The sequence below is a fragment of the Burkholderia sp. 567 genome (assembly GCF_040545115.1).
GTDB lineage: Bacteria > Pseudomonadota > Gammaproteobacteria > Burkholderiales > Burkholderiaceae > Burkholderia > Burkholderia ambifaria.
The window spans coordinates 280325-335823 of sequence record NZ_JBEPLG010000007.1; the positions used below are offsets into that span (position 1 = coordinate 280325).

A 55499-nucleotide genomic window follows, 5' to 3' on the forward strand; every position below is an offset into this window, starting at 1 on the left:
AGCCCAAGCGCGCCGAACGCGGCCGGAATCGCCAGGTGCCAGCGTCGTTCGCGCCGCTTGTCCGCGCTGTGCGCGATCAGGATCATCGCGACCACCGCCGCCGCATACGGAATCGCCGACAGCAGGCCGATCATGAACGTGTCGACCACGCCGGTCGCCTTGATGATCGTCGGCAGCCAGAAGCCGACGCCGTACAGGCCCATCACGAACGAGAAGTAGATGAGCGCCATCAGCCACACGCGCGGGCTCGACATCACCGCGCCGATCGGCAGGTCCTGCTTGGTCGCTTCCTCCGCGTCGACGTTGCGCGCGAGCAGCGCCTTTTCGTCGTCGGTGAGCCATTTGGCCTTCGCGATCCGGTCGTCGAGCGCGAAGAACACGAGCACGCCGGCCAGCACCGACGGGATCCCTTCGAGCAGGAACAGCCATTGCCAGCCGTGCCAGCCGCTCACGCCGTTGAACGCCTTCAGGATGAAGCCGGAGATTGGTCCGCCGATCACGCCGGACAGCGCGACCGCGGTCATGAAGAAGGTCGTCATCCGGCCGCGCCGGTGCGCGGGATACCAGTAGGTGAGATACAGGATCACGCCGGGGAAGAAGCCGGCTTCCGCGACGCCGAGCAGGAAGCGCATCACGTAGAACATCGCGGGCGTCGTGACGAACATCGTCAGGATCGAGATCACGCCCCAGGTCGCCATGATGCGCGCGATCCACACGCGCGCGCCGACCTTGTGCAGGATGATGTTGCTCGGGACTTCGAACAGGAAGTAGCCGAAGAAGAAGATCCCGGCACCGAGCCCGTAGACGGTGTCGCTGAGATTCAGGTCGCTCGCCATCTGCAGCTTCGCGAAGCCGACGTTCACGCGGTCGAGATACGCGACCACGTAGCACAGCAGCAGGAGCGGCGTGAGCCGCCACGACACCTTGCGGTAGGTTGCTTCCTCGAATGCGCCGGACGAGCCCGGCAGCGACTGCATCGATGTAGCCATGTTGTCTCCTGTCCTTGTCTTGTCATGTGCCGGAGCCGGCGCGTCGGCGCCCGGTCCGGTGTGTTGCGAAGCAATGCCGATGCGTGGATGCACCCCTGCGCGGATGCGCGCGCCGATGCTGGCGCGGCGCAATCGCGGTCGTGCGGCTAGATGCAGCGCCCGCCGTCGACTTCGAGACAGACGCCGGTGATGAACTCGGCTTCGTCGGATGCGAGGTACAGTGCCGCGTTCGCGATGTCCTGCGGCGTCGAGAAGCGGCCGAGCGGAATCGTCGCGAGGAACCGGCGGCGATTCTCCGGCGTGTCCTCGCAGCCCATGAACTCGGTCATCAGGCCCGTCTCGCCAAGCACCGGGTTGATGCAGTTCACGCGGATCCGGTCGGCGCCAAGCTCGGCCGCGAGAGACTTGCTCGCGGTGATCATCGCGCCCTTCGTGCTGTTGTACCAGACGAGGCCCGGGCGCGGCCGCACGCCGGCCGTCGATGCGACGTTCACGAACACGCCGCCGCCCTGCGCGCGGAAATACGGCACCAGGGTCTGGACGCTCCAGAACAGGCTCTTCATGTTGACGGCGTACACGCGATCGAACTCGGCTTCCGTCACGTCGAGCACCGGCTTGTTGCGGTGCGTGGTGCCCGCGTTGTTCACGACGATCTGCACCGAATGGAAATCGTCGAGCGCGGCCTGCAGCAGCGCGCGCCAGTCGGCGTCCCTGGACACGTCGCCCGCGACCGCGATCGCCTTGCCGCCCGCCAGCGCGATCTCGCTCGCGACGCGCTCGGCCGCCGCGCCGTTCAGGTCGTTGACGACGACGTTCGCGCCTTCGCGCGCATAGGTCTTCGCGATGCCCTCGCCGAAGCCCGAGCCGCCGCCGGTGACGATGGCCGTCTTGCCGCTCAACCGCATGGTGTGTCTCCTCTGTTGGATGCGTGCGTGGTGTGTCGGTGCGCGGCCGATCGTTGCCGGCCGCGTGCTGCGGGTTCAGCCGTGCCGGATCGCGATCGTCTTCAGTGCGGTGAAGCCATACAGCGCCTCGAAGCCTTTCTCGCGGCCATGGCCCGAGTGGCCGACGCCGCCGAACGGCAGTTCGACGCCGCCGCCCGCACCGTAGTTGTTGATGAACACCTGACCGGCGCGCAGGCGCCGCGCGAGACGCAGCTGGCGCGCGCCGTCGCGTGTCCAGATGCCTGCGACGAGGCCGTACGGCGTGCCGTTCGCGAGCGCGACCGCTTCCTCCTCGTCGACGAAACGCATCGCGGCGAGCACCGGGCCGAACACTTCCTCCTGCGCGAGCCGGTGCGACGCCGGCACGTCGCGCAGCAGCGCGGGGGCCTGGTAGAAGCCGCTTTCGGGCGCATCGGCGACGACCTGGCCGTGCCCTGCCATCGGAATGCCGTCGTGCTGCGCGTCGGACAGGAAATCCCACACGCGCTGCTGCTGCTTCGCGTTGATCAGCGGGCCGCAGTCGAGATCCGCGCGGCTCGGGCCGACCCGCAGCGCGTTGAACGCGGTGGCGAGCCGATCGACGAGCGGCTCGTACACCGCATGCTCGATCAGCACGCGGCTGCCGGCCGAGCAGGTCTGCCCACCGTTCTGCACGATCGCCGACACGAGCACGGGCAGCGCCGCTTCGAGATCGGCGTCGGCGAACACGATCTGCGGCGACTTGCCGCCGAGCTCGAGCGTGACGGGCACGTGGTTCTCGGCGGCCATCTGCGTGACCAGCTTGCCGGTCGCGGGCGAGCCGGTGAACGAGATGTGGTCGATGCCGGGGTGGCGCGCGAGCGCGGCGCCCGCCTCATGGCCGTAGCCGGTGACGATGTTGAGCGCACCGGCCGGCAGCCCGGCTTCGGCGGCCAGCTCGGCGACGCGCAGCACCGACAGGCACGCATCCTCGGCCGGCTTCACGACGCACGCGTTGCCGGCCGCGAGCGCCGCGCCGACGCTGCGCCCGAAGATCTGCATCGGGTAGTTCCACGGCACGATGTGGCCGGTGACGCCGTGCGGCTCGCGCACGGTCAGCACCGTATAGCCGGCCTGATAGGGGAGGGTCTCGCCGTGCAGCTTGTCGGCGGCGCCCGCGTAGAACTCGAAATAGCGCACGAGCGCGGCGGCATCGGCACGCGCCTGCTTCAGCGGCTTGCCGGTGTCGCGCGCCTCGATCGTCGCGAGTTCCTCGAGATGGTCGGCGACGCGCGCCGACAGCCGCATCAGCACGCGGCCGCGCTCGGCGGCGCTCGCCGCGCCCCACGGGCCCACGAACGCTTCGCGGGCCGCGGCGACCGCGCGCTCGATGTCGGGGGCGGTGCCGCGCGCGATCGTCGCGAACGGCTGGCCGTCGGAGGGATCGACGACCGGGATTGTCTCCAGCTGCGCGGGCAACGTCCATTCGCCCGCGATGAAGTGCTTCGCTTCTTCCATGCCTGCTCCTCGGGTCCGATGCTTCGCGGCGACGGACGACGTCGCCCGTGGTTCGGTGGCCGGACATCCGGAACGATTATCGCGCCGATCGTCATCCGGACGCCACCGGTCGATTGGCTATAATGGCGCATTCCCTGCGGGGACGCCCGCGGCGGTGCAGCGCCCGCGGCGCCCCTGTCCCGAATTCCATCGACCAACAGAGAGCGCTATGAGCTTTAATCATGTTCCGGCCGGCAAGGACCTGCCGCACGATTTCAACGTGATCATCGAGATCCCCGCGCAAAGCGATCCGGTGAAGTACGAGGCGGACAAGGAACTGGGTCTCCTCGTCGTCGACCGCTTCATCGGTACCGGCATGCGTTACCCGGTGAACTACGGCTACATCCCGCAGACGCTGTCGGGCGACGGCGATCCGGTCGACGTGCTGGTGATCACGCCGTTCCCGCTGCTGGCCGGCTCGATCGTGCGTTCGCGCGTGCTCGGCATGCTGCAGATGACCGACGAGTCGGGCGTCGACGCGAAGCTGGTCGCCGTGCCGCACGACAAGGTCTGCCCGATGACGGCGAACCTGAAGTCGATCGACGACGTGCCCGAATACCTGAAGGACCAGATCAAGCACTTCTTCGAGCAGTACAAGGCGCTCGAGAAGGGCAAGTGGGTGAAGGTCGAAGGCTGGGCCGGCATCGACGCCGCGCACAAGGAAATCACCGACGGCGCCGCGAACTACAAGAAGTAAGCCCGTTGGCCGGCTTCGCGCCGGTTCGTTCGGAACGCAAACCGCGCGTGTCTCCTCAGGAGGCCGCGCGGTTTTGTTTTGTGCGCACGGTTTTCCGGCGGGCGGGCGCGGACGCCTGCGGGCGTGGGGTGGCCGGTGCCTGCTTCGTGCGTTTCGCGCGGGGCGGGGCAGCGGGTGACGTGGCCGCCTGGGTCGCTTCGGTCGCTTCGGCGGGCGTGGTCGGACGGCGCCGCGTCGGTGGGGAAGCGGCGTCTTCGCGTGCGTTCGCTGCCGGTTTGCCGACGGCGGCCGATGCCTTCCTTTTTGGCGACGCGGCTGAAGGCGGGCCGGCCTTCTTTACCGGCGTACCACGCAACGGCGTCTTTTTTGCGGCGGCGTCGCCGTCGGCTTTCGCCCGTTTCGCGTCCGGTGCGGCCCGATTCGATTGCGTCGACTTCGACGCTTGCTTGCCTTTCGCAGGCTTCGCCGTATCCAGCGTCTTCACCGCCTTCACCGTCTTCGCGGCCGCTGCAGGCCCGGCGACTTTCCCCGCCTTCGCCTTTTTCCCGGCAACCGGTTCGGTATCAGCCGCGTTCGCCGCATCGTCGAGGTCTTCCGCGCGCCCCTTCTTCGGCCCGCGCGCCATCGCCTTCGGCCCGGCCGCATCGTTGCGCCCGTCGAGCGCAACCACCGCCGGCAACACCGATTCGAGCGTGCGCAAGCCGGCCGCCAACTCGCGCTTTTTCGCGGGCGTGAGCCGCTTCACCCAGTATTCGGCGCGCGACGCGCTGGACCGGTCGGGCAGCGGAAACGCCGCGAGCACCGCGCGCGGCTTGCGCGAGCGTGTATAGCGCGCGCCCTTGCCGGACGCGTGTTCGTCGAAGCGCGCGGCGACATCGGTCGTGATGCCCGTGTAGACGCTGTCGTCCGCGCATTCGATCAGATACAGAAACCAGGACATGGCAGGGCGGCGGGATGCGAAGCCGCCAGTGTCTCAGAAAAAGCGTGCGTCAACGCCACCGGTCGCCGTGCCCGTCGCGAAAGCGGCTCGGCGCCGCGCCGAGTTCGCGCGTGAAGAAGCGCGTGAATGCGCTCGTCGAACGGAAGCCGACGCGCACGCCGATCTCGCCGATCGGCAACTGCGTATTGAGCAGCAGGTCGCGCGCCTCGCCGAGCCGCGCCTGCGCGACGAGCGCATGGAAACCGACCGCTTCGCGATTGAGCCGCCGGCGCAGCGTCCAGCGCGACATCGCGAAGCGCGTGCACACGTGCTGCATCAGCGTATCGGTCGGCACGTCGGTATCGTCGGAGGTACGCAGCCAGTCGCGCACGCATTGTTCGACCGACGCGCCGAACGTTGAGCATGCGCGCACGCGCTCGCGCGCGGCGTCGGCCGCATGACGCTGGATGCCGGCGAGCGGCGCGTTGTAGCGCTCGAACGGCGTGTCGAAGTGCGCGGAGCGCAGCACGATGCGGTTGTGCGCGGCCTCGAATGCCACCGGTGCGCCGAGCATGTCGCGCAGCGCGGCAACGGGCGCGAACGCGCGGCCGGCGAATTCGGCGTCGCCGATGCGCACGTGCGGATCGTACAGGCGCGCAAGCGCCGCGAGGATCGCGAGATTGGCGAACGCGCTGCCCGCGTGCCGGCCGTCTCCTTCGTTCACGTACTCGAGCGCGATCGCGTCGCCTCTCTCGTGTGCGAAGACCCAGTCGACGTTGCCGATCAGCTCGCGATAGCGCAGGTAGCCGTGCAGCGCGCCGCGCAGCGTCGCCGCGTTGCACGTGATGCCCGCGAGCTCGGGAAACGGCACGAGCCAAGGCACGACCTGCGGTGGCGGGCGATGCCACGACAGCGGCCAGCCGCTCGTCAGCTGCATCGCGGCCACGTGCCGGTCGCCGGCGATGCGGCGCGTGTCGTCGGCGAGCTCGGCCGGCCCGATGCCGAGCGTCTCGTAAAGCGCGGCGGGATCGATGCCGTTTGTGCGCGCGTCCTCGCACAGCCAGCGGTAGATCCGCACGGATACCGATTTCTGTCTCAACTCCATGTCTGCCCCCTGTCGTCATGCCGTTCGGGTTTGTCCCCGCTGCGAGAGGTCAACGCATGCTCCTGCCGGTCAAGCGTGGTGACCGGTCGATTTTTAGACTCGACGCTGGAGTTTGGCGACCAGTACAACAGATCGATTCTGGAGGATCAATGAAAATTTCGCTGTTCCGGTGTTCGACGATTGCGTCCGCATGTGCGCTCACGATGCTGCTCGCGTCATGCGGCGGCGACGACGTCCATGCGCCGGCCGACCCCGAGGCGGCGGCCGACCAGCGCGCGGCCGCACTCGTCGCGCAACTGACGACCGACGAGAAACTGCAGCTCGTGCACGGGACCGGCATGCCCGCGCTCAACTTCGGCGGCCCGTTTCCGGCCGACGCGTTGAACGGCGCAAGCTACATCCCGGGCGTGCCGCGGCTCGGCATTCCGGCGCTCAGCAGCGCCGATTCGGCGGGCGGCGTGAACGTGAAGAATGCGCGCGTGACCGCGCTGCCCGCGCCGGTCGCGCTCGCGGCGACCTGGGATCCGGCGCTCGCGGGCACCTACGGCACGCGCATCGCGCTCGAATTGCGCGCGCTCGGGTTCGCGGAAGGGCTCGGCGGCGGCGTGAACCTCGCGCGCGAGCCGCGCAACGGCCGCACCTTCGAATACATGGGCGAGGATCCGGTGCTCGCGGGCACGCTGAGCGCCGCGCGCACGCAGGCCACGCAGGCGCAGAAGGTGATCGCGACGATCAAGCATTTCGCGTTCAACGACCAGGAAACCAACCGGATGACGGTCGATTCGGTCGTCGACGAGCGGACCATGCGCGAGGCCGAACTGCTCGCGTTCGAGATCGGCGTGAAGGACGGCCAGCCGGGCAACGTGATGTGCTCGTACAACAAGCTGAACGGCGTGTATGCGTGCGAGAACCCGTATCTGCTGACGATCGTGCTGAAGAACGAGTGGGGCTTCAAGGGCGTCGTGCAGTCGGACTGGGGCGCGACGCATTCGACGGTCGCGGCCGTGCAGGCCGGGCTCGACGAGGAACAGCCCGGCGCGGCCGACGACGGCAACGCGCCGCTCGGCTCGTACTTCAATTCGAAGCTGCGCGCGGCGCTGCAGGCCGGCAGCGTGTCGGCCGCGCGGCTGAACGACATGGTGCAGCGCAAGCTGCGCACGCTGATCCGCATCGGCGTGATGGACGCGCCGCCGAAGCCGGGCGGCGCGATCGACGAAGCCGCCGGCAATGCCGACGCGCTCGCGATCGCCCGGCAAGCGGCGGTGCTGCTGAAGAACGCGGCCGCGCCGGGCGACACGCAGTCGGTGCTGCCGCTGGCCGCCGGCACGCTCAAGTCGGTCGTCGTGATCGGCGGGCACGCGAATGCGGGCGTGCTGTCGGGCGGCGGCTCGGGTGCGGTGCCGGCGATCGACGGCAACGCGGTGACGTCCTGTCAGCAACCGGCCGACATGCTGTTCGGCGGGTGCGCGACCTGGTACAAGTCCGCGCCGCTCGCGGCGATCCGCGCGAAGGCGCCGAACGCGTCGGTCAGCTATCTCGACGGGACCGACGCGAATGCGGCGGCCACCGCGGCCGCGCAGGCCGATGTCGCGATCGTGTTCGCCACGCAGTGGCAGACCGAAGGCCTCGACCTCGCGAGCCTGTCGCTGCCCGATGCGAAGGCCGACCCGTACAACCAGCAATACGACCAGAACGCGCTGATCGCCGCGGTCGCCGCGAAGGCGAAGCGTGTGATCGTCGTGCTCGAGAACGGCAGCCCCGTGCTGATGCCGTGGCTTGCCAACGTGCACGGCGTGCTCGACGCATGGTACCCGGGCGCGCAGGGCGGCCAGGCGATCGCCGACCTGCTGTTCGGCGACGCGAATCCGTCGGGCCGGCTGCCGTTGACGTTTCCGAAGCAGGAGGCCGATCTGCCGCAGCCGACGATCGACCCGTCGAATACGCAGAACGTCTATGCGGAAGGGCTCGCGTACGGCTATCGCTGGTTCGACGCGAAGGCGATCGAGCCGCTGTTTCCGTTCGGCTACGGGCTGTCGTACACGACGTATGCGTTGTCGGCGATGTCGGCGCGGGCGGATGCAGCGGGCAACGTGACGGTCGGCGTGACGGTGACGAACACGGGCACGCGTGCCGGTACGCACACGGTGCAAATCTATGCAGCGCTGCCCGCGTCGCTCGGCGAGCCGCCGAAGCGGCTCGTCGGCTGGACCCGGGTCGCGCTGCAGCCGGGCGAGGCGCGCACGGTCAGTGTCGCGGTGCCGGCGCAGCGCTTCGCGGTGTGGGATGCGAATGCGCACGCATGGCGGATCGGCGCGGGCAGCTACGGGCTGTCGGCGGCCGCGTCGTCGCGTGACCCGCAGGCGCTGTCGCAGACGGTGACGCTCGCCGCGCACTGAGCCGGCCGCGGTCGTGCGGCATGCGGCGAGGCCATGCGCGGCGTCGCCGCATGCCGGTATGCCGGGTGACGCTAGCCGGTGCGGTGCCGGAACGGATCGTGTTCGCGAAGTTCGTCGACGTACGCGTGGATATGCTCGGTCTCGCGTGCGAGAAAATGCGCGACCGCATCGGAGAACGCCGGATGCGCGAGCCAGTGCGCGGAATGCGTGACGGTCGGCAGGAAGCCGCGCGCGAGCTTGTGCTCGCCCTGCGCGCCGCCCTCGAACGTGTCGAGCCTGGCCTCGATGCAGAATTCGAGCAGCTGGTAGTACGCCGTTTCGAAATGCAGGCAGGGCACGTGCTCGAGCGCGCCCCAGTAGCGGCCGTACAGCGTGCCGCCGCCGTTCGCGCCGCGCCGGTAGACGGCGAGCGAGCTCGCGATCGGCCGGCCGTCGGCTTCGGCGATCACGAGCAGCAGGTTCTCCGGCATCGTCGCGCCGATCGCGCGGAAGAAGTCGAGATTCAGGTACGGGCTCGAGTAGTGTTCGCGGTAGGTCTGCCGGTAGCAGCGCGAGAAGAAGCGCCAGTCGGCATCGGTGATCCGGTCGCCGGTGAGCCGCCGGAACGTGACGCCGGCATCGTGCACCTTGCGCCGTTCGGCGCGGATGTTCTTGCGCTTCTTCTGCTCGAGCGTGCCGAGGAAGTCGTCGAAGTCGCGGTAGCCGTCGTTGAGCCAGTGGAACTGCACGCCTTCGCGCAGCATCATCCCCAGCGATTCGAGCAGCCGCGCTTCGTCGCCGGTCGGGAACAGCACGTGCAGCGACGACACGTCGCTCTGCTCGGCGAACGCGAGCAGCGTGGCCGCGAGCCGGCGGCGTGCGTCGTCGTCGGCCGCGAGCAGGCGCGTGCCTTGCACGGGCGTGAACGGCACCGCGCACAGCAGCTTCGGGTAATAGGACAGGCCGTTGCGCTGGTATGCGTCGGCCCATGCCCAGTCGAACACGTATTCGCCGTACGAATGCTGCTTCGCGTAGACGGGCGCGGCGGCCGCCAGCCGCCCCGTGCGTGGATCGGTCAGCGTGACGAAGTGCGGCGACCAGCCGGTGTCGTCGACCGCGCAGCGCGCGACGTGCAGCGCGTCGAGGAATTCGTGGCGCAGGAACGGCGTCGGCTGCGCGTCGCGTTCGAGCAGCGCATTCCATTCGTCGGCCGGCACTTCCGCGGGGGACGACAGGATGCCCGTGCGATAATCGATGCGTTCGTGTTTCAAGCGTGAATCCGTACTGTTGGATGCCGCCGGATGCGTGCCGCCATGGCCCGCGTCCGGGACGTTTTCGTCAGCCGTTCAGGGCGCGCCGCCGGGCTGCGCCGATCCCGTCATGAAGACCCGACTCGCTCTCGCCCAGATCAACGTCACCGTCGGCGATTTCGCCGGCAACGTCGCGCGGATCGTCGCGGCCGCCCGCGCCGCGCACAACGATGGTGCGCAGCTGATGGTCGCACCCGAACTCGCGCTGTCCGGCTATCCGCCGGAAGACCTGCTGCTGCGGCCCGCGTTCTACGCGGCGGCCGCTGCCGCGCTCGATACGCTCGCCGACGCGCTGCGTCCGTTCGACGGGCTCGCGGTGCTGGTCGGTCATCCGTTGCGCGGACTACCGGGCAGCGGTGCGGGCAGCGACCCGGGCGACGATGCACGCGCGCCAGCCGTCGATGGTAATGCAAACCGCCCGATCGAGCGCGGCGTGCCGCCGGCCGACACCTACAACGCGGTGTCGCTGATCGTCGGCGGCGAGATCGCCGGCACCTACCGCAAGCAGGATCTGCCGAACGCCGACGTGTTCGACGAGAAGCGCTATTTCGCGACCGACGCCGAGCCGCTCGTGTTCGAGCTGAACGGCGTCAAGTTCGGCGTGATCATCTGCGAGGACGCATGGCATGCGTCGGCCGCGCAGATCGCGAAGGCCGCCGGCGCGCAGGTGCTGCTGATCCCGAACGGTTCGCCGTACCACATGAACAAGGACGCGCTGCGCATCGACATCCTGCGCGCGCGCATTCGCGAGACCGGGCTGCCGATGGTGTACGTGAACCTCGTCGGCGGCCAGGACGAGCTCGTGTTCGACGGCGGCTCGTTCGTGCTCGACGCGCAGGGCGCGCTCGTCGCGAAGATGCCGCAGTTCGACGAAGGGCACGCGATCGTCGAATTCGACGGCGCGCGCCCGCTGCCCGGCGCGATCGCCCCCGCGCTGCCGGTCGACGCGCAGGTCTATCGCGCGCTCGTGACCGGCGTGCGCGACTACATCGGCAAGAACGGCTTTCCCGGCGTGCTGATCGGGCTGTCGGGCGGCGTCGATTCCGCGCTGGTGCTCGCGGTCGCATGCGACGCGCTCGGCCCCGAGCGCGTGCGCGCGGTGATGATGCCGTCGCGCTACACGGCCGACATCTCGACCACCGACGCGGCGGAGATGGCGCGGCGCGTGGGCGTGCGCTACGACGAGATCGCGATCGCGCCGATGTTCGACGCGTTCCGGGCGGCGCTCGCGGACGAATTCGCGGGCCGCGCGGAGGATGCGACGGAAGAGAACATCCAGGCGCGCATCCGCGGCACGCTGCTGATGGCGCTGTCGAACAAGTTCGGCTCGATCGTGCTGACGACCGGCAACAAGAGCGAGATGGCGGTCGGCTACTGCACGCTGTACGGCGACATGGCCGGCGGCTTCGCGGTGATCAAGGACATCGCGAAAACGCTGGTCTACCGGCTGTGCCGCTATCGCAACGCGACCGCCGACTACGGGCAGCGCGACGTGATCCCCGAGCGGATCCTCACGCGCGCGCCGTCGGCCGAGCTGCGCGAGAACCAGACGGACCAGGACAGCCTGCCGCCGTACGACGTGCTCGACGCGATCATGCGGATGTACATGGAGGAAGACCGTCCGCTCGCGGAGATCGTCGCGGCCGGTTATGCGGAGGCCGACGTCGCACGCGTGACGCGGCTCATCAAGATCAACGAATACAAGCGCCGCCAGGCGCCGATCGGCATTCGCGTCACGCATCGCGCGTTCGGGCGCGACTGGCGCTATCCGATCACGTCACGCTTTACCGAACGTCTCGACTGAGCGGTGCTGGGCCGTACGCGGCCGGCCGGCTTACAATCGGGATCGCGATTGTGCATCCAAACGAGCATTGAGGGACAACCATCATGAAACGCATCACCGCCATCATCAAGCCGTTCAAGCTGGACGAAGTCCGCGAAGCGCTCGCCGAAGTCGGCCTCACGGGGCTGACCGTGACGGAAGTGAAGGGCTTCGGCCGCCAGAAGGGTCACACCGAGCTGTATCGCGGTGCCGAATACGTCGTCGACTTCCTGCCGAAGATGAAGATCGAGGTGGTCGTCGCGGAAGCGCAGGTCGACCAGGTGATCGACGCGGTGATCGGCGCGGCGCGCACGGGCAAGATCGGCGACGGCAAGATCTTCGTGTCGGACGTCGAGCGCGTGATCCGCATCCGCACCGGCGAAGAGAACGAAGCGGCGGTCTGAGCGCTGCATTCGGCCAATCAGGTCGATCGGCCCGCGGATCGCACGATCCCGGCCCGCCAATAAAAAACGGTGCGATACCCGGGTGGGTACCGCACCGATACGCGCCTCTCGCAGCAGCGTGGAAAGTGTTGTCGAATCGTTCTCTGGACGGCGCCTGATCAGAACAGGTGCTGGATGCCGGCGTAGACGCCGGTCTGGCTGCCGCCCGGATGCGGGTTGCCCGTCGATACCGCGGTGCCCGCACCGTTCGCGTTCAGGCCGAAGTTGGCCGTCGAGCTGTTGCGCACCGTCGCGACCTGCACGTCGAACAGCGTGCGCTTCGAGATGTTGTACGAGCCGCCGACCGTGTAGATGTTCGCGTTGCCGCCGCCGTGGTTCGCATTCACGTGGTACACGGCTGCGATCAGCGCGGCCGCCGGCGTGGCCTGCCACGTCACGCCGCCCCAGACCTGCTGGGTGCCGGTGATGCCGTTGTTGACGGCCGGGCCGCCGCTGCCGTCCGCGTGCGACGACTGATAAGCCGCTTGCAGCTTGAACTGGCCGAGGAACACGTTCAGGCCCGCGAAGTATTCACGCGAGTAGTTGAACACGTCGGAGAAGCGGCCGTTGCTGTCGCGCGTTTCGTCGTAGATGCCGCGCACCTGGAACAGCGAGTTGGTGTACGTGACCTGCGCACCGGCTGCACGGCCCGGCTGACCGGCCGTCGTGTTGCCGTTGAAGCTGGTCGAGTTCGAGAACGCGAACTGGCCGTAGAAGTCGAGGCCGTAGAACTGCGGCGACTGGTACGACACGTTGTTGCTGGTCTTGTTCCAGTTGCGGCCGCGCACGAGCGATGCCGACGACCAGCTCGACTGGCCCAGCGGATCGAAGTCCCACACGCCGTTCGCGATCGCGAGTTCGCGACCCAGCAGCAGCGTACCGTAGCGGTCGTTGGAGATGCCGACGGTCGCGAAACGATCCCAGATCGAGCCGCTCGTGCCGAGCCCGCCGTTCATCGTGTTGAACGCGCCTTCGAGGTGGAACAGGACCTTGTTGCCGCCGCCGATGTCCTCGCTACCCTTCAAGCCCCACAGGCTCGTGCCCCAGTCGCCGCTTTCCGCGCGCACTTGGTGGCCGTTCTGCAGGCCGTTCAGGTACTCAAGGCCGGCATCCAGGCGACCGTACAGCGTGACGCTGCTCTGCGCGTGCGCCGTAACCACCCCAGCAGCCATCAGCGCGGCCGCGACCAAAGCTTTCTTCATCATCTCCTCCATACCCTGTCAAAAAGTCAACCCAGACTGCACGAGATGCCCGGCGCGGCGAGCGTCGGGCAAAAGCGAAAAGCGGGATAACCAGGGAGACCTCGTGCAGGCCGGTAAGCGCGGCACGCGGGCAAGCGGACGGAAAAACCGTTGAGCGGTCCCGCGCGGCCGGGTCGGCTTGCGGGGTCTCCTTGTTGTGTCGTGAAGCTAAACTACATTTCACGAACTTCGTTTTGCTACTTTGGTTACTAATTTAGCAAAAATACAATTTTGTGGCGACCGAAATCGTTGTTTGACTAACACGTGTCGCCAATTTGCCATGCAACAGAGTGCGCGGCGGTCGCGCGGAGGCGCGCCGGTTGCCGTAAACCCTTGTCCGGCAAGGAAGACACGGATTCGGCGGTGTGGGGTCAAGGATTGCCACTATTGACGTTGCAGAGGCGCGGGCGTAAGCGTCGGAGCGGCGAAATTGGTAAGTATTTCGTAATAAATTCGGCATGGCCCAACGGCGCCGGGCCGCCTCTGCAATGGCTCTGACACTGGGGCCATCGACCGCGGACAAGCGCGCCCGGCTCAACCCTGCGCGGGTCGCGCATCGAGCAATTGCGCGCGGATCCATCGGTGCGCGTCGGTGCGTGCGTGCTTCGCGTGCGAGTAGACCTTCACCGTGTAGCGCGGGATCTCGAACGGCGCGGGGAAGATGCGGATCGGCGCCGCGTGGCGCAGCGCCTGCGCGGCGCGGTTCGGCACCGTCATCAGCAGCGTCGATTCCGCGATCGCGAACGGTGCGGCCAGCACGCTCGGCAGCTGCACGGCGACCTGCCGCGCGAGGCCGAGCCGGTCGAGCACGTAGTCGATGACGCCGCGCGACTCGTTCCACGGCGTGACGACCACGTGGCGTGCCGCGAGATACTGGTCCAGCGTCAGCCGCCGACGGATGTCCGGATGCGCGGCGCTCGCAATCACCACGTAGTCGTCCGAGAACCAGTCGAAATCCTCGATGCCCGGCGAGTCGGCGGTCGACTCCTCGTGATAACCGAGCGCGAAATCGATGCGGCCGGCCGCGAGCTCGTCGATCGAAATCTTGCGCTCGGAATGGACGACGCGAATCCGCAGCCGCGGCGCGACCCGCTCGATGCGCGCGAGCAAGGCCGGCAGCACGGCGAACGCCGTGTAGTCGCTCGCGGCGAACACGAACGTGCGGTCGCTTTGCGCGGGATCGAAGCGGCGCGCGCGGGCGAGCCCCTTCGACATCGTGTCGAGCGCGTCGCCGGCCCAGGTGGCGATGTCGTCGGCGCGCACGGTCGGCTGCATCTCGTTGCCGAGCCGCACGAACAGCGCGTCGCCGATCGCGTCGCGCAGCCGCGCGAGCGCGTGACTCAGCGCGGACGGGCTCATCGCGAGTTCGTGCGCGGCCGCGGCCACCGACCGGTGGCGGTACAGCGCGTCGAACGCGAGCAGCAGGTTCAGATCGAGACGGCGCAGATCGGGATGCATCATGTTCATGTCCGGATGAATAAACTGCACTTCCTGCAGTTGAGACGGGAACGTAGCATGGGGATCTGACCGCCGCCACGCATAGTTGCGCGGGCCGCGCCGCATTCCGTTTCCCGTCCGGGCCGAAGGAGGGCTCCAGCCGTGCAAATCGACATTCGTTGCGCCACCGTCGCCGACGTCCCGCAAATCCTGCGCTTCATCACCGAGCTGGCCATCTACGAGAAGGCGGAGCATGAAGTGGTCGCGACGCCCGCGTCGCTCGAGCGCAGCCTGTTCGGCGAAGGCTCGCCCGCGCGTGCGCTGATCTGCGAGGTCGACGGCGAGCCGGCCGGCTTCGCCGTGTATTTCTTCTCGTACTCGACGTGGCTCGGCCGCCAGGGGCTGTATCTCGAGGATCTGTACGTATCGCCGCGCTTTCGCGGCGCGGGCGCCGGGCTGCGGCTGCTGAAGGCGCTCGCGCGCATCGCCGTGGATACCGGCTGCGGGCGGTTCGAATGGAGCGTGCTCGACTGGAACGAGCCGGCGATCCGCTTCTACGAAAGCGTCGGCGCGGCGCCGCAGAGCGAATGGGTGCGCTACCGGCTCGCGGGCGATGCGCTGCGCGCGTTCGCGGACGGCGCGCCGGTGGACGCCGCGTAAACGCAAAGCGGGCGCCGCCCGGCGCCCGCTCGCGTGTCGTACCGCGCAGTGCGCGTTACTTGAGGCTGCCCGACAGGAACCCGCGCAGGCGTTCGCTCTTTGGATTCGCGAACACCTCGGACGGCACGCCTTCTTCCTCGACGCGCCCCTGGTGCAGGAACATCACGTGATTCGACACGTTGCGCGCGAAGCCCATCTCGTGCGTGACGACGATCATCGTGCGGCCTTCCTCGGCGAGCTTCTGCATCACCTTCAGCACTTCGCCGACGAGTTCCGGGTCGAGCGCCGACGTCGGCTCGTCGAACAGCATCACGTCCGGATGCATCGCGAGTGCGCGCGCGATCGCGACGCGCTGCTGCTGGCCGCCCGACAGGTGCGACGGATACTGCTTCTCGACGCGCGGCGCGAGGCCGACCTTCTCGAGATACGTGCGGGCGCGATCCTCGGCTTCCTTCTTCGGGATGCCGAGCACGTTGACAGGCGCTTCCATCACGTTCTCGATCACGTTCATGTGCGACCAGAGATTGAAGTGCTGGAACACCATCGACAGCTTGGTGCGCACGCGTTGCAGCTGCTTCGAATCGGCCGCGCGCAGCGCGCCCGTCTTGTCGGCGGTGGTGCGCACTTCCTCGCCGTCGACGACGATGCGGCCCGCGTTCGGTTGTTCGAGGAAGTTGATACAGCGCAGCATCGTGCTCTTGCCGGAACCGGACGAGCCGATCACGCTGATCACGTCGCCCGAGTTCGCCTTCAGCGACACGCCCTTGAGCACCTCGTTGTCGCCGTACCGCTTGTGCAGATCGTCGACGAAAAGTTTCTGAGTCTGGGAATTCATATAGTCCTGCGAAAACTTACTTGCCTTGCGGGCGCAGATACGCGAGCCAGCGACGCTCGGCCTGGCGGAACAGCCACACGAGCATGAACGAGATCACGAGATAGAGCAGCGCGGCGATGCCGAATGCATGGAACGACATGTAGGTCGCCGAGTTCACGTCGCGGGCGATTTTCAGGATGTCCGGCACGGTCGCGGTGAACGCGACGGTGGTCGCGTGCAGCATCAGGATCACTTCGTTGCTGTAGAGCGGCAGCGCGCGGCGCAGCGCGGACGGCAGGATCACGCGGCGATACATCGTGAAGGTGGACATCCCGTATGCGCGCGCGGCTTCGATCTCGCCGTACGAGGTCGCCTTGATCGCGCCCGCGAAGATCTCGGTGGTATACGCGCAGGTGTTCAGCGTGAACGCGAGCAGCGTGCAGCGCATCCCGTCGCGGAAGAACGAATCGAGCAGCGGCGTGCCGCGTATGAACTGCAGGCTGTAGAGGCCGGTGTAGCAGAGCAGCAGCTGCACGTAGAGCGGCGTGCCGCGGAACACGTACGTGTAGAGCCACACGGCGCCCGACAGCCACTTCCTCTTCGACACGCGGGCCACCGCGAGCGGCACCGACAGGCAGAAGCCCAGGCCGATCGACACGACGAGCAGCCACAGCGTGATCGCGACGCCGGTGATCCGGAAGCCGTCGGTATAGAGATAGTTGCGCCAGTATTCTTGGATGAGTTCGATCATAGGTCAGCCTTGCGGACACCGGTCGAGTAGCGCTTTTCGAGCCACATCAGCACGAAGTTCGAGATCGTCGTGATGGCGAGGTAGACCGCACCGGCGATCAGCGTGAAGAAGAAGAACCGCAGCGTGCCCTTGCCGGCGTCCTGCGACGCCTTGACGACGTCCGCGAGGCCGATGATCGACACCAGCGCGGTCGACTTCACGAGCACCTGCCAGTTGTTGCCGATGCCCGGCAGCGCGAAGCGCATCATCTGCGGGAACATGATCCGCGCGAACACCTGCCAGCTGGTCATCCCGTACGCGCTGCCGGCCTCGAGCTGGCCGCGCGGCACCGACAGGAACGCGCCGCGGAAGGTCTCGGTGAAGTACGCGCCGTAGATGAACCCGAGCACGAGCACGCCGGCGAGGAACGGGTCGATGTCGATCTGGTCCCAGCCGAGCGCGTCGGTCGCGGAGTTCAGCCAGATCTGCAGGCTGTAGAACAGCAGCAGCATCAGCACGAGATCGGGTACGCCGCGGATCAGCGTCGTGTAGACGGTGCCGATGCCGTTCGTCACGCGGTTGCGCGACAGCTTCGCGCCCGCGCCGAGCAGGCCCAGCAGGAACGACAACGCGAGCGACAGCACCGCCAGTTTGACGGTTTGCCAGGTGCCTGCGAGGATCAGCGGGCCGTAACCTTGTAGAAACATAGAGTGGTCCCTGGTGTGGTCCCTGAGGGCGCATGCGGTGCGCCGCGAAATACGCGCCCGCCAAGCTGCGCGGAACGCCCCGTGCGTATCATGACCGTCCGCCCCGGCAACGGTGCCGGGCCCGCCCGTCGCGCGAGCGGCGGGCAAGGGGGCGGGCGGCGCGTGGTTGACTGCCTGTACTGCCGGACGCGGGGCCGCCCCCGCATCCGCTTCCCGTCATTGTCGGCGCTCAGCGAGCCGAGTAGACGCTGAACGAGAAATACTTGTGCGACAGCCGGTCGTACGTGCCGTCCTTGTGCATGTCGGCCAGCGCCTTGTTGATCCTGAGCTTCAGGTCCGTGTCTTCCTTGCGCAGGCCGATCGCGGTGCCGTCGCCGATCGTCTTCGGATCCTTCACTTCCGGCCCGGCGAACGCGAAGCCCTTGCCGCGCGGCGTGCGCAGGAAGCCGTAGTCGGCCTGCAGTTCATCCTGCAGTGTCGCGTCGAGGCGGCCCGAGCCGAGATCGGCATAGACCTGGTCCTGGTTCTGGTAAGGAATGACCGTCACGCCCTGCGGTTCCCAGTACGCCTTCGCGTAGGTTTCCTGCGTCGAGCCCTGTTCGACGCCGACGTGCTTGCCCTTGAGCGACGCGACCGTCGGCAGCAGCGGCGAGCCGGCCTTCGCGATCATGCGTGCCGGTGCGTCGTACACCTTGTCGGAGAAGTCGATCTGCTCGCGGCGCTTGTCCGTGACGGTCAGCGACGACACGATGACGTCGTACTTCTTCGCCTTCAGCGCGGGGATGATCCCGTCGAGATCCTGCGCGACCCACACGCACTTCACGTTGATCCGCTTGCAGATTTCCTTGGTGAGATCGACGTCGAAACCGACGATCTCGCCGCTCGGCGCGGTCGACTCGAACGGCGGGTAGCTGGCATCGACACCGATCCGAACGGTCTTCCACTCCTTCGCGAAGGCGCTGCCCGCCACGAGGGCGAGGGCGGCGCACAGGGCGGCCTTCTTCATTTCCATCCTTTTGTCGCTCACTTCCGGGGGGCGCTCGCGGCCGGTCGGGCCGGGCGCCGCGGCGTATTCTAGACGGCCAAAATTCGTGTTTCGGCGCGCTGGCAACGGCGCTCGCCGGACGGGCGAACGCCAAAAGGGCGGTATTTTACCCGAACGCGATACCCGGAAAACGGCAATCCGGCGCGACCGATCGATTCTTCGAATCGGCTGTTGCGACAATCGTGGTATTTGCAACGAGTATTGCACCCATTGGATTCGTGAGCGCAACGATGCGGTGCGCGGGCGGCGGATTGTGGCCGGATGGGGGCGCGCCTACAGTACAGGTAAACCCGCAAAAGAATCGCCGCCTGCCGGAGTACCCCCATGTTCCAGATCCGCCGCGCCGCCGACCGTTGCCACACGCGTCAAGGCTGGCTTGAATCGAGCAGCAGCTTCCCGCTCGCCGGCCACGCCGGGGCCACGCATCCGCCGTTCGGCGCGCTGCGCTTGCTGAGCGAGGACCGGATCGCCCCCACGCGCGGCTTCGGAATGCAGCCGCGCCGGGATCTCGAGATCGTCACCTATGTGCTGGACGGCGCGCTCGCGCATCGCGACAGCCTCGGCAATGGCGCGATCGTGCGCGCCGGCGGCATCCAGCAGATGAGCGCCGGCACGGGACTCATGCACAGCGAAACCAATGCGTGGTGCGACCGGCCGCTGCATCTGCTGCAGATCTGGCTGCAGCCGGCCGAGCGGGGCGGACGGCCCGCCTATGCGCAGCGGCGTTTTGCCGACGACGAGAAGCGCGGCCGGCTGCGGCTCGTCGCGTCGCCCGACGGCGACGACGGCGCATTGTCGGTCCGTGCGGACGCGCGGATCTTCGCGGGGCTGATCGATGGCGACGAGGAGGCGGTTTTCGGCGTGCCGGCCGGGCGCAGCACCTACGTGCACGTGGCGCGCGGCGATGTGGAGGTCAACGGCCACGCGCTGGCCGAGGGCGACGGCGCGCGGATCGCCGGCGTGGACACCGTTGCGTTCGCCCGCGGCCGGGCGGCCGAGGTGCTGCTGTTCGACGTCGCCTGAAATGAAACGGGGGACGGGGCGCTGAGCGCCCGCGTCCCCCGCGGTGCCGCCCGGGAGGCGGCCTGCCGGCTTACTGCGCCGGCGCCGACGCGCCCTTGGCCGCGCGGTGCTGCTGCCAGCGTTCCTTCATCGTCTCGTGGCGCTGCTCCATCCGTGCGAACTGCTGCTTGAGCGCCGTGCTGACGGTGGTCTTCTGCTGGTCGTTCAGCCCGTTATAGAACGCGAGCCACGCGGCCGAGCTCTGCTCGCGCAGTTGCGCATTCTGCTGCTCGGCCTGCTGGCGGGCGGCGTGCATCGCGCTCAGGTCGAGGATCGGCTGGTTCTGCTGCGCCTTGAATTGCTCGCGCATCTGCTCGTGGCTCTTGCGCATCGCTTCATGGTTCTGCTTCATCGTGTTGACGGCCGTCTGCCACTGCTGTTCCTGCGACGCGTTGAGCTTCAACTGGTCGTGCAGCTTCATGACCACGCCGAACGGGCCGCCGTCATGGCCGCCGTGCATCTGGTGCATGCCGGGGCCGCCCGGCGGCGGCATGTCGTTGGGTTGCGCGGCATGCGCGGTGCCGAATGCGAGAGCGAGCACGGTGGCGGCCGCGATGGCCACGCGGGAAGTCTTCTTATACATTTCAGAAACTCCTTGTATCAAAGGGTCCGGCGATGCGGGTCGCGGTGATTCGTGTCCGCATCCGGTAAGACGCAGGTTAGCGGCGCGGGTCCCGGCCGGTGTTACGCGGGGTGGCCGGCGGGTTACGGCGCATTACAGTTCCCTTGCGCCGTAACCCGCAGTAACCCTTTCGTCCCTTTGTTTCGTTCTTCGATGCCGCACTCGCGCGGTAAACTTCAGCCATGACTACCCAGATCCTCATCGTCGACGACGACCAAGAACTCCGAGACCTGCTGCGCGACTATCTCGTGCGCCAGGGGATGGAAGTGTCCGTGCTGCACGACGCGGCGACGCTCGAGAAGCGCCTCGAGCGCGAGCGGCCCGACCTGATCGTGCTGGACCTGATGATGCCGGGCGTGGACGGCCTGACCGCGCTGCGCCAGTTGCGCGCGGCCGGCGACGACATCCCCGTGATCATGCTGACGGCGCGCGCGGACGACGTCGACCGCATCGTCGGGCTCGAACTCGGCGCGGACGACTATCTCGGCAAGCCGTTCAACCCGCGCGAACTGCTCGCGCGCGTGCAGGCCGTGCTGCGCCGCCGCCGCGCGACGCCGTCGGCCGCGGCGCCCGAGCAGCGCGAGCCGTTTGCGTTCGGCCGCTTCGTGCTCGACTTCCAGGCGCGCACGCTGTCGGTCGACGGCAAGCCGGCGACGCTGTCGAGCAGCGAATTCGCGCTGCTGAAGATCTTCGTGAACCATGCGCTGCGCACGCTCACGCGCGAGCGGCTGCTCGAGCTGCTGCACGGGCCCGAGTACGACGGCACCGACCGCGGCATCGACGTCCAGGTATGGCGCCTGCGCCGCATCCTGGAAACGGATCCGTCCGCGCCGCGCTTCATCCAGACGGTCCGCGGGCGCGGCTACGTGTTCGTGCCCGACGGCGAGGCCCATGCGCAAGCCCATTGATTCACTGTTCGGGCGGCTCGCGCTGCTGGTCATCGGCGTGCTGCTCCTGTCGCACTTCGCGTGGTTCTTCGCGATGCGCATCGAGCGCAACCAGATGCAGACGCGCTACGCGGTCGAGGAGGCCGCGTTCCTCGTCGACGCGGTGCGCCAGCACGTCGAGCGCACGCCCGATCAGCCGCTGCCGTCGCGCGTGCGGCTCGTGGCGCCGGACAGTCCCGACGTGCCGAAGGTGGCCGACACGAACCTGCCGGCGCCGCTCAAGCGCTTTCGCGACGACGTGAGCGAGCGGATGCCGCACGGCACCCAGGTCGAGGTCGGCGCGCCCGGTCATCCGCCGGTGCTGTGGGTCAAGGAGCCCACCGACCCTAACTGGATCGTGGTGCCGGTGCAGCCGCTGCGGCCGCCGCGCTCGCTCGACCGGATGCTGCTGTGGCTCGGCACGATCTTCTCGGCCGGCGTGATCGCCGCGCTGTTCGCGGCCTGGCAGCTGCAGCAGCCGCTGCGCTCGCTGGCGCGCGCGGTCGCGCGCTTCGGCCGCGGCCAGCCGGTGCCGCCGCTGCGCGAGCGCGGCCCGCGCGAGCTGCGCCAGCTCACGCGCGGCTTCAACCAGATGGTGGAACAGGTGTCGCAGGCCGACAGCGACCGCGCGGTGATGCTGGCCGGCGTCGCGCACGATCTGCGCACGCCGCTCGCGCGGATGCGCCTGCGCGCCGAAATGATGGACGACGCGCGGCTGCGCGACGGCGTCGTGCGCGACGTCGACTCGATGTCGCACATCGTCGACCAGTTCCTCGCGTTCGCGCACGGCGGCGCGGACCGCAGCGAGCCCGTGCCGGTCGACCAGACCTGCGAGCGGATCGCGCGCAGCTATCGCGCGGTCGCACCGAACGCGCCGCCGGTCCAGACGCGTCTCACGGCCGACGCGGGCTTCCGCCTGCCGACCGCGACGCTCGACCGGATCCTGTCGAACCTGCTGGACAATGCACATGCGTACGGCGCGCCGCCCGTGCTGGTCGAGACGGCGCGCACGCCGACGGGGTATGTACTGTCGGTCAGCGACAGCGGCGGCGGGATTGCGCCGCGCGATCTGGCGGCCGCGACGCGGCCGTTCGTGCGGCTCGACCCCGCGCGCGGCGGGAACGGCCACAGCGGGCTGGGGCTCGCGATCGTCGAACGGCTCGTGCTGAGGCAGGGCGGGACGTGCGAGATCGGTAACCGTCCCGACGGCGGCCTGCGCGTGGCGATGACGTTCCCGTTCGACGCGGTGCCGAAGGACGAACTTCACGCACAGGCTGCGTGAGAAGCGGCGCCTGCCGGGCAGGCGCCGCGCGGCATCATTCGCCGAACAGCGAGCCGAGCGTCTCGGCGGCGTTGCTGTCGATGGTGTTGTAGGTCACGCTCGTGGCCTCGAAGATATAGACGGTCGTATAGCGGCCGAGGCGCTCCAGGATTTCCTCCTGCAGTGATTCGGGCACGACGTTCATGTTCAGGTACCACGCCGTCGACGACAGCCGGGTCTGGAACGACCCGTATTCCTGCATCAGCTCGTAGAACGCCTCGGCGTCCTGATCGCGGCAGACGATCACCAAATTTCCTGCCATTCCCTTCCTCCAGCTGGTCGGTCAATCCCCGGGGCCGCGGGTCGGCACACCCCGGGGGCTAGCCCCGATCATACCTGCTTCGCCGCGATCGTCCGATGACGTCCGGCATGGTTTGCGCCCGTGTGCGGCTGGCGGGTTCCCGGCCGGCCCGGATCACGGCATAATTCGGGGCCTGCACGCCGGCCGCACGACTGCGGCCGGGCTGCACCGCCCCGCGCGCCCGCCGTCCGCCCGCGCGCCGGGCACGATCCACGCACCGCCCACGCGTCGCGCGGCGCCACACTGGCCCCGGACGGTTGTACCTGAAATACAGGTTGGTGTAGTGTCGTGCCGTCGCGGCCGCTCGCCGCGCCGGGGCGCAGCTTGCACGCACGGCGCGTCGCGCCGGCGTGAAATCGTGAATCCATCGAATTACCGCGTCGAATTACCGCGCCCGTGCGCTTTGCCATGAATCAACATCGTCTGCCGGCTTCGTTCGGCCTTACCGGGGAGGGCGCCTGATGGACGTCGGATTCTTCAATCCGAACCGGACCGCCAACGCGTCCGCGTGGCGCGTTCTGCCGAACCGGTGGGACTTCATCGCATTCCCGCTGATCATCTGCCTGATCGCGATGGCGGTCGTCGGCTTTCATGAAACGATGGCGCCGATCGGGACCCTTCAGACCCAGAAGATCTCGCTCGATCCGTCGAATCTGCCCGAATACGCGCTGCGCACGACGCTGCGGATGCTCGCCGCGATGGTCGCGTCGCTCGCGTTCACGCTGATCTACGGCACGCTCGCCGCGAAAAGCCGCCGGGCGGGGATGGTGCTGATCCCGATCCTCGACATCCTGCAGTCGGTGCCGGTGCTCGGCTTCATCTCCTTTACGGTCACGTTCTTCCTCGCGCTGTTCCCGAGCCGGGTGCTCGGCGCGGAGCTCGCGGCGATCTTCGCGATCTTCACGAGCCAGGCGTGGAACATGACGTTCAGCTTCTACCAGTCGCTGCGCACGGTCCCGCGCGATCTCGACGAAGTGTCGCGCGGCTTCCACCTGACGTCGTGGCAGCGCTTCTGGAAGCTCGAGGTGCCGTTCTCGATGCCCGGGCTGATCTGGAACATGATGATGTCGATGTCGGGCGGCTGGTTCTTCGTCGTCGCGTCGGAGGCGATCACCGTCGGCAACCAGACGATCACGCTGCCGGGCATCGGCGCGTATCTCGCGCAGGCGATCTCGGACAAGAACTTCGGCGCGATCGGCTGGGTCATCCTCACGATGACGGTCGTGATCCTCGCGTACGACCAGTTCCTGTTCCGCCCGCTGATCGCGTGGGCCGACAAGTTCCGGATGGAGAACACCGCGTCGGGCGATGCGCCGCAATCGTGGCTGCTCGACCTCGTGCGCCGCACGCGCCTGATCCATCAGCTGCTGGTGCCGGCCGGCTGGTTCTTCGCGAAGGCCGCGCGGATTCCGCTGCGCCTGCCGCTGTCGGGCGCGATGCGCTTCACGCTGCCGAAAGTCGAGAAGAAGGCGTCGCGCACGGTCGACATCGCGTGGTCGGGTTTCGTGCTGATCTGCACGGCCTATATCGTGTGGCGCGTCGTCAGCTTCGTCGCGACCGGCGTGACGATGGCCGACGTCGGCCACGTGCTGGTGCTCGGGCTCATCACGCTGCTGCGCGTGGTCGTGCTGATCACGATCGCGTCCGTGATCTGGGTGCCGATCGGCGTGCTGATCGGGCTGCGTCCGCGGCTCGCGGAGAAGCTGCAGCCGCTCGCGCAGTTCCTCGCCGCGTTCCCGGCGAACCTGCTGTTCCCGGTGTTCGTGATCGTGATCGCGCGCTTCCACCTGAACCCGGACATCTGGCTGTCGCCGCTGATCGTGCTCGGCACGCAGTGGTATATCCTGTTCAACGTGATTGCCGGCGCGACGTCCTATCCGAACGACTATCGCGAAGCGGCGACGAACTTCCGGATCCGCGGCTGGCAGTGGTGGCGCCAGGCGATCCTGCCCGGCATCTTCCCGTACTACGTGACCGGCGCGATCACCGCGTCGGGCGGCGCGTGGAACGCGAGCATCGTGTCGGAAGCGGTGCAGTGGGGCACGACCAAGATCGAGGCGCACGGCCTCGGCGCGTATATCGCGCAGACCACCGCCGCCGGCGACTTTCCGAAGATCATCCTGGGCATCGCCGTGATGTCCCTGTTCGTTACTCTGTTCAACCGCCTGCTGTGGCGCCCGCTGTATGCCTTCGCCGAAGCGAAGCTGCGGCTCGACTGAGACCGATTGAGAGCGAAACGCGATGCACAATCCGAATGCTGTAAACGCCCCCGTCCAGACGTCCCAGCCGCCGCGCCTCGGCGAGGAAATCCTGCGTGTCGATCACGTCTGCCGCGGCTTCAACAAGACGCAAGGCGAGCTGCTCGTGCTCGACGATGCGAACCTGTCGCTGCGCGAAGGCGAGATCGTCGGGCTGCTCGGCCGTTCGGGGTCGGGCAAGTCGACGCTGCTGCGGATCATCGCCGGGCTGATCGAGCCGACCGGCGGTGAAGTGACCTATCTCGGCAAGCCGCTGCGCGGGCCGGCCGAAGGCGTCGCGATGGTGTTCCAGACCTTCGCGCTGTTCCCGTGGCTGACCGTGCTGCAGAACGTGGAAGCCGGGCTGGAGGCGCTCGGCGTCGGCGCGCGCGAGCGGCGCGAACGCGCGCTCGCCGCGATCGACCTGATCGGTCTCGACGGCTTCGAGAACGCGTATCCGCGCGAGCTGTCGGGCGGCATGCGCCAGCGCGTGGGCTTCGCGCGCGCGCTCGTCGTCGATCCGACGATCCTGCTGATGGACGAGCCGTTTTCCGCGCTCGACGTGCTCACAGCCGAAACGCTGCGTACCGACCTGCTGGATCTTTGGACGCAAGGCCGGATGCCGATCAAGTCGGTGCTGATCGTTACGCACAACATCGAGGAAGCGGTGTTCATGTGCGACCGGATCCTCGTGCTGTCGTCGAACCCGGGCCGCGTGATCGCCGAGATCAAGGTGCCGTTCAAGCATCCGCGCAACCGGCTCGACCCGGCCTTCCGCAAGCTGGTCGACGACATCTACGCGAAGATGACCGCGCGCCAGACCGGCGAGGCGACGAAAAAGGGGCTGGAGCTCGGCAGCTGGCTGCCGCAGGTGTCGACCAACCTGATGGCCGGCCTGATCGAGACGCTTGCGATGGCGCCGTACCACGGCCGCGCGGACATGCCGGAAATCGCGCGCACGCTGCATCTGGAAGTGGACGACCTGTTCCCGATCGCCGAAGTGCTCCAGTACCTCGGTTTCGCCGACGTGCGGGAAGGGGACGTGTTCCTGACGCCGCCGGGGCGCGTGTTCGCGGAATTTGGCACGCAGGAGCGCAAGCTGATGTTCGCGGACCACCTGCTCAAGCACGTGCCGCTCGCCGCGCGCATCAAGAAGGTGCTGAACGAGCGCCCGGGCCATCGCGCGCCGCGCGTGCGCTTCGAGCAGGAGCTGGAGGATTTTCTGTCGGACGGCGCGGCCGAGGAAACGCTCGACGCGGTGATCGACTGGGGCCGTTACGGCGAGATCTTCTCGTACAACGACCAGACCGAAATCTTCAGTCTCGAGGACGTCGAGTCCTGAAGCCAACGGGCCGGGCCGTGCGGCCCGGCATCCGCCTGCGCGGCGCTGGGGTCACGCGCCGCGCGTCGCGTCGTTACTGCAAATTGCCCCACCGGTCGACGGCCGGTTCGGCCGACGCCCACTTCCAGTGCGTACCTTGCTGGCACGCATTCGCGAAATACCAGTCGGCCTTGTCGCCGTCCTTCACCGAGAACGCGAATTCCTTGCACAGCGCCAGCGCCGTCGAGTACGCACGCGTGACGCGCACCTCGCCTTCGCCGTTTTCCAGCGGCAGAGTGTTCTTCACCTTCCACGGCTTGACTTCGCCGACGGCCAGGCTGCCGGCCGCCTTCGCGATCGCGTCCTGCTGGTTCTGATGGAGCTGCTTCATCGTGCGGTTGACGGCTTCGTCCGTCGCCGCCTGCACGGCGATGCCGACACCGACGCCGACGGCCGGATTCGCGGTGACGAGGCCCGTTGCCGCGCCGGCCAGCGCGCCGCTCGCCGCGCCGACCGACCCGCAGCCCGACAGCGCGGCGCTGGCCGCGCACAGCGCGCCGATCGTCGCGATACGGATCGCGACGCTCATTGCAACGCGCCCCAGCGTTCGGTCGCAGGCTCCGCCGACGCCCATTTCCACACGGGGCCGTCGCGGCAGATCGTGGCGACGTAGAACGCCGACTGCGCGGCCTTGTCGGCCTTCGCGGGCGTGTCGACCGCGAACACGATTTCCTTGCAGTCGAGCGGACCGACGCTGATCATCCGGCTGACCGTCACGCGGCCCTGTTCGTCGTCCTCGATCGGGAACGAATGGTGCGTCGACCACGGCGCGACGCCGCCCACGTCGAGCGGAGCCGCTGCCTTCGCGATCTGTTCCTGCGTGTAACGATGTGCGACGCGCTGCGAGTACTGGACACCTGCCCGCGCGCCGGCCACGGCGCCGAGGCCGATGCCCGTCGCGACGGCGGCGTTGTTGGTGACCTTGGAGGCAATCGCGGCGCCCGCGATACCGGCGCCGGCGGTCGCGCCTTCGCTGTACAGCGAGTTGCAACCGGACAGCAGCGTGGCCGTGGCGAGCGCGGCCAGCGCGATGCGCGCCGTCATGGCCCGGCGCGGCGGTTCGAAACGTGTGTTCATCCCTGAGTGCAAGTCCTGTCTGGGTGAGCGGCGACGCATGCGCGCCCCCTTGCCGCGTCATTGTTTCGCAATTGTCATAGGAAAACTGCAAAGCTTTGACAAATCGCGGCGGGCGGCGCGCGCGCGTACGCGCCGCGTTATTGTCGGACAGACGATTGGAGAGGGGTCGAAACGTTACAAATTGAAGGTAATTGTTACCTTCGCCTGCGAGGAAGCGACCTAGACTGTTTTGTTATGGAATGTTTCTACGACGGCTCCGAGCCGCGCTGCCTATGAGACACCCAGCCATGCGCCGTTCGAAACGATCATCTCCCCGGCCGCCCGATGGGGGCGCCGAGCGTCAGCGTGCGCAGACCGATGCGCCGGCCGCACCGCCTGCCGCACCGCCTGCCGGCGCGCCCGGCGAGACGCCGGCCGACGGCGATCACAACCAGGGCGGCGCACGCCCGGAAGGGCTCGACTATCAACGCGACCTCGGCCAGGAGCAGGACGCTTGATCCTGTCGCCGTTGCATTCCGCCGCCGCATTTCATTGCGCTCTTTGTTGCATCGCTCACATCTGAATCGCCGCGCGACTGCCTCCGGGTCGTCGCGTCCGCCTTGGCGCGCGCCGCGCGCCAACCAATCGAATCGAGGAGGGGAAGCCGCATGAGCAGATTGATCGTGGTATCGAACCGTGTCGCCGCCGGCGAGGACACACGCCCGAGTGCAGGGGGGCTCGCGGTCGGCGTGATGGATGCGTTGAAGGACACCGGCGGTGTCTGGTTCGGCTGGAACGGCGAGATCGTCGGTACGCCCGACGCCGAACCCGCGATCCAGCGGGACGGCAACGTCACGTATGCGACGGTCGGGCTGACCCGGCGCGACTACGATCAGTACTACCGCGGCTTCTCGAACGCGACGCTGTGGCCGGTGTTCCACTACCGCAGCGATCTCACGCGCTTCGACCGGCAGGAGTACGCGGGCTATCTGCGCGTGAACGCGATGCTGGCGAAGCAGCTCGCCGCGCTGCTGCGGCCCGACGACCTGATCTGGGTGCACGACTATCACCTGCTGCCGTTCGCGCATTGCCTGCGCGAGCTCGGCGTGAAGAACCCGATCGGCTTCTTCCTGCACATTCCGTTTCCGTCGCCCGACATGCTGCGCGTCGTGCCGCCGCACGAGGAGCTGGTGAAGTTCATGTGCGCGTACGACATCGCGGGTTTCCAGACCGATGCCGACAAGCAGGCGTTCACCGACTACATCGAGCGGCGCGGCATCGGCGCGGCGAGCGACGACGGGATGCTGCATGCGCACGGCCGCGTCGTGAAGGTTGCCGCCTATCCGATCGGCGTGCATCCGGATGCGATCGCCGAGGCCGCCGTCCAGTACGGCTCGCGCAAGCCGGTGAAGATGCTGCGCGACGCGCTCGACGGCCGCAAGCTCGTGATGAGCGTCGATCGGCTCGACTATTCGAAGGGGCTCGTCGAGCGCTTCCAGTCGTTCGAGCGGATGCTCGCCAACGCGCCGGGCTGGCAGGGGCGCGTATCGCTCGTGCAGATCGCGCCGCCGACTCGTTCCGACGTGAAGACCTATCAGAACATTCGCGAAACGCTCGAAGGCGAGGCCGGCCGCATCAACGGCCGCTTCTCGCAACTCGACTGGACGCCGATCCAGTACCTGAACCGCAAATACGAGCGCAATCTGCTGATGGCGTTCTTCCGGATGTCGCAGGTCGGCTACGTGACGCCGCTGCGCGACGGGATGAATCTGGTCGCGAAGGAATACGTCGCGTCGCAGGACCCGGCCGATCCGGGCGTGCTCGTGCTGTCGGAGTTCGCCGGTGCGGCGGCCGAGCTGACCGGTGCGCTGCTCGTCAATCCGTACGACCTGTCGCAGATGGCCGACGCGCTCGAGCGCGCGCTGTCGATGCCGCTCGCGGAGCGCCAGGCGCGACATGAAGAGAACCTCGCGCGGCTGCGCGAGAACGACCTGTCGGTCTGGCGCGACACGTTCGTCGCCGACCTACGCAGCGTCGCGGCGGCCGCGTCGGTCACGCAGCGCGCGGGCCGGCGGGCCGCGCATGTCTGAGCGGGTGGAGGAGGGCTGCGCGGCGGACGAAGCGTCGGCCCGCTTCTTCGTCGTTACGGGCGGCCCGGGTTCGGGCAAGAGCACGTTGCTCGATGCGCTCGAACGCACCGGTTTCGCGCGCTCGCACGAGGCCGGGCGCGGCGTGATCCGCGACCAGATGGCGATCGACGGCCCGGCGCTGCCGTGGCGCGACCGGGCCGCGTTCGCCGAGCAGATGCTGAACTGGGAGATGCGTTCGTACCGTCTCGCGCACGATGCGCGCGGGCCCGTGTTTTTCGACCGCGGCGTGCCGGACGTGATCGGCTACCTGCGGCTGACGGGCCTCGCCGTGCCCGCGCATGCGGAGGCCGCGGCGCGGCGCTTTCGCTATCACCGGCGCGTGTTCATCGCGCCGCCGTGGCCCGAGATCTACACTCCGGACGCCGAACGGCGGCAGGATTTCGACGAGGCGGTGCGGACCTACGACGCGATGGTCGACTGCTATACGGCGTACGGGTATCGGCTGATCGAACTGCCGCGGGTGAGCGTGAAGGCGCGCGTGCGCTTCGTGATGGACGCGCTCGACGCCGCATGACGCGCGCACGCGGCGCGCGGCGGCGTCAGGTTGCCGCGTCCGGGCGTGGCGACGTGATGCGCAGCATGCTGACCACCGCGGCGATCGCCGCGAACCCCGTGGCGACATAGAGCGCGATCGTCGGACCATGGCCGGGCGCGAGCCCGAAAATCAGCGCGACGAGCGCGGCGCCGAGGGTCTGGCCGGTCAGGCGCGCCGTGCTCAGCATCCCGCCCGCGCCGCCGCTGCGCTCGCGCGGCGCCGACGACAGCATCGCGCGGTTGTTCGGCGACTGGAACAGCCCGAAGCCCGCGCCGCACAACGCCATCCGCCACACGATGTCGACCGTGCCCGGGTGCGCGCCGATCGTCGCGAGCGACAGCAGGCCGGCCGCGAACAGCGCAAGCCCGATTCCGCCGAGGATGCCGGCCGAGTAGCGGTCCGACAGCACGCCCGCGAGCGGCGCGGCGAACACGATCACGAGCGGCCACGGCGTCATGTAGAGGCCGGTTTCGACCTGCGAGAAACCAAGCGAATTCTGCAGCCAGAACGGCAGCGCGACGAATGCAAGCATCTGCGACGTGAACGACGCCATCGACGTATAGATCGACAGCGCGAACATCGGGATGCGCATCAGGTCGACCGGCAGCAGCGGCGCCGGCTGCGACAACTGGCGCTTCACGAAGAAGTAGCCGACGACGAACGCGACGGCCAGCTCCGCCGCGACGTAAGCGTGGCGTTCGCCGTGGCCGAGCCCGTCGACGGCGGTGATCAGCAGCCCGAACACGCACGCGTTCATCAGCGCGCTCGCGAAATCGTACGGCGCGTCGTGCAGCGGGTTGGCCGGCAGCGCGCGCACGCTGCCGAGTACCGCGGCGATGCCGATCGGCACGTTGACCGCGAACAGCCACGGCCACGACGCAAACGACAGGATCGCCGACGCGACCGTCGGCCCGATCGCCGACGACAGCGCGACCACCATCGCGTTGATCGACAGCCCGCGCCCGAGCATCGACGACGGGTAGATCATCCGCACCAGCGCCGCATTGACGCTCATGATGCCGGCTGCGCCGAACCCCTGGATCACACGCATCACGGCCAGCATCGGCAGCGAGCCGGCGAGCGCGCAGCCGAGCGACGCCGCGGTGAAGAGCGCCAGCCCCGCGATATAGATGCGGCGATAGCCGACGCGCTCGCCGAGCGACGCGAGCGGCAGCAGCGTGATCGTGACCGCGAGCTGATACGCGTTGACGATCCAGATCGATGCGGCATCGGACGCGTGCAGGTCGCGCGCGATCGTCGGCAGCGCGACGTTCGCGATCGCGCCGTCGAGCACGGCGAGCGTGATGCCCAGTGCGACGCAGACGATCGCCCAGTAGCGTTGCGGAAGCGGCAGGCCGGTATCGGCGTTCATGACGGGAGCGAAAGCGTGGTTGTCCGCGCGCCCGCGCGCCGGTTGTGTGCGCAACCATGCTCGCGGGTGGAGGCGGCGGTGAGTGGCCCGGCCGGCCTGGCGGCGCCGGCGCGGGACCGGTCGAGTGTATCACCGGGCCGCGTCGCGCGACGCCGACGCACGCGGGGCCGCCGGCCACCGGCCACCGGCCGGCGCGCGCATTCAGCCTTCGAAATCGAGGCCGCCGAGCCGCACGAGCGGGTCGGCCTGCGTGCGCGACGCGAGATCGATGTCGCGCGCGCTCTGCCACGCGCCCAGTTTCTTCGGCAGCGCGGCCAGGTAGTGCTCGAAGCGCTGCGGACCGTCCGGCTCCATCAGCCGCTCGATCTCGTCGGTGTCCCAGGTCAGCTCGAGGTTCAGCGGATGCACGAAGCCGCTCACGTGCTCGTGCGGCGCGCTGCGGATCCGCACGCGCGTCGGTTGCCCGTGGCCGCCGTACGGGGCGACGTCGGCCTGCACGTGATCGGCGAAGAAGGCGGCGATCGCCCGCGCAATGCGCGGCGCGAATTCGGTATCGAAACGGCGGGCGGTTTCGGGCTGCATGAACGCGTCTCCTGTGGGCCGAAAATCGTAGCACGGCCGTACCGCGTTCCGGTGTGCGTGATACCCGTAATGGCGCGTTACCACTTGCTGCATCTATTACGACCGCGTGCCGCCACAATGCATCGCATCCAGTACCACTTCGCGTGGGAGTCCATCATGAAAAAAATTGCCGCTGTATGTGTCCTCGCCGGTTCGCTCGCCGTGGCGGGCCCGGCGTCCGCGCATGGCCGCGACGGGGGCGCCGTCATCGGCGCGCTGATCGGCGGCGCGGTGCTCGGCGCGATCGTGACGTCCGCGATGAATCCGCCCGTCGCGTACCAGGCGCCCGTGTATCAGGCACCGGCCTATCAGCCGCCGACGTACTACCAGCCGGCCTACCAGCAGCCGGCTTATCCGAGCTATCAGCAGGCGCAGTACCAGGACGGCGGCCCGAACTATTGCTACGACCGCTATCAGCGCGCGTATGTGTGCGGCGCGCCCGTGTCGGGCGGCTATGCGCAGCCGGCCGGCTGGTGAGCGGGTGCATGACCGGGCTTGGCGCCGCATGATCGGTGTCGACTGAGTCGCCGATACGCAGGATGACAAAAGGAAAGGCCCTCGCGTGATGCGAGGGCCTTTGTCATGTCGGGGGAGCCGGTTTCGGCAGCTTTTTTATCCGTCACCCAGCGCCCATGCGGAACCGTGTGCGGATACAAACGGTTGCAATTGCAGCCGCTGGATCGGCCGAATCAGTGGCGATGGCCGCCGTCACCGCGTCCGCCGCCGCCTCCGCCTTCGTTCCAGTCGCCGCGGCGTCCGCCGCCGCGTCCCCAGCCGCCATGGTCACCGCGATCGCGATCCCAGCGGCGGTAGTCGCGATGGCCGCGATCCCAGTCGCGCCCGCCGCCGCCGCCGCCCCATATGTTGACCGTGCCATAGACCGGCGCCGCGCCGTAGGCCGGCCCGTACGCGTAGCCGGGATCGGAATAGTAGGGCTGGCCGTAGCCGTATCCGGCGTCCGGGCCGACGACGCAACCGGCCAGCAGCGTGGCGACGCCGGCGGCAGCAATGAGCTTCAGCATGATGTTCTCCGTGGGTTCTCCTATAAGTACCGCGCGCGGGGATTGGCGACTGTTTGCAATTGTGTCGTCAAATTACAGCCCCGTAAGGTCTTGCGACGAAAGTGTTAGCATCCGGGGCCTATTTTGTTTATCAGGAGCACATCGATGAAATTCGCGATCCGGGCCGTCCTGGTCGCCTTTTGCGTGACGACCGCCGCCGCCTGCGCGGCCGGGCCCGCATCGGCGCCCGCCGTGCCGGCCGAGTCGATCAAGATGTTCCCGCAGCCGGCGGCCGGCCAGCAGCGCGCGGTGATCGCGCTGCCCGCGCTCGAGAACGAAGGCGATGCGCGTGTCGAGCTGATGATCGGCAAGACGCTGCAGACCGACTGCAACCAGCAATGGTTCGGCGGCGAGCTGACCGCCGAGGACGTGAAGGGCTGGGGCTATACGTACTATCGGCTGACCGACGTGAAGGGGCCGGCGTCGACGCTGATGGCGTGCCCGGGCCAGGCGCCGCAACAGCGGTTCGTGCAGGTGCGCAGCGATGGCCAACTGCTGCGCTACAACAGCCGCCTGCCGCTCGTCGTGTACGTGCCGGACGGTTTCGACGTGCGCTACCGCGTGTGGCATGCGTCGAAGGACGTGCAGCACGCCGTTACGCAGTAAGTACCCGCGCGGCCATGCCGGGCGCTGGTCGCCGGCCGGCCGCGCGTGGTTTCGCGGGTTTCTTTCCGGGGCCCGCCGTCAGCCGGCGCGCGCGTCCGCGAGCGCCGGCCACGCGGCCAGCGCGGCTTGCGCGACCGCTTCCAGATCGCGACGGCTCGCGCCGTCGCGCGCCTGAATCGACATTCCCTGTTGCACCGTCACGTAGTAGCGCGCGATCGCGTCGAGATCCGCGTGCGCGGAAATCTCGCCCGCTGCAACGCCTTCGCCGAGCCGCGTGCGTAACGCGGCGACCGTCTGCTCGCGCATGGCGATCAGTGTTTGCCGGACCGTGTCCGAGCGCTCGGCCGGATGCAGCGCCGACAAGACGATCAGGCATCCGGCCGGCTTCGACCGGCGCGTGAACACGCGCGCGGTCTGCATCAGATAGTGCTCGATCGCGTCGTATGCGCTGCCGGCCTGTTCGACGCCGTCCCAGATCTCACGGCCTTCCGTTTCCCGATAGTGCTCGATCGCCTGCCGGAACAACGCCTCCTTGCTGCCGAACGCCGCGTACAGGCTCGGCGACGCAATGCCCATCGCGGCCGTCAGGTCCGTCATCGACGCACCCTCGTAGCCGAGGCGCCAGAACACCTCCATCGCGCGATCCAGCGCAGCTTCCTTGTCGAAGCTTCTCGGTCGGCCCCGTTCAGCCATGACATTCGTTCCTTCGTCGATATCTGTATCGATCGATAAAATAATTCAATTGACAGCGCCGCGCAACCTGCCACATTCTGTGTAGGTCGTTACATAAATGACCACAGGAGCTTTCATGAATCGACTTCAGGGCAAGCGTGCACTCGTCACGGGCGGCAGTCGCGGCATCGGTGCGGCCATTGCGAAACGGCTGGCGGCCGACGGCGCGGACGTCGCGATCACTTACGAGAAATCGGCGGAGCGGGCGCGGGCCGTCGTTGCCGACATCGAGGCGCTCGGCCGCCGGGCCGTCGCGATCCAGGCCGACAGCGCCGATCCGGTTGCCGTGCGTGGCGCGGTCGATCAAGCCGCGCAGACGCTCGGCGGTCTCGACATCCTCGTCAACAACGCGGGCATCTTCCGCGCGGGCGCGCTGGACGACCTCACGCTCGACGATATCGACGCGACGCTGAACGTGAACGTGCGCGCGGTGATCGTCGCGTCGCAGGCGGCCGCGCGGCATCTCGGGGAGGGCGGGCGCATCGTGTCGACCGGCAGTTGCCTCGCGACGCGCGTGCCCGATGCGGGGATGAGCCTCTATGCGGCGAGCAAGGCCGCGCTGATCGGCTGGACACAGGGGCTCGCGCGCGATCTCGGTGCGCGCGGCATCACGGTCAATATCGTGCATCCGGGGTCGACCGATACGGACATGAATCCGGCCGACGGTGAGCATGCCGGCGCGCAACGTTCGCGGATGGCGATTCCGCAGTACGGCAAGGCGGAGGACGTCGCGGCACTCGTCGCGTTCGTCGTCGGGCCGGAAGGGCGGTCGATTAACGGTACCGGGTTGACAATCGATGGTGGCGCGAATGCATAAGCGTAGAAGTGCGATGTAATTTGCTCGTGTGCGGCCGGTAATCGCTGCACCGATGCCGCGCGCGATCTCGCGGTCGCGCGCGCCTGAATCAGCCCAGACGTTCGCCTGATGAAGAAGGTTCGGGATTCTATGCAATGTCGGATGCGCGTCAGTTGCGATGAATCAAGGAGGATTGCGAACGGTGCTTCCGCACGGAATTCATTTACAAAGTGCGCTGGCGTACTTACGATGACGCCAATCTGGGCTAGCGGAACATCGTATGCGTACAGTCGATCAAGCGATGCTTGCCGCGCTCTGCCTTTGTCTCGCCGCATGCGGCGGTGATGACGACAACACTGCGGCGGCACCGCAGACCGTTGCGGGTACATCGACATCTGCCGGCGCCGCATCCGGCGCATCGACTTCATCGATTTCATCGACGAATTCCGGCCGCTCTGGCCCGACCTCAGGGGCGACCGGCGCCACTCCCGGCGCGCCGCTTCCGCCGTCCAGCGGCTCCAATCCAGTTCTCGTCGCCGATGTGACGGTCTCCCCGGCCGCCGACGGCCGTGATCAGGCCGACGCGTTGCAGAAAGCATTCGACAGCCTGCAGGCCGGCCAGCGCCTGGTGATCGCGCCGGGCCGCTACGTCGTCGGGCATTCGCTTGCCGTGAACGTGCCGCAGGCGGTGATCTCCGGATACGGGGCGACGCTCGCCGCCACGAATCCGGCCGACCAGACCATCGTGATGCGCAGCACCGGTTCGACGCTCGTCGGCGTGACGCTCGCCGGCACCGGCACGACGCGGCTCACGACGCCCGAGTCGACCAAGGTCGAGGTGACGGGCGCGGACGTTCAGGTGCTCGGCGTGACGATCCAAGGGGGCGCGAGCGCGGGGATTTTCGTGTTCGGCGGCAGCGGTATCGCGATCGTGGGCAACACGGTGCGTGCGACGCTGGCCGACGGCATCCATACGACCTACGGGTCGACCAACGTGCTGGTGCAGAACAATACGGTGACGGGCACCGGCGACGATCTGATCGCCGTGGTCAGTTATCTCGGCGACGGCCGGCTCAGCAGCAACGTGCTCATCGACCACAATTCGGTGTCGAGTAACGCGTGGGGGCGCGGCATTACCGTTGTCGGCGGGCAGGGCGTGACGATCTCGAACAATACGGTCGACGGCGTCGAGAAGGCGGCGGGTATCCTCGTCGCGCAGGAAGACAGCTGGAAGACTTATGGGTCATCGAACGTCGTCATCGCCGGCAATACCGTGACCAATATCCAGAACTCGAACGTGAACAACGGCCTGCAGCCGACGCAACAGGGCGCGATCGAGCTGGATACGTGGACGGGAACGGTGTCGGGCGTCGCGGTGACGGATAACCGCGTGTCGGGATCCGGCTATGCGGGGTTCCGGGCGTATGGGAACGTGTGTTCGTTCAGCGTGACGGGCAATACGTTTTCGTCGATCGCCGGGTTGCCGGTCGGGCTGTTGACGAACGGGTGCGCGGTGAGCCAGATCGTCGTCGATGCGAATCGGCTCGGGGATGGCAGTGTGCTGGCGCTACCGGCCGGCGCGTCGTCGACCGGGACGTTTGCGGTGACGGGGGCGAATGTGAGTTTGATGCCGAAGGTCAGGACGGGGTTGATGCGGTGAGGGCGGGGGACCGGCCGTGCTGGTACAGCGTGCAAATCAAAAAGCCCGCTTGCTTTCGCATAGCGGGCTTCGATGTTGGTTGCGGGGATAGGATTTGAACCTATGACCTTCGGGTTATGAGCCCGACGAGCTGCCAGACTGCTCCACCCCGCGGCGCGAAGTGTACATCGGACTGTTGCGGTGCGTCAAATGATCAGTGATACCCCCGCGTCTCCCATCAAAATCCGCTTGCTTACATTGCCTGGGTTCTCTCGGATATCCGAGTGTTACCTCGGGTCCGATCAAGTAACCCACCCATGTTTGCTGCCCTCCGGCGGTCGGATAACACTTTGGGCAACGGCCGAACGCTTGATCGAAAAACGCCGTGCGCAGTGCCCGAGCATTCCGAAGGGCGTCGGAAGGACGCGCGGGGAATCGGCGGTTGTTTCCACTGTTGGTCGCTGATGGAAGTCCGCAACAAAAAACCCCGCACAGCCAAGCGTGACGGGGTTCTTGTGACGAAGCTGGTGAAACTTTGGAGGCGCTCTGGTCCCCCCGACAGGAATCGAACCTGTATCTAGCGCTTAGGAGGCGCTTGTTCTATCCATTGAACTACGGGGAGAGCCGGGTCCGCGATATTGCGTGCGAAAAAACGCGACCGGGACGGCGATGTGGACAGCGCGCAGAGTATAGCAAACGCGCGGCGCATCGGCGGACGGAATGCGTGCCGGTGCGCCGCGCGCGTGCTCAAACCGAAATCAGAAATCCACGACGACGAAATCTTCCTTGCCCACGTCGCACAGCGGGCACCGCCAGTCGGCGGGAATGTCGGCGAAACGGGTGCCGGCGGGGATCCCCTCGTCGGGCAGGCCTTCCGCTTCGTTATAGACCCACCCGCAAATCAGGCAGACCCAGCTCTGGTATTCGATTACGTCGCTCATAGGGCGTTCGGGATGAAGAAAGTCGGTCATGCCGTCCGCGGCGCGGCCAACGGACGAAAGGCGCAATAGTACCGTAATTTCGCCGAACACCTGCGCAACGTCCTTTTAAACGTACGCATCGCGAACAACGCCCGACATCGCACGGGCCGGGCACGCAGTGTATGCTTCGTGAGCCTTTCAATCTGAAGGAGGAAACGATGCTCAACAAGAAATGGATCGCAGGTGCGGTATGTGTCGCGGCACTGGCCGTGTCGACGCTCGCGCGTGCCGAGGCGCGCGTGTTTTTCGTCGAGCCGAAGGATGGCGCGACGGTGTCGAGCCCCGTGCACGTGCAGTTCGGCCTCGAAGGGATGGCGCTCAAGCCGGCCGGCGACATGACGCCGGACACGGGCCACCATCACCTGCTGATCGACGGCAAGCCGGTGCCCAAGGGCGACGTGATTCCCGCCTCCGAACATTCGCTGCACTTCGGCAAGGCCCAGACCGAAACCGACGTGAAGCTGCCGCCCGGCAAGCACACGCTGACGCTGCAGCTCGGCGACGGCGCACACCGTTCGTATGGTCCCGAGCTGAGCTCGACGATCACGGTCAACGTGAAGTAATCGCACCTCCCGCGTGCGGGCGCCCGGCCGGGAAGCTGCGGCCGGATGCCCGCCGCGCCGGCCCCGCGGGGCGCCGAAGCGCGCCACGCCGGCGCCGTCCGCCGAGCGCACGCCTGCAGGCAGTCACAGCACGAAAAGCACCACGCACCGGCATAGTCCGTCCGGCCATCCCGGCGCCGGCCTCCGCCACCGGTACAATGGGCGCTTCCGATTTCTCTCTTCGCCGTCTCCCCATGTCGCTTTATTCCATTACCGGCGCGCAACTCGCGTTCGGTCACGTCGCGTTGCTCGATCACGCGGACTTCTCGCTGGAAGCCGGCGAGCGCGTCGGCCTGATCGGCCGCAACGGCGCGGGCAAGTCGTCGCTGCTGAAGATCGTCGCCGGGCTCGCGAAGCCCGATGACGGGCTGATCACGCGCCAGCAGGAGCTGGTGACCGTCTACGTGCCGCAGGAGCCTGAATTCGAACCCGGCGCGACGGTGTTCGAGGCCGTGGCATCGGGGCTCACGCACACGCGCGAAGTGCTCGAAGAATACGATTCGATCGCGCACCGCCTCGCCGAGACGCCCGAAGGCGCCGAGCACGATGCGCTGCTCGCGCGGATGAACGCGCTGCAGTCGTCGCTCGACATGCACGACGCGTGGAACTGGCGCACGCGCGTGTCGATGACGCTCGCGCAGATCGGCCTGACGGACGGCGACGCCAGCGTCGACGCGCTGTCGGGCGGGATGCAGAAGCGCGTCGCGCTGGCGCGCGCGCTGGTGCTGCAGCCCGACGTGCTGCTGCTCGACGAACCGACCAACCACCTCGACTTCGACGGCATCCGCTGGCTGGAAGAACTGCTGGTCTCGCAGCGCGCGGGCCTGCTGTTCATCACCCACGATCGCGCGTTCCTCGACCGCGTCGCGACACGCATCGTCGAGCTCGATCGCGGCGGGCTGCTGTCGTATCCGGGCAATTTCTCCGCGTACCAGACGCGCAAGGCGCAGCAGCTCGAAGTCGAGCGCGTGGAAAACGAGAAGTTCGACAAGCTGCTCGCGCAGGAAGAAGTGTGGATCCGCAAGGGCGTCGAGGCGCGGCGTACGCGCAGCGTCGGGCGCATCGCGCGGCTCGTGCAGATGCGCAACGAGCGCGCGGAGCGCCGCAATTCGCAGGGCAACGTGAGGCTCGACGTCGCGCAGGGCGAGAAGTCGGGCAAGATCGTCGCGGAACTGACGGACGTGACGAAGCGCTACGGCGATCGAACGGTGGTCGACACGTTCTCGACGTCGGTCATGCGCGGCGACAAGATCGGTTTCGTCGGCCCGAACGGCGCGGGCAAGACCACGCTGCTCAAGCTGATCCTCGGCGAGCTGAAGCCTGACACGGGCACGGTGCGCACGGGCACGAACCTGCAGGTCGCGTATTTCGACCAGATGCGCGCGCAGCTCGACCAGGACAAGAGCCTGGCCGATACGATCAGCCCCGGTAGCGAATGGGTCGAGATCGGCGGCGTGCGCAAGCACGTGATGAGCTATCTCGGCGACTTCCTGTTCGCGCCGGAACGCGCGCGCTCGCCGGTGAAGTCGCTGTCGGGCGGCGAGCGCAACCGGCTCCTGCTCGCGCGCCTGTTCGCGCGTCCGGCCAACGTGCTGGTGCTCGACGAACCGACCAACGATCTCGACATCCCGACACTCGAACTGCTCGAAGAGCTGCTGGCCGACTATGACGGCACGGTGCTGCTCGTCAGCCACGATCGCGCGTTCCTCGACAACGTCGTGACGTCGGTGATCGCGGCGGAGGGCGACGGCAAGTGGCGCGAATACGTCGGCGGCTTCACCGACTGGCAGATCCAGAGCGAGCGTTCGCAGCAGCTCGCGCAGCAGGAAGCGGCGAAGCGCGCGGTGAAGGAAGCGGCGCCGGTCAAGGAAGACCCGGCGAAAAGCGCGGCGGGCCGCAACGCGCAGCGCACGGTCAAGCTGTCGTTCAACGAGCAGCGCGAACTCGATGCGCTGCCGCAGAAGATCGCGGCGCTCGAGGAAGAACAGAAGACGATCGACGCGCAACTCGAGGACGGCGCGATCTTCGCGAAGGATCCGCAGGAAGGCACGCGCCTGACCGAGCGGTTCGCGGCGATCGACGACGAACTGCTCGCCGCGCTCGAGCGGTGGGAAACGCTCGAAGCGAAGCGCAAACCGGTCTGACGCACGGCGCGCGGCGCGTCGCTGGCCGGCGCGTCGTACGCCCGCCGCATGGCCGGCCGCACCGCGCGACGATCTTGCGATGGCGCGCCACGCGGAACCAGTAAAATACCGCGCGTCCCGGGTCGCGCAGCGCATGCCGCGCGCCCGCTTTCGAAGCAGTCCAAGCACAGCGTTGTTTCGATTCGCTTTTTTACGGAACTCAACGTTTTGTCCACGACGTTATCCACACCAGGTGTGGACAACGTCCCGATGAATGACGAAATTCAGCGCCTATGTCAACGAAGAAGCCCAGCGCGGCCTATAGCGAAGCATCGATCAAGGTGCTCAAGGGTCTCGAGCCGGTCAAGCAGCGGCCCGGCATGTACACCCGTACCGAAAATCCGCTGCACATCATTCAGGAAGTCATCGACAACGCGTCCGACGAGGCACTCGGCGGCTACGGCAAGCAGATCATCGTCACGCTGCACACCGACCAGTCGGTATCGGTCGAGGACGACGGCCGCGGCATCCCGTTCGGCATGCACCCCGAGGAAGGCGTGCCGGTCGTCGAGATCGTGTTCACGCGCCTGCACGCGGGCGGCAAGTTCGACAAGGCCGCCGGCGGCGCGTACACGTTCTCGGGCGGCCTGCACGGCGTCGGCGTGTCGGTGACGAACGCACTGGCGACGCGCCTCGACGTGACGGTCTGGCGCGACGGCAAGATCGCCGAACTCGGCTTCGCCGACGGCGATGTCGTCAAGCCGCTCACTACGCAAGGCGCGGGCCGCGGCGAGAAGAAATCCGGCACGCGCGTGCAGGTGTGGCCGAATCCGAAGTACTTCGATTCGCCGAACCTGCCGCTCGGCGAGCTGCAGCGCCTGCTGCGCTCGAAGGCCGTGCTGCTGCCGGGCGTCGAGGTCGTGCTCGTCAACGAGAAGACGGGCGAACGCCAGACCTGGAAATACGAGGACGGCCTGCGCGGCTACCTGCTCGACGAGATGAACGGCAGCGAGCTGCTGATTCCGCTGTTCGAAGGCGAGCGCTTCGCCGATGCGCGTTCGACCGACGAAACCTTCGCCGAAGGCGAGGGCGCGTCGTGGGTCGTCGCATGGAGCGAGGAAGGTTCGCTCGTGCGCGAGTCGTACGTGAACCTGATCCCGACGCCGGCCGGCGGCACGCACGAGTCGGGCCTGCGCGACGGTCTCTACCAGGCGGTGAAAAGCTTCGTCGAACTGCACAACCTGCAGCCGAAGGGCGTGAAACTGCTCGCGGAAGACGTGTTCGCGCGCGTGTCGTTCGTGCTGTCCGCGAAGGTGCTCGACCCGCAGTTTCAAGGGCAGATCAAGGAGCGCCTGAACAGCCGCGACGCGGTGAAGCTCGTGTCGTCGTTCTCGCGGCCGGCGCTCGAACTGTGGCTGAACCAGCACGTCGAGCACGGCAAGAAGCTCGCCGAACTCGTGATCAAGCAGGCGCAGGCGCGCACGCGCGCGGGCCAGAAGGTCGAGAAGCGCAAGAGCTCGGGCGTCGCGGTGCTGCCCGGCAAGCTGACCGATTGCGAGACGGAAGATATCGCGCGCAACGAACTGTTCCTCGTCGAGGGCGACTCGGCGGGCGGTTCCGCGAAGATGGGCCGCGACAAGGAATACCAGGCGATCCTGCCGCTGCGCGGCAAGGTGCTGAATACGTGGGAAACCGAGCGCGACCGCCTGTTCGCGAACAACGAGGTGCATGACATCTCGGTCGCGATCGGCGTCGATCCGCACAGCCCGGACGAAACCGTCGACCTGTCGAACCTGCGCTACGGCAAGATCTGCATCCTGTCGGACGCCGATGTCGACGGCTCGCACATCCAGGTGCTGCTGCTCACGCTGTTCTTCAAGCACTTCCCGCAGCTGATCGAACGCGGCCACGTGCATGTCGCGCGGCCGCCGCTGTTCCGCGTCGATGCGCCCGCGCGCGGCAAGAAGCCCGCGCAGAAGCTCTATGCGCTCGACGAAGGCGAACTCGAGGCGACGCTCGACAAGCTGCGCAAGGACGGCGTGCGTGAAACGCAATGGAGCATCAGCCGCTTCAAGGGGCTCGGCGAAATGAGCGCGGAGCAGCTGTGGGACACGACGATGAACCCCGACACGCGCCGCCTGATGCCGGTGAAGCTCGGCGAGCTCGACTACGAGTCGACCGTCGCGCGGATGACGATGCTGATGGGCAAGGGCGAGGCAGCCGCGCGGCGCGGTTGGCTCGAGGAAAAGGGCAACGACGTCGAAGCGGACATCTAACCCGCGCGGCCGGGCATGACGCCCGGCCCGGCCTCACGCCATTTACGAATACGGAATTCAGATGGACGACAATACTTCCGATCTCTTCGCCGGGTCCGACGCACCGGACGCCGATGCGCTGACGCTCGGCAATTACGCGGAGCAGGCGTACCTCAGCTACGCGGTCAGCGTCGTGAAGAGCCGCGCGCTGCCCGACGTGTGCGACGGCCAGAAGCCGGTGCAGCGCCGGATCCTGTTCGCGATGAACGAAATGGGCCTCGGCCCCGACGCGAAGCCGGTGAAGTCGGCGCGCGTGGTCGGCGACGTGCTCGGTAAATACCACCCGCACGGCGACCAGTCGGCATACGACGCGCTCGTGCGTCTCGCGCAGGATTTCTCGCTGCGCTATCCGCTGATCGACGGGCAGGGCAACTTCGGCTCGCGCGACGGCGACGGCGCGGCGGCGATGCGATACACCGAAGCGCGGCTCACGCCGATCTCGAAGCTGCTGCTCGACGAGATCGACCAGGGCACGGTCGACTTCATGCCGAACTACGACGGCTCGTTCGAGGAACCGAAGACGCTGCCGAGCCGCATGCCGTTCGTGCTGCTGAACGGCGCATCGGGCATCGCGGTCGGCCTCGCCACCGAAATCCCGTCGCACAACCTGCGCGAGGTCGCGGCGGCGGCGGTCGCATTGATCCGCAATCCGAAGCTCACGCACGCGGAGCTGATGAACCTGATCCCCGGCCCGGACTTCCCGGGCGGCGGCCAGATCATCTCGAGCGACACCGAGATCGCGGCGGCCTATGAAACCGGTCGCGGCAGCCTGAAGGTGCGCGCGCGCTGGAAGATCGAGGATCTCGCGCGCGGCCAGTGGCAACTCGTCGTCACCGAGCTGCCGCCGAGCACGTCGGGCCAGAAGGTGCTCGAGGAAATCGAGGAGCTGACCAACCCGAAGCTCAAGCTCGGCAAGAAGACGCTCACGCCCGAACAGCTCAACACGAAGAAGGCGATGCTCGACCTGCTCGACGCGGTGCGCGACGAGTCGGGCAAGGAAGCGGCGGTGCGGCTCGTGTTCGAGCCGAAGTCGCGCACGATCGACCAGACGGAATTCGTGAACACGCTGCTCGCGTACACGAGCCTCGAGTCGAACGCGACGCTGAACCTCGTGATGATCGGCGCCGACGGCCGGCCGGGCCAGAAGGGGCTGCTGACGATCCTCGACGAATGGGTGAAGTTCCGCCAGCTGACGATGACGCGCCGGTCCCGCCATCGTCTCGCGAAGGTCGACGACCGCATCCACATCCTCGAAGGGCGGATGATCGTCTTCCTGAACATCGACGAGGTGATTCGCATCATCCGCGAGGCGGACGAGCCGAAGGCCGCGCTAATGAGCGCGTTCGGCCTCACCGACCGCCAGGCGGAAGACATTCTCGAAATCCGGCTGCGTCAGCTCGCGCGGCTCGAGAAGATCAAGATCGAGAAGGAGCTCGAGACGCTGCGCGACGAGAAGGCGAAGCTCGAGGAGCTGCTCGCGAACGAAAGCGCGATGAAGCGGCTGATGATCAAGGAGATCGAGACCGACGCGAAGCAGTACGGCGACGATCGCCGCACGCTGATCCAGCAGGAAAAGCGCGCGACGTTCGAGGCGAAGGTGGTGGACGAGCCGGTGACGGTCGTCGTGTCGCAGAAGGGCTGGGTGCGCGCGCTGAAGGGTCACGGGCTCGACCCGGCCGGCTTCACGTTCAAGGCCGGCGACCACCTGTACGCGGCGTTCCAGTGCCGCACGCCCGACCGCCTGATCGCGTGGGGCAGCAGCGGCCGCGTGTACTCGGTCGACGTGTCGGTGCTGCCGGGCGGCCGCGGCGACGGCGTGCCGGTGACGTCGCTGATCGAGCTCGAATCGGGCTCGCACCTGATGCACTACTTCGCGGCGCCGGTCGACCAGCAACTGCTGCTTGCGTCGAGCAACGGGTTCGGCTTCCTCGCGAAGGTCGGCGACATGGTGAGCCGCGTGAAGGCCGGCAAGGCATTCATGACGATCGATGCGGGCGCGGTGCCCCTCGCGCCGATGCCGGTGCTGCCGAACGCGACGCAGGTCGCGTGCCTGTCGAGCGGCGGCCGGCTGCTGGTGTTCGGGATGGACGAGATGAAGACGCTGTCCGGCGGCGGCCGCGGCGTGATCCTGATGGCGCTCGACGACAAGGAAACGCTCGTGCAGGCGCTCGCGATCGACCCGGCCGGCGTCGTGCTGATCGGCACCGGGCGCGGCGGCAAGGCGCAGGACGAGACGCTGTCGTACGCGGGGCTCGCGCCGCACATCGGCAAGCGCGCACGCAAGGGCCGCACGCCGGAGACGAAGCTCAAGGTCGTCAACGAACTGCGTCCGCTGCTCGGCTGACGCCGCCTCCGCGCGCCGGCTCGACCGGCATCGCAGGCCGCACCTCCGCTTCGGCGGGCGTGCGGCCTGTTCTTTTGGGCGGCGTATTCAGGTAAGCGACAGTGGCGGCGTCACGCGGAATTTGCAAAATAGTGTGAAATGCCGCCCGGGGTCCGAACCGAGCGGCGGCCCGCCGGTCGAACGTCGCTCGAGACCGCGCATGACGCGGCTGTTCGTTGCACCCAACCCCTATCAGGATTGTCGCCATGTCCCACGCTGTTGCCGTCGCGCTGTTTCTTCACCTGCTGGCCGTCGCCGTGTGGGTGGGCGGGATGGTCTTCGCGAATTTCTGTCTGCGCCCGGCGCTGTCCGACCTGACGCCGCAGCTCCGGCTGCCGCTGATCGAAGGCGTGTTCGGCCGCTTCTTCAACTGGGTGTCGGGCTCGGTGATCGTGATCCTGCTGTCCGGCGGGTTCCTGCTGATGGCATTCGGCGGCGCGCACGCGACGTGGACGCTGCATGCGATGGCGGGGCTGGGCGTCGTGATGATGCTGATCTTCGGCCACATCCGCTTCGCGCTGTTCCCGCGTATCCGGCGCGCGGTGCAGGCGCAGAACTGGCCCGATGGCGCGCGTGCGGTGAACACGGTGCGCCTGCTCGTCGTCGTCAATCTCGTGCTCGGCGTCGTGACGATCGGCGCCGCCGTGCTGTCGCGCGGCTTCTGACCTCCGAGTCCGCGGCGCCGTTCGGCGCGCGCCGCCGGCGCGGTGCCGCGCACCGCTACGCGGCCAGCATCGCGTCGAGCAGCCACGCGCCGGCCGGGCCGAGCGGCCGGTTGCGCGACCACACCGCATCGACCCGCACGCGGCGCGGCCAGCCGCGCGAGTGCAGCTCGCACAGCCGGTCGCGCGCGAAGTGCTCGACCATCCAGCGCGGCAACTCGGCCCAGCCGAACCCCAGCACCGCCATCTCCAGCAGCATCAGATAGCTCGGCGCGAGCCAGCGCTGCGTGCCGACGACGATCCGGTCGTCGGCGCCGCGATCCTCCGGTTTCACGTAGGTGTTCAGGCGCAGCTCGCGCGCGTCGCGCAGCGCCGCATGCGGCACGTCGGCGTCGCCGTGGGCGGCCAGCGCGTGCGTGCGCCCGACGAACAGGCCGATCTCGGATTCCTCCGCCACCGTCGCCGCTCCGATATCGGGCGGGTAGACGGCGCGCGCGGCCATCAGCCCGAGCTGCGCGCGGCCCTGCTGGATCAGGTCGAGCACGTCCTCGTGCTCGGCGACCTGGCATTCGAGTTCGAGCGCCGGAAAACGCTGCTCGAGCGCCATCAAGGTTTCCTCGTAACGCTTCGACTGGTACGTATCGGACACGACGAGCGTGAGCCGCGCTTCCTCGCCCTGCGCGAGCCGCGCGGCGGTGCGGTCGATCGCCGCGCCGGCTTCCAGCGTCCGCTGCACCTGCGGCAGCAGCGCGCGGCCGGCATCGGTCAGCGTCGGCGTGCGCGTCGAGCGGTCGAACAGCTGCACGCCGAGATCGATCTCGAGGTTCGCGATCGCTTCGGACACCGTCGACTGCCGCTTGCCGAGCTTGCGCGCGGCGGCCGTGAACGAGCCGAGCAGCGCGGCTTCGGCGAAGGCGAGCAGGGCTTCGGGTGCGTGGCGCATGTGGCGGATCTCATCGCGTTGTATCGGTAAAACCGATGATATCAAACTGGCTTCATACGGTCGTGCCGATCAGAATGCCACACATGATCTGAGCAAACGAATCGGAGGGAAGCATGAAACAGATGAATACCACGGTGACGGAACGCCTCGTTCACGCGCTGACGTTCGAGCTGGTGGCGATCGCGCTGTGCGCGCCGATCGGCGCATGGCTGCTCGACATGCCGGTGTCGCACGTCGGCGTGCTGACGGTGATGGTGTCGCTGATCGCGATGGCCTGGAACATGACGTTCAACACGCTGTTCGACCGCTTCGAGCGGCGCGCCGGCCTCACGCGCACGCTGGGGATGCGGGTCGCGCATGCGGTCGCGTTCGAGTTCGGCCTCGTCGCGATGGTGGTGCCGGTCGCCGCGTGGTGGCTGGATGTGAGCCTCGTCGAGGCGCTGCTGCTCGACCTCGGCATCGTGCTGTTCTTCCTGCCTTACACGTTCTGCTTCAACCTCGCGTACGACGCGCTGCGGGCGCGCTGGGTCGCACGCCGCGTCGCGGTGCAGGCAGGCTGAGCGGCAAGCAGCGGGGGCTGCGGCGGTGACTGCAGCCAGCCGTCAATGCGCGACGGCCCACAGCCATGCGCCGCACGCGATCGCGACCGCACCGTAGACGGCATACACGGGCAGCTTGAAGCGCGCGAAGCACAGCATCGCAAAGGCGCCCGTGAGCCAATAGACGGGATCGGCCGGTTCGCGATGCAGGATCTTCACGACGGCGACGACCAGAAAGCCCGTCGTCGCCGCGCGCATCAGGTGCATCCCGTGCTCGAAGCGCGAGTGGCGCTTGAGCCGGAACAGATGGTTCTGCGCGAACACGACGAGACACCCCGACGGAATGAACAGCGCGGCGGTCGCGAGCAGCGCGCCGGTCCAGCCGTCGGTCAGGTAGCCGAGAAACGGCACGACGTTCAGCAGCGGGCCGGGCGACACGGGCGACAGCGCGAACGCGAGCGTGAAGTCGTGATCGGAAATGCCGGTCGCCGGCGAAACGAACAGCGTCTTGAGCACGGGCAGCGCGGAGAAGCCGCCGCCGAACAGCGTCATCCCGGCGCCGGCGAGCCGCGGCCACAGCAGCGTCATCTGGTAGTCGCCGGACAGCGGCAGCGCGAACAGCGCGACGAGGATGGCGAGCAGCACGAGCAGGTTGCGGTCGCGCTTCGATAGCGTGAAGTCGACCGCGTCGTCTTGCGGCGGCCCGGTCAGCCAGCCGGCTGCAAACGCGGCGAAAAGAATCCCGACGAACGCGGCCGGACTATGCGCGAAAGCGAGCAGAATCGTCGACAGCGCGGCAATCAACTGTTCGAGCCGCGTGCGCGCGAGCGTACGCAACTGCTTGATCCACGTGACGCCGATCAGCGCGGCGAGCACCATCCCGAAGTGATTGATCAGCATCGGCGCGGCGAGCGAGCGCACGATCGGCGTGCGGTAGAAGATCGCGAACAGCGTCATCAGCAGGAAGAACGGCAGCACGCTCGCGATGCCGGCGATCCACGCGCCGATGCGGCCGTGCAGCGTCTGGCCGACCTGCACCGCGACATTGCAGCCGACCGGGCCCGGCACGAGCCATGCGAGGGCGATGAAATCGGCGAACACGTGCGGCTCGATGCGCTGCAACCGGTCGACGTAGTGGCGTTCGAGCTGCGCCATCATCGACAGCCCGCCCCACGATACGGCGGAAATGCCGGCGACGACCTTGAACAAGGTCCATAGGGAGGCCTGTGCCGGTTCGACACGTTCGGCCGCTTCGACTTCGACGGTTGTCATGACTATGCTGTTGGCGCTGGGCCTGGTCTCGCGCTTGAAATCGTGCCGGCGGCCCGCCGACACGGTGGCCCTCCCGATTGTCCGCCGCGCATCGTGACACTGCCATGCGCGAAAACGCTAGTAAATGGACTAAACAATCGGATCGGAAAACGAAACGATCGGGGGCCGCGCAACCAGTGCCGCGCAGATGGCGGGCTCAGGCGCCCGTGCTGCCGGTCGCGCGGTGGGTGAGGACGTCCGGCCGGGCGCCGCGCACGCCGAAGCGTGCGATCAGCGCGGGAATCGCGTCGGCCGGCACGGGGCGCGAGAACAGGAAGCCCTGCGCCTCGATCTCGCCGAGCGCGGACAGCCACGCGATCTGCTCCTCGGTCTCGGTGCCCTCGACGACGACCGTCAGGCCGAGCGAGCGCGCGAGATGCACGATCGACGACACCATCACGCACACGCTGCGATCGTTCGGGATGGCCTGCACGAACGAGCGGTCGACCTTCAGCGTGTCGACGGAGAAGCGGTGCAGGTACGACAGCGATGAATAGCCGGTGCCGAAATCGTCGAGCGCGATCCGGATGCCGAGCTTCTTCAGCGCGACGATCTTCTCGGACACGAGCTCCGGGTATTCCATCATCGCGGTCTCGGTGATCTCGATCTCGAGCCGGTTCGCGTCGATGCCGGTGTCCTGCAGCGCCTGGGAAATCGTCTCGATGAGGTCGCCGCGCCAGAACTGCACCGGCGAGATGTTGATCGCGAGCGTCAGCGTGTCGTGGCCGTCGTCGCGCCAGCGCGCGATCTGTTCGCACGCGGTGCGGATCACGAAGTCGCCGATCGGCACGATCAGACCCGTCGATTCGGCGATCGAAATGAATTCGTTCGCGGAGATGATCCCGTGCTCGGGGTGGTCCCAGCGCGCGAGCGCCTCGAAGCCGGTGATCGTGCGGTGCGTCAAGTCGATCTTCGGCTGGTAGGCGAGGAACAGCTGCCCTTCGGCGAGCGCGACGCGCAACTGCTGTTCCCAGCGCATCAGGTGGTCCGCGCGGTGCGACAGGTGCGGCGCGTAGAACTGATAGCAGTTCTTGCCGGCGTCCTTTGCGCTGTACATCGCGAGGTCGGCCTTCTTCAGCAGGTCGATCTCGCTTTCGTTCGCGACGCTGTGCAGCGCGATGCCGATGCTGGCGTGCAGCACGAACGAACTGCCGCGCACGTCGAACGGCTCGCCGAACATCCGGATGATCGCCTCCGCGAGCCGCACCGCGCGCCGTTCGATGTCGTCGCCCTTCATCACGACCACGAACTCGTCGCCGCCGATCCGCGCGAGCGAGCCTTCGTCGCCCACGGCATCCGACAGGCGCGACGCGGTCATCTGCAGCACGATGTCGCCGGCGTTGTGGCCGAGCGTGTCGTTGACGGTCTTGAAGTTGTCGAGGTCGATGAACAGCAGGCCGAGCCGCGACAGGCTGGCCGGCATTGACACGTCGTTGCGCAGCCCGCGCAGCGTCGCGTAGCGGTTCGCGAGGCCGGTGAGCAGGTCGTATTCGGCGAGCTGGGTCATCTCGCGCTCGCGCCCCAGCAGCTTGCCGATCAGCCCCGTCGCGACGCTGAAGAACGCGAGCATCGCGAGCGTGATGAAGCTCGTCATCAGCAGGTAGACGTTGCGCGTGTGGGAGTAGTCCGCGAATTCCTCGGTCTGCGACAGCCCGACCATCACCGCGAGCGGGTAGCCGTCGAGGTGGCGGTACGACACGATGCGCGTCACGCCGTCGATCGGGTCGATGATCGTGCCCGTCACGCGCTCGGCGATCGGGTATACGCCCGACGCGGAGAACGCACCCGGTGCGTTGCTGACCGAGCCGGTGCGCCGCGCGAGCACCGCGCCCGTGTCGGACACCACGGCGATCACGCCTTCCTTGCCGATCGCCGCGTTGTTGTAGAAATCGTTGGTGAAGTAGCTCGGGTCTTCCGACACCACGACGATGCCCGCGAAGCTGCCGTCCGGGTTGTTCAGGCGCCGCGTCATCTGCAGCGTCCAGTGGCTCGACACGCGGCCGAACACCGGCTTGCTGATGTACAGGCGGTCGTCGTTGTGCGCGAGATGGACCTTGAAGTGCTCGCGGTCCGACAGGTTGATCGGCTGCGGATGAATGTCGGCCGTGTTCGCGAACAGGATACCCTTCGCGTTCACGAGCGAGACCTGGATCAGCGTGTCGCTCGGCACGACGCCTTTTTCGACCGCGCTCGCGAGATTGAAGTGCGCGGGCGATTTCTCGAACTCGAACTTGACGAAGCGGGTGATCTGGTCGACCTGGTGGATCGCCTTGACGGTGTGCTGCTCGAGCGCGGACGACAGGATCGCCGCGGATGCCGCCGCTTCCTTGTACGCGCTGTCCTTTTCGACCGACAGTCGCGCGATGATCACCGCCCACAGCAGCGCAAGCGCCAGCATCCCGAGCAACGGGATCGCGAACAGCGCGCGCCGGCGCGATTTGCGCGGCGCGCGCAGCGGCCGGGTCGGCGGCGTGTGGTTGGACCGGGCGGAGCTCATTGAAGAAGGGCGGCGTCCTGCTCGCTTGCGCCATCCTCGTCGGGATGGCCGGCTATGGTTGGGGTCGCCCCGGCGTCTGTTCGTTCGCGGGATGCGCAACCATGGACAGACCCGCCGAAGCGACGGATTAGGCCCGATATTACTGGCTGGAACGTTTTTGCGATAGACGGGCAACCTCAGGGCGTCGGCCGGGCCATCGCACGTGGCGAAACGACGAAACGTCAGGCGGGCATCTGGAACGTGCCGTCCACGACCGTCACGACGTGGCCGCCGATCCAGATCGTTCCGTCGTCGTCATAGCGAACGGCAATGCGGCCGTCGCGGCCGATCGCCGTGCCCTGACGGGCCGTGTACGACGTGCCGGGGCGGCGCTGCTGGCGGCTCAGCAGCTCGGCCAGCGCGGCGTTCGCGCTGCCGGTGGCGGGATCCTCGCCGGTGCCGAAACCGTCGCCCGTCATCAGGCAGCGGATTTCGAACGTCGCGGGGCCGTCGTCGGGGTGCGACGCGTAGGCCGCGAGGCCGTGCGCGCCGTAGCGGTGGATGAGGGCGCCGAGCGCGGCCGGATCGGGCGCGAGGCCGATGCAGGCGTCGGCCGACGTGAGCCGCACGACGAGCCACGGCGCGCCGTTGTCGACCGCGCATGGTTCGGCGTCCGGATCGATCGCATTGCTGCGCAACGCGGCCGCCAGCACCGGATAGTCGGCCCGGTCGAGCGGCGTGAACCGTGCGGGCGGCGCGGCAAATGCCCAGCCGTCGGCCTGTTCGCGCAGTTCGACCTGCCCGACGCCGCATTGCTGGATCAGCACGCCCGGCGTGCGCGGTCGCGCGCCGCTTTCCAGGAACGCATGCGCGGTGCCGAGCGTCGGGTGGCCGGCGAACGGCAGTTCGCCGCCCGGCGTGAAGATCCGGACGCGGTAATCGGCCGCCGGATCGGTCGGCGTGCACACGAACGCCGTTTCCGACAGGTTCGTCCAGCGGGCGATCGCGAGCATGTCGTCGTCGCCGAGCGAATCGGCGTCGAACACGACCGCGAGCGGGTTGCCCTTGAACGGCACCGACGTGAAGACGTCGACCTGCTTGAAACGGACGCCGTGGCTAGTCATCGTGACGATCGCGTGACGTGAGTTACGCGACTTCGGCGATCAGCTCGATCTCGACGCATGCGCCGAGCGGAATCTGCGCGACGCCGAATGCCGAACGCGCATGCTTGCCCGCATCGCCGAACACTTCCGCGATCAGTTCCGACGCACCGTTCGTGACGACGTGCTGTTCGGTGAAGTCGAGCGTCGAGTTGACGAGGCTCATCAGCTTCACGATGCGCGTGACCTTGTTCAGGTCGCCGGTGTGCGCGTGCAGCGTCGCGAGCAGGTCGATCGCGATCGAGCGGGCGGCCGCCTTGCCGTCTTCCGTCTGCAGATCCGCGCCGAGCTTGCCGGCCCAGACCTTGCCGTCCTTTTTCGCGATGTGGCCCGACAGGTAGACCGTGTTGCCGCTTTGCGCGCTCATCACGTAGGCGGCGGCCGGTGCGCCGGCGGTCGGGAGCTCGATGCCGAGCGACTTCAGTTTGTCGTAGACGTTAGCCATGCGTTCGATTCCTCGTAGAGAGTCGTGACAGGAAAAAGCGGGATCAGAGGCGCTCGCGCAGCAGCTTGCCGAGCCGCGCGACGCCTTCCTCGATCTTCTCGGGCGGCACCGTCACGAACGACAGGCGCAGCGTGTTCTGTTGAGCATCGTCCGCGAAGAACGGCGCGCCCGGCACGAAGGCGACGTGGTTGTCCACGGCCGTGGCGAGCAGCTTCATGCTGTCGATCTGCGCGGGCAGGTTCACCCAGATGAACATCCCGCCTTCCGGACGGTTCCACGTGACGCCTTCCGGCATGTGCCGTGCGAGCGACGCGAGCATCGCTTCGCACTGCGCGCCGTACAGCTGGCGGATCGTCGGGATGTGCTCGTCGAGGAAGCCGTCCTTGATCACTTCGTGCGCGATGCGCTGCGTGAGCGTCGGCGTGTGCAGGTCGGTGGCCTGCTTGGCCTGCACGAGCTTGAAGTGGAGTTCTTCGGGGGCAATGATGTAGCCGATCCGCAGGCCGGGCGCGAGCACCTTCGAGAACGTGCCGAGGTGCACGATGTGGTCGGGCGCCATCGACAGCATCGTCGGCAGCGGCTCGCCCTGGTAGTTCAGCGCGCCGTACGGGTCGTCTTCCAGCACCGGGAACGGGCTCGACTGCGCGAACGCGGCGAGCGCGCGGCGGCGCTCGACGGGCAGGCGGCGGCCGGTCGGGTTCTGGAAGTTCGGCTGTGCGTACAGCAGGCGCGCGCCTTGGGTCAGCTCGGGCGTGAGGCCTTCGGGCAACAGGCCCTGCTCGTCGGTCGGCACCTGCACGTAGCGCGGCTCGTACAGCGAGAACGATTGCAGCGCGCCGAGGTAGGTCGGGGTTTCGACGAGGATCGGGCTGTTCGGATCGATCAGCGCCTTGCCGAGAAGGTCGAGTGCCTGCTGCGAGCCGGTCGTGATCAGTACCTGCGACACGCGCACGCTGTAGCGCTCGGCGATCCATTCGCGCAGCGGCAGGTAACCTTCGGTCGCGCTGTACTGGAGTGCGGCGGCGGGCGCGTCGCGCAGCACGCGGTCGGCCGCGGCGCGCATGCGTTCGGCCGGGAACGTCGCCGGAGCCGGCAGGCCGCCTGCGAACGAGATGACCTCGGGGCGTTCCGTGACCTTCAGGATCTCGCGGATCGCAGAGCTCGTCAGCTTGCGGGCGCGTTCGGAAAGCTGCCAATGCGGCGGATGCAGGTCGGTCGGATTCATAGTCTCCTCGTTCGGATATCGGGTCAGTCAAGAAAGGTCGATCAGGCAGATTGCGTCGACGCGGCCGGGTAGGCATGCGGGAGCGCAAGCGGGCCGTCGCGGCCGGGTGGGCAAAACCGTTCTGGCAAAACAAACATTATGGCGCACCTCATCAACCGGCGCGAGCAGCACGCGGGGCCGTGGCAACGGCCGAGCGCCGGCCGAGCATCACGGTGGCGATCACGGCGGCCGCGAACAGCCAGGTGGACGGCGTCACCGTCTCGCCGAACAGCAGCGCGGAGAAGGCGATCGTGAAGAAGATCTGCAGCAGCTGCACCTGGCCGACGCGCGCGATGCCGCCCATCGCGAGGCCCGCGTACCACGCGAAAAAGCCGATGAATTGCGAAAAAAGGGTCACGTAGCCGAATGCAAGCCACGTGCGCAACGCAAGCGGGGCCGGATGCACGACGTGCTGCGTCCATGCGAGCCAGCCGACCGGCAGCACGAGGAACGGCGCGGACACGACGAGCGCCCAGCAGATCACCTGCCAGCCGCCGATCTGACGCGCGAGCCGCGCGCCTTCCGCATAGCCGAGCGCGCCGATGCCGACCGCGACGAGCATCAGCGCGTCGCCGGCCTGCACGGTGCCGCCGCCGTCGCGCAGCGCGAACGCGATCACGAGCGCGCTGCCCGCCAGCGCGCTGGCCCAGAACGCCTTCGACGGGCGCTCGTGCGACAGCCACGCCGCGTACAGCGCGACGAACAGCGGCTGCAGGCCGTTGACGACCGCGCCGTGCGACGCCGGCACGGTTTTCATCGCCCACGCGGAGAACACCGGATACGCGATGATCACCCCGGCCGAGACGACGGCCAGGCTTTTCAGCTGCGCGCGGGTCGGCAGCCGTTCGCGGCGCCACCACAGCAGCAGGGCGGCCGGCACCGACGCGGCGAGCGCGCGGCCGAGCCCGTTGAGCAGCGGATTGAGTTCGGAGACGACGATACGCGTCATCGGCAGCGTCAGGCTGAAGATCATCACGCCGATGAGGCCGAGCAGCATGCCCCGGGTTTCGCGCGAATTCATCAGAATTTGCTCCGAGAAACCCCGCCATTTCCCCCAAGGGGACTTCCTTCGGGGCGGATGGCGGGAAGGAAAGGCGTGCTGTTGACAGGCAGCTTCTTCCACAG

General features: G+C 67.6%; 52 protein-coding genes and 2 tRNA genes (1 of these 54 cut by a window edge). 23 read left to right on the forward strand and 31 right to left on the reverse strand.

Features of this window, described 5'->3' with window-relative positions; genetic code table 11:
• The 3 genes from ABIC50_RS21645 to ABIC50_RS21655 all read right to left on the reverse strand — a co-directional run.
• Positions 1-989: the 5' portion of an MFS transporter gene (locus ABIC50_RS21645; RefSeq protein WP_354166744.1), read on the reverse strand. The gene continues 316 nt to the left of window position 1, outside the view; the window shows 989 of its 1305 coding nt (coding positions 1-989); its start codon is at positions 987-989; the stop codon falls past the left edge of the window.
• A gap of 146 nt (positions 990-1135) precedes the next feature.
• On the reverse strand, positions 1136-1894 hold the full coding sequence (locus ABIC50_RS21650; RefSeq protein ID WP_126228310.1) for an SDR family oxidoreductase: 759 nt from the start codon (positions 1892-1894) through the stop codon (positions 1136-1138).
• Between the two features lie 75 nt (positions 1895-1969).
• Positions 1970-3409 (reverse strand): aldehyde dehydrogenase family protein, encoded by a 1440-nt coding sequence (locus ABIC50_RS21655; RefSeq protein ID WP_011657634.1) that lies wholly within the window; start codon positions 3407-3409, stop codon positions 1970-1972.
• A gap of 208 nt (positions 3410-3617) precedes the next feature.
• On the opposite strand from ABIC50_RS21655, the gene ppa reads away from it, so the two are divergent.
• Positions 3618-4145 carry an inorganic diphosphatase gene (ppa, locus tag ABIC50_RS21660; protein ID WP_006753432.1) on the forward strand — a complete coding sequence of 176 codons (528 nt, stop codon included), beginning with the start codon at positions 3618-3620 and terminating at the stop codon, positions 4143-4145.
• A 55-nt stretch (positions 4146-4200) separates the two neighbouring features.
• Here the strand turns inward: ppa and ABIC50_RS21665 are convergent, their stop codons facing one another.
• Positions 4201-5085: a GIY-YIG nuclease family protein gene (locus ABIC50_RS21665; RefSeq protein ID WP_354166746.1), complete on the reverse strand. Its 885-nt coding sequence runs from the start codon at positions 5083-5085 to the stop codon at positions 4201-4203.
• 49 nt (positions 5086-5134) lie between these two features.
• Entirely contained in the window at positions 5135-6169 is a 1035-nt protein-coding gene (locus ABIC50_RS21670) for a helix-turn-helix transcriptional regulator (protein ID WP_354166749.1), read from the reverse strand.
• A gap of 149 nt (positions 6170-6318) precedes the next feature.
• Here ABIC50_RS21670 and ABIC50_RS21675 point away from each other — a divergent pair, with 149 nt between their 5' ends.
• Positions 6319-8565, forward strand: coding sequence for a glycoside hydrolase family 3 C-terminal domain-containing protein (locus ABIC50_RS21675; RefSeq protein ID WP_354166751.1), 2247 nt, complete (start codon positions 6319-6321; stop codon positions 8563-8565).
• 71 nt (positions 8566-8636) lie between these two features.
• Here the strand turns inward: ABIC50_RS21675 and ABIC50_RS21680 are convergent, their stop codons facing one another.
• Positions 8637-9815: a GNAT family N-acetyltransferase gene (locus ABIC50_RS21680; RefSeq protein WP_354166753.1), complete on the reverse strand. Its 1179-nt coding sequence runs from the start codon at positions 9813-9815 to the stop codon at positions 8637-8639.
• A 109-nt stretch (positions 9816-9924) separates the two neighbouring features.
• Between ABIC50_RS21680 and ABIC50_RS21685 the strand changes: the two genes are divergently transcribed.
• Both ABIC50_RS21685 and ABIC50_RS21690 read left to right on the forward strand, forming a co-directional pair.
• The gene (locus ABIC50_RS21685) at positions 9925-11658 is read left to right on the forward strand and encodes an NAD+ synthase (protein WP_354166756.1); all 1734 of its coding nucleotides are present in this window, start codon (positions 9925-9927) and stop codon (positions 11656-11658) included.
• Between the two features lie 83 nt (positions 11659-11741).
• The gene (locus tag ABIC50_RS21690; protein ID WP_006398637.1) at positions 11742-12080 is read left to right on the forward strand and encodes a P-II family nitrogen regulator; all 339 of its coding nucleotides are present in this window, start codon (positions 11742-11744) and stop codon (positions 12078-12080) included.
• A gap of 158 nt (positions 12081-12238) precedes the next feature.
• Here ABIC50_RS21690 and ABIC50_RS21695 read toward each other — a convergent pair whose 3' ends face one another.
• Together ABIC50_RS21695 and ABIC50_RS21700 are read right to left on the reverse strand one after the other, a co-directional pair.
• The gene (locus tag ABIC50_RS21695) at positions 12239-13324 is read right to left on the reverse strand and encodes a porin (RefSeq protein WP_175660240.1); all 1086 of its coding nucleotides are present in this window, start codon (positions 13322-13324) and stop codon (positions 12239-12241) included.
• A gap of 570 nt (positions 13325-13894) precedes the next feature.
• Positions 13895-14821 (reverse strand): LysR family transcriptional regulator, encoded by a 927-nt coding sequence (locus tag ABIC50_RS21700; protein ID WP_354166758.1) that lies wholly within the window; start codon positions 14819-14821, stop codon positions 13895-13897.
• A gap of 138 nt (positions 14822-14959) precedes the next feature.
• Between ABIC50_RS21700 and ABIC50_RS21705 the strand changes: the two genes are divergently transcribed.
• A complete protein-coding gene (locus ABIC50_RS21705) occupies positions 14960-15457 on the forward strand; it encodes a GNAT family N-acetyltransferase (RefSeq protein ID WP_175669685.1) in 498 nt (165 codons plus the stop codon).
• A 55-nt stretch (positions 15458-15512) separates the two neighbouring features.
• On the opposite strand, the gene ABIC50_RS21710 is transcribed toward ABIC50_RS21705, so the two are convergent.
• The 4 genes from ABIC50_RS21710 to ABIC50_RS21725 form a co-directional block, all read right to left on the reverse strand.
• Complete coding sequence (locus ABIC50_RS21710; RefSeq protein ID WP_011657624.1) at positions 15513-16292, reverse strand: ABC transporter ATP-binding protein; 780 nt, start codon at positions 16290-16292, stop codon at positions 15513-15515.
• A gap of 16 nt (positions 16293-16308) precedes the next feature.
• Positions 16309-17022: an ABC transporter permease gene (locus tag ABIC50_RS21715; RefSeq protein ID WP_011657623.1), complete on the reverse strand. Its 714-nt coding sequence runs from the start codon at positions 17020-17022 to the stop codon at positions 16309-16311.
• On the reverse strand, positions 17019-17708 hold the full coding sequence (locus ABIC50_RS21720) for an ABC transporter permease (protein WP_006755688.1): 690 nt from the start codon (positions 17706-17708) through the stop codon (positions 17019-17021). The genes ABIC50_RS21715 and ABIC50_RS21720 overlap by 4 nt, the downstream gene beginning before the upstream one ends.
• 229 nt (positions 17709-17937) lie before the next feature.
• A complete protein-coding gene (locus tag ABIC50_RS21725) occupies positions 17938-18714 on the reverse strand; it encodes an ABC transporter substrate-binding protein (RefSeq protein ID WP_006755689.1) in 777 nt (258 codons plus the stop codon).
• Between the two features lie 363 nt (positions 18715-19077).
• Between ABIC50_RS21725 and ABIC50_RS21730 the strand changes: the two genes are divergently transcribed.
• Positions 19078-19776 (forward strand): pirin family protein, encoded by a 699-nt coding sequence (locus ABIC50_RS21730; protein ID WP_354166760.1) that lies wholly within the window; start codon positions 19078-19080, stop codon positions 19774-19776.
• A gap of 70 nt (positions 19777-19846) precedes the next feature.
• On the opposite strand, the gene ABIC50_RS21735 is transcribed toward ABIC50_RS21730, so the two are convergent.
• Positions 19847-20398, reverse strand: a complete 552-nt coding sequence (locus tag ABIC50_RS21735; RefSeq protein WP_354166762.1) for a Spy/CpxP family protein refolding chaperone — start codon at positions 20396-20398, stop codon at positions 19847-19849.
• A 221-nt stretch (positions 20399-20619) separates the two neighbouring features.
• Here ABIC50_RS21735 and ABIC50_RS21740 point away from each other — a divergent pair, with 221 nt between their 5' ends.
• Positions 20620-21345 (forward strand): response regulator, encoded by a 726-nt coding sequence (locus ABIC50_RS21740; protein ID WP_012364426.1) that lies wholly within the window; start codon positions 20620-20622, stop codon positions 21343-21345.
• Positions 21329-22645: an ATP-binding protein gene (locus tag ABIC50_RS21745; RefSeq protein ID WP_354166765.1), complete on the forward strand. Its 1317-nt coding sequence runs from the start codon at positions 21329-21331 to the stop codon at positions 22643-22645. Before ABIC50_RS21740 ends, ABIC50_RS21745 begins: the two co-directional genes overlap by 17 nt.
• A gap of 34 nt (positions 22646-22679) precedes the next feature.
• Here ABIC50_RS21745 and ABIC50_RS21750 read toward each other — a convergent pair whose 3' ends face one another.
• Entirely contained in the window at positions 22680-22946 is a 267-nt protein-coding gene (locus tag ABIC50_RS21750; protein ID WP_011657619.1) for a double-stranded DNA-specific endonuclease, read from the reverse strand.
• A gap of 500 nt (positions 22947-23446) precedes the next feature.
• Between ABIC50_RS21750 and ABIC50_RS21755 the strand changes: the two genes are divergently transcribed.
• The gene (locus ABIC50_RS21755; protein WP_011657618.1) at positions 23447-25204 is read left to right on the forward strand and encodes an ABC transporter permease; all 1758 of its coding nucleotides are present in this window, start codon (positions 23447-23449) and stop codon (positions 25202-25204) included.
• A 22-nt stretch (positions 25205-25226) separates the two neighbouring features.
• Entirely contained in the window at positions 25227-26564 is a 1338-nt protein-coding gene (locus ABIC50_RS21760) for an ABC transporter ATP-binding protein (RefSeq protein WP_006755837.1), read from the forward strand.
• Positions 26565-26637: 73 nt separating this feature from the next.
• Here the strand turns inward: ABIC50_RS21760 and ABIC50_RS21765 are convergent, their stop codons facing one another.
• Both ABIC50_RS21765 and ABIC50_RS21770 read right to left on the reverse strand, forming a co-directional pair.
• Positions 26638-27132 (reverse strand): hypothetical protein, encoded by a 495-nt coding sequence (locus ABIC50_RS21765; RefSeq protein ID WP_012364423.1) that lies wholly within the window; start codon positions 27130-27132, stop codon positions 26638-26640.
• Positions 27129-27680, reverse strand: a complete 552-nt coding sequence (locus ABIC50_RS21770; protein ID WP_041489845.1) for a hypothetical protein — start codon at positions 27678-27680, stop codon at positions 27129-27131. Before ABIC50_RS21770 ends, ABIC50_RS21765 begins: the two co-directional genes overlap by 4 nt.
• A 287-nt stretch (positions 27681-27967) precedes the next feature.
• Here ABIC50_RS21770 and ABIC50_RS21775 point away from each other — a divergent pair, with 287 nt between their 5' ends.
• The 3 genes from ABIC50_RS21775 to ABIC50_RS21785 all read left to right on the forward strand — a co-directional run bounded on the left by ABIC50_RS21775 (position 27968) and on the right by ABIC50_RS21785 (position 30323).
• Positions 27968-28177 (forward strand): hypothetical protein, encoded by a 210-nt coding sequence (locus ABIC50_RS21775; protein ID WP_175733533.1) that lies wholly within the window; start codon positions 27968-27970, stop codon positions 28175-28177.
• A gap of 150 nt (positions 28178-28327) precedes the next feature.
• Positions 28328-29749 (forward strand): alpha,alpha-trehalose-phosphate synthase (UDP-forming), encoded by a 1422-nt coding sequence (otsA, locus tag ABIC50_RS21780; RefSeq protein WP_354166767.1) that lies wholly within the window; start codon positions 28328-28330, stop codon positions 29747-29749.
• The gene (locus ABIC50_RS21785; protein ID WP_354166769.1) at positions 29742-30323 is read left to right on the forward strand and encodes an AAA family ATPase; all 582 of its coding nucleotides are present in this window, start codon (positions 29742-29744) and stop codon (positions 30321-30323) included. Before otsA ends, ABIC50_RS21785 begins: the two co-directional genes overlap by 8 nt.
• A 25-nt stretch (positions 30324-30348) precedes the next feature.
• On the opposite strand, the gene ABIC50_RS21790 is transcribed toward ABIC50_RS21785, so the two are convergent.
• Together ABIC50_RS21790 and ABIC50_RS21795 are read right to left on the reverse strand one after the other, a co-directional pair.
• On the reverse strand, positions 30349-31716 hold the full coding sequence (locus tag ABIC50_RS21790) for an MFS transporter (RefSeq protein ID WP_175732298.1): 1368 nt from the start codon (positions 31714-31716) through the stop codon (positions 30349-30351).
• Positions 31717-31917: 201 nt separating this feature from the next.
• Positions 31918-32298, reverse strand: a complete 381-nt coding sequence (locus ABIC50_RS21795; protein WP_012364419.1) for a DUF5594 family protein — start codon at positions 32296-32298, stop codon at positions 31918-31920.
• Positions 32299-32415: 117 nt separating this feature from the next.
• Here ABIC50_RS21795 and ABIC50_RS21800 point away from each other — a divergent pair, with 117 nt between their 5' ends.
• Entirely contained in the window at positions 32416-32814 is a 399-nt protein-coding gene (locus ABIC50_RS21800) for a hypothetical protein (RefSeq protein WP_229079355.1), read from the forward strand.
• 212 nt (positions 32815-33026) lie between these two features.
• Here ABIC50_RS21800 and ABIC50_RS21805 read toward each other — a convergent pair whose 3' ends face one another.
• Positions 33027-33359, reverse strand: coding sequence for a hypothetical protein (locus ABIC50_RS21805; RefSeq protein WP_105833037.1), 333 nt, complete (start codon positions 33357-33359; stop codon positions 33027-33029).
• Between the two features lie 144 nt (positions 33360-33503).
• On the opposite strand from ABIC50_RS21805, the gene eco reads away from it, so the two are divergent.
• The gene (gene eco, locus ABIC50_RS21810) at positions 33504-34004 is read left to right on the forward strand and encodes a serine protease inhibitor ecotin (protein WP_354166771.1); all 501 of its coding nucleotides are present in this window, start codon (positions 33504-33506) and stop codon (positions 34002-34004) included.
• A gap of 78 nt (positions 34005-34082) precedes the next feature.
• Here eco and ABIC50_RS21815 read toward each other — a convergent pair whose 3' ends face one another.
• Entirely contained in the window at positions 34083-34697 is a 615-nt protein-coding gene (locus tag ABIC50_RS21815) for a TetR/AcrR family transcriptional regulator (protein WP_354166773.1), read from the reverse strand.
• Between the two features lie 115 nt (positions 34698-34812).
• Between ABIC50_RS21815 and ABIC50_RS21820 the strand changes: the two genes are divergently transcribed.
• The gene (locus tag ABIC50_RS21820; RefSeq protein WP_354166775.1) at positions 34813-35553 is read left to right on the forward strand and encodes an SDR family NAD(P)-dependent oxidoreductase; all 741 of its coding nucleotides are present in this window, start codon (positions 34813-34815) and stop codon (positions 35551-35553) included.
• Positions 35554-35826: 273 nt separating this feature from the next.
• Here ABIC50_RS21820 and ABIC50_RS21825 read toward each other — a convergent pair whose 3' ends face one another.
• Positions 35827-36054 carry a hypothetical protein gene (locus ABIC50_RS21825; protein ID WP_354166777.1) on the reverse strand — a complete coding sequence of 76 codons (228 nt, stop codon included), beginning with the start codon at positions 36052-36054 and terminating at the stop codon, positions 35827-35829.
• Between ABIC50_RS21825 and ABIC50_RS21830 the strand changes: the two genes are divergently transcribed.
• Positions 35963-37192, forward strand: a complete 1230-nt coding sequence (locus ABIC50_RS21830) for a right-handed parallel beta-helix repeat-containing protein (protein WP_471686048.1) — start codon at positions 35963-35965, stop codon at positions 37190-37192. The genes ABIC50_RS21825 and ABIC50_RS21830 overlap by 92 nt on opposite strands.
• A 76-nt stretch (positions 37193-37268) precedes the next feature.
• On the opposite strand, the gene ABIC50_RS21835 is transcribed toward ABIC50_RS21830, so the two are convergent.
• The 3 genes from ABIC50_RS21835 to ABIC50_RS21845 form a co-directional block, all read right to left on the reverse strand.
• A tRNA-Met gene (locus ABIC50_RS21835) sits at positions 37269-37345 on the reverse strand.
• A 373-nt stretch (positions 37346-37718) separates the two neighbouring features.
• Positions 37719-37793: transfer RNA gene (locus ABIC50_RS21840), tRNA-Arg, on the reverse strand.
• A gap of 136 nt (positions 37794-37929) precedes the next feature.
• Positions 37930-38112, reverse strand: a complete 183-nt coding sequence (locus ABIC50_RS21845) for a rubredoxin (protein ID WP_041491231.1) — start codon at positions 38110-38112, stop codon at positions 37930-37932.
• 197 nt (positions 38113-38309) lie between these two features.
• On the opposite strand from ABIC50_RS21845, the gene ABIC50_RS21850 reads away from it, so the two are divergent.
• From ABIC50_RS21850 to ABIC50_RS21870, 5 genes are all read left to right on the forward strand, one after another.
• A complete protein-coding gene (locus ABIC50_RS21850; protein WP_041491385.1) occupies positions 38310-38714 on the forward strand; it encodes a DUF4399 domain-containing protein in 405 nt (134 codons plus the stop codon).
• Positions 38715-38947: 233 nt separating this feature from the next.
• On the forward strand, positions 38948-40897 hold the full coding sequence (locus ABIC50_RS21855) for an ATP-binding cassette domain-containing protein (protein ID WP_471685991.1): 1950 nt from the start codon (positions 38948-38950) through the stop codon (positions 40895-40897).
• A gap of 272 nt (positions 40898-41169) precedes the next feature.
• On the forward strand, positions 41170-43152 hold the full coding sequence (locus tag ABIC50_RS21860) for a DNA topoisomerase IV subunit B (RefSeq protein ID WP_105833031.1): 1983 nt from the start codon (positions 41170-41172) through the stop codon (positions 43150-43152).
• A gap of 61 nt (positions 43153-43213) precedes the next feature.
• Entirely contained in the window at positions 43214-45535 is a 2322-nt protein-coding gene (gene parC / locus ABIC50_RS21865; protein WP_354166783.1) for a DNA topoisomerase IV subunit A, read from the forward strand.
• A gap of 245 nt (positions 45536-45780) precedes the next feature.
• Positions 45781-46239 carry a CopD family protein gene (locus tag ABIC50_RS21870; protein WP_006752878.1) on the forward strand — a complete coding sequence of 153 codons (459 nt, stop codon included), beginning with the start codon at positions 45781-45783 and terminating at the stop codon, positions 46237-46239.
• A gap of 55 nt (positions 46240-46294) precedes the next feature.
• Here ABIC50_RS21870 and ABIC50_RS21875 read toward each other — a convergent pair whose 3' ends face one another.
• Positions 46295-47179 (reverse strand): LysR family transcriptional regulator, encoded by an 885-nt coding sequence (locus ABIC50_RS21875; protein WP_354166785.1) that lies wholly within the window; start codon positions 47177-47179, stop codon positions 46295-46297.
• Between the two features lie 113 nt (positions 47180-47292).
• Here ABIC50_RS21875 and ABIC50_RS21880 point away from each other — a divergent pair, with 113 nt between their 5' ends.
• Entirely contained in the window at positions 47293-47739 is a 447-nt protein-coding gene (locus ABIC50_RS21880) for a multidrug/biocide efflux PACE transporter (RefSeq protein WP_354166787.1), read from the forward strand.
• Positions 47740-47781: 42 nt separating this feature from the next.
• Here the strand turns inward: ABIC50_RS21880 and ABIC50_RS21885 are convergent, their stop codons facing one another.
• From ABIC50_RS21885 to ABIC50_RS21910, 6 genes are all read right to left on the reverse strand, one after another.
• Positions 47782-48990, reverse strand: coding sequence for a chromate transporter (locus ABIC50_RS21885; protein ID WP_105833028.1), 1209 nt, complete (start codon positions 48988-48990; stop codon positions 47782-47784).
• 196 nt (positions 48991-49186) lie between these two features.
• Positions 49187-51526 (reverse strand): bifunctional diguanylate cyclase/phosphodiesterase, encoded by a 2340-nt coding sequence (locus ABIC50_RS21890; protein WP_165751821.1) that lies wholly within the window; start codon positions 51524-51526, stop codon positions 49187-49189.
• Positions 51527-51747: 221 nt separating this feature from the next.
• Positions 51748-52629, reverse strand: coding sequence for a PhzF family phenazine biosynthesis protein (locus tag ABIC50_RS21895; protein WP_354166790.1), 882 nt, complete (start codon positions 52627-52629; stop codon positions 51748-51750).
• A 22-nt stretch (positions 52630-52651) separates the two neighbouring features.
• Positions 52652-53110, reverse strand: a complete 459-nt coding sequence (locus ABIC50_RS21900; protein WP_006478174.1) for a RidA family protein — start codon at positions 53108-53110, stop codon at positions 52652-52654.
• A 43-nt stretch (positions 53111-53153) separates the two neighbouring features.
• Positions 53154-54335, reverse strand: coding sequence for an aminotransferase-like domain-containing protein (locus tag ABIC50_RS21905; protein ID WP_011657566.1), 1182 nt, complete (start codon positions 54333-54335; stop codon positions 53154-53156).
• Positions 54336-54486: 151 nt separating this feature from the next.
• Positions 54487-55395 (reverse strand): DMT family transporter, encoded by a 909-nt coding sequence (locus ABIC50_RS21910; RefSeq protein ID WP_175704218.1) that lies wholly within the window; start codon positions 55393-55395, stop codon positions 54487-54489.
• Positions 55396-55499: the final 104 nt, after the last annotated feature.

Excerpts from the sequence above, each read along its gene's own strand:
- ABIC50_RS21650 (WP_126228310.1), bottom strand. The coding sequence starts at position 1,894 with ATGCGGTTGAGCGGCAAGACGGCCATCGTCACCGGCGGCGGCTCGGGC.
- ABIC50_RS21655 (WP_011657634.1), bottom strand. The coding sequence starts at position 3,409 with ATGGAAGAAGCGAAGCACTTCATCGCGGGCGAATGGACGTTGCCCGCG.
- ppa (WP_006753432.1), top strand. The coding sequence starts at position 3,618 with ATGAGCTTTAATCATGTTCCGGCCGGCAAGGACCTGCCGCACGATTTC.
- ABIC50_RS21665 (WP_354166746.1), bottom strand. The coding sequence starts at position 5,085 with ATGTCCTGGTTTCTGTATCTGATCGAATGCGCGGACGACAGCGTCTAC.
- ABIC50_RS21670 (WP_354166749.1), bottom strand. The coding sequence starts at position 6,169 with ATGGAGTTGAGACAGAAATCGGTATCCGTGCGGATCTACCGCTGGCTG.
- ABIC50_RS21675 (WP_354166751.1), top strand. The coding sequence starts at position 6,319 with ATGAAAATTTCGCTGTTCCGGTGTTCGACGATTGCGTCCGCATGTGCG.
- ABIC50_RS21685 (WP_354166756.1), top strand. The coding sequence starts at position 9,925 with ATGAAGACCCGACTCGCTCTCGCCCAGATCAACGTCACCGTCGGCGAT.
- ABIC50_RS21690 (WP_006398637.1), top strand. The coding sequence starts at position 11,742 with ATGAAACGCATCACCGCCATCATCAAGCCGTTCAAGCTGGACGAAGTC.
- ABIC50_RS21695 (WP_175660240.1), bottom strand. The coding sequence starts at position 13,324 with ATGATGAAGAAAGCTTTGGTCGCGGCCGCGCTGATGGCTGCTGGGGTG.
- ABIC50_RS21700 (WP_354166758.1), bottom strand. The coding sequence starts at position 14,821 with ATGATGCATCCCGATCTGCGCCGTCTCGATCTGAACCTGCTGCTCGCG.
- ABIC50_RS21710 (WP_011657624.1), bottom strand. The coding sequence starts at position 16,292 with ATGAATTCCCAGACTCAGAAACTTTTCGTCGACGATCTGCACAAGCGG.
- ABIC50_RS21715 (WP_011657623.1), bottom strand. The coding sequence starts at position 17,022 with ATGATCGAACTCATCCAAGAATACTGGCGCAACTATCTCTATACCGAC.
- ABIC50_RS21720 (WP_006755688.1), bottom strand. The coding sequence starts at position 17,708 with ATGTTTCTACAAGGTTACGGCCCGCTGATCCTCGCAGGCACCTGGCAA.
- ABIC50_RS21725 (WP_006755689.1), bottom strand. The coding sequence starts at position 18,714 with ATGAAGAAGGCCGCCCTGTGCGCCGCCCTCGCCCTCGTGGCGGGCAGC.
- ABIC50_RS21730 (WP_354166760.1), top strand. The coding sequence starts at position 19,078 with ATGTTCCAGATCCGCCGCGCCGCCGACCGTTGCCACACGCGTCAAGGC.
- ABIC50_RS21735 (WP_354166762.1), bottom strand. The coding sequence starts at position 20,398 with ATGTATAAGAAGACTTCCCGCGTGGCCATCGCGGCCGCCACCGTGCTC.
- ABIC50_RS21740 (WP_012364426.1), top strand. The coding sequence starts at position 20,620 with ATGACTACCCAGATCCTCATCGTCGACGACGACCAAGAACTCCGAGAC.
- ABIC50_RS21745 (WP_354166765.1), top strand. The coding sequence starts at position 21,329 with ATGCGCAAGCCCATTGATTCACTGTTCGGGCGGCTCGCGCTGCTGGTC.
- ABIC50_RS21750 (WP_011657619.1), bottom strand. The coding sequence starts at position 22,946 with ATGGCAGGAAATTTGGTGATCGTCTGCCGCGATCAGGACGCCGAGGCG.
- ABIC50_RS21755 (WP_011657618.1), top strand. The coding sequence starts at position 23,447 with ATGGACGTCGGATTCTTCAATCCGAACCGGACCGCCAACGCGTCCGCG.
- ABIC50_RS21760 (WP_006755837.1), top strand. The coding sequence starts at position 25,227 with ATGCACAATCCGAATGCTGTAAACGCCCCCGTCCAGACGTCCCAGCCG.
- ABIC50_RS21765 (WP_012364423.1), bottom strand. The coding sequence starts at position 27,132 with ATGAGCGTCGCGATCCGTATCGCGACGATCGGCGCGCTGTGCGCGGCC.
- ABIC50_RS21770 (WP_041489845.1), bottom strand. The coding sequence starts at position 27,680 with ATGAACACACGTTTCGAACCGCCGCGCCGGGCCATGACGGCGCGCATC.
- ABIC50_RS21775 (WP_175733533.1), top strand. The coding sequence starts at position 27,968 with ATGCGCCGTTCGAAACGATCATCTCCCCGGCCGCCCGATGGGGGCGCC.
- otsA (WP_354166767.1), top strand. The coding sequence starts at position 28,328 with ATGAGCAGATTGATCGTGGTATCGAACCGTGTCGCCGCCGGCGAGGAC.
- ABIC50_RS21785 (WP_354166769.1), top strand. The coding sequence starts at position 29,742 with ATGTCTGAGCGGGTGGAGGAGGGCTGCGCGGCGGACGAAGCGTCGGCC.
- ABIC50_RS21790 (WP_175732298.1), bottom strand. The coding sequence starts at position 31,716 with ATGAACGCCGATACCGGCCTGCCGCTTCCGCAACGCTACTGGGCGATC.
- ABIC50_RS21795 (WP_012364419.1), bottom strand. The coding sequence starts at position 32,298 with ATGCAGCCCGAAACCGCCCGCCGTTTCGATACCGAATTCGCGCCGCGC.
- ABIC50_RS21800 (WP_229079355.1), top strand. The coding sequence starts at position 32,416 with ATGCATCGCATCCAGTACCACTTCGCGTGGGAGTCCATCATGAAAAAA.
- ABIC50_RS21805 (WP_105833037.1), bottom strand. The coding sequence starts at position 33,359 with ATGCTGAAGCTCATTGCTGCCGCCGGCGTCGCCACGCTGCTGGCCGGT.
- eco (WP_354166771.1), top strand. The coding sequence starts at position 33,504 with ATGAAATTCGCGATCCGGGCCGTCCTGGTCGCCTTTTGCGTGACGACC.
- ABIC50_RS21815 (WP_354166773.1), bottom strand. The coding sequence starts at position 34,697 with ATGGCTGAACGGGGCCGACCGAGAAGCTTCGACAAGGAAGCTGCGCTG.
- ABIC50_RS21820 (WP_354166775.1), top strand. The coding sequence starts at position 34,813 with ATGAATCGACTTCAGGGCAAGCGTGCACTCGTCACGGGCGGCAGTCGC.
- ABIC50_RS21845 (WP_041491231.1), bottom strand. The coding sequence starts at position 38,112 with ATGAGCGACGTAATCGAATACCAGAGCTGGGTCTGCCTGATTTGCGGG.
- ABIC50_RS21850 (WP_041491385.1), top strand. The coding sequence starts at position 38,310 with ATGCTCAACAAGAAATGGATCGCAGGTGCGGTATGTGTCGCGGCACTG.
- ABIC50_RS21855 (WP_471685991.1), top strand. The coding sequence starts at position 38,948 with ATGTCGCTTTATTCCATTACCGGCGCGCAACTCGCGTTCGGTCACGTC.
- ABIC50_RS21860 (WP_105833031.1), top strand. The coding sequence starts at position 41,170 with ATGTCAACGAAGAAGCCCAGCGCGGCCTATAGCGAAGCATCGATCAAG.
- parC (WP_354166783.1), top strand. The coding sequence starts at position 43,214 with ATGGACGACAATACTTCCGATCTCTTCGCCGGGTCCGACGCACCGGAC.
- ABIC50_RS21870 (WP_006752878.1), top strand. The coding sequence starts at position 45,781 with ATGTCCCACGCTGTTGCCGTCGCGCTGTTTCTTCACCTGCTGGCCGTC.
- ABIC50_RS21875 (WP_354166785.1), bottom strand. The coding sequence starts at position 47,179 with ATGCGCCACGCACCCGAAGCCCTGCTCGCCTTCGCCGAAGCCGCGCTG.
- ABIC50_RS21880 (WP_354166787.1), top strand. The coding sequence starts at position 47,293 with ATGAAACAGATGAATACCACGGTGACGGAACGCCTCGTTCACGCGCTG.
- ABIC50_RS21885 (WP_105833028.1), bottom strand. The coding sequence starts at position 48,990 with ATGACAACCGTCGAAGTCGAAGCGGCCGAACGTGTCGAACCGGCACAG.
- ABIC50_RS21890 (WP_165751821.1), bottom strand. The coding sequence starts at position 51,526 with ATGAGCTCCGCCCGGTCCAACCACACGCCGCCGACCCGGCCGCTGCGC.
- ABIC50_RS21895 (WP_354166790.1), bottom strand. The coding sequence starts at position 52,629 with ATGACTAGCCACGGCGTCCGTTTCAAGCAGGTCGACGTCTTCACGTCG.
- ABIC50_RS21900 (WP_006478174.1), bottom strand. The coding sequence starts at position 53,110 with ATGGCTAACGTCTACGACAAACTGAAGTCGCTCGGCATCGAGCTCCCG.
- ABIC50_RS21905 (WP_011657566.1), bottom strand. The coding sequence starts at position 54,335 with ATGAATCCGACCGACCTGCATCCGCCGCATTGGCAGCTTTCCGAACGC.
- ABIC50_RS21910 (WP_175704218.1), bottom strand. The coding sequence starts at position 55,395 with ATGAATTCGCGCGAAACCCGGGGCATGCTGCTCGGCCTCATCGGCGTG.